A 43681-nucleotide genomic window follows, 5' to 3' on the forward strand; every position below is an offset into this window, starting at 1 on the left:
GTCCCCGCCCCCAGCGCATCCGCCGGCTCCCCCGCCGCGGGCTCCGCCCCCGCGACCCCCACGGACCCGGCCTCGATCGCCGCCTCCCGCGTGCGCGAGGCACGCGAGTCGGCCTCCGCCGAGGGCACGCCCCGCGCCCAGCCGCGCCAGGCCCTGGAGACGCTCGGCCCCGGCATCCGGGACGGCGCCGCCACCACCGCCTGGGAGAACACCGCCGCAGTGCGCAACGACACGGTCTCCGTGATGGACTGCACCCGCGACGTCCTGGACCAGCGCACCCTGGACGCCGTGGCCACCCACATCCCGGACGCCTCCACCTTGGAGATCGTGCAGCTCTTCGCCTCCCAGGACGAGACGCACGAGTTCCTCACCTGCGTGTACAACGGCTACTTCGAGTACAGCCCCGGCATGCCGCTGGCCCAGGTGCACTACCAGCACAACCTCGACAGCACCCGCCTGGACTGGTGCGAGGACGAGCCGGCCACCGTGGCGGACGAGTACACCTTCGACCCGGAGACCGGGAAGGGCCTGCTCGCCCTCCTGCGCCCCGGCATGATCGGCGGCCAGGACGGCGCCCCCCTCATGCCGCAGCGCACCGCCTGGGCCTGCAGCGAGGACGGCACCGAGCTGGTCTCCGTGACCATGGGCTCCATGGAGGGCTACGGCGACGCCAACGGCGGCCTCACCCAGGTGGAGAACTCGCCCGTGGCGGGGAGCACCACGCTCGTCACCCAGGCGCGCGACCACCTCGCGGACACCGTGCTCAAGGACGCCTCCCGCTTCCACGAGGTCATCGAGCTCAGCTCCCCGTTCTTCCTGGACGCCTCGATGGACGAGGAGTCCCTCGCCAAGGCCCGCGAGATCCCCACGGGCCGCGTGCCGGACGAGCTGCTGAACAACCAGTCCACGATCGACCGCCCCGAGGGCGCCCCCGGCCCCGTGGCCCCGGGCCAGCCCCCGCGCCCCTTCCAGGGCGCCGCCCGCGAGGCCGCCGAGTCCCAGCGCGCCGCCGAGGCCTCGGCCTCCGCCGCGGAGGCCTCCGCCTCCCGCGCCGCCTCCGGCTCGGGCACGCCGTCGCCGAGCTCCACGCCGGCCTCGCGCACCCCCTCGCCCTCGGGCACCGGCGGCTGACGGACACGGCCCCGGACACGACGACGCCCGGTCACCTCGCGGAGGTGACCGGGCGTCGTCGTCGGGACCGGGCCGTCGTCGTGCGGCCTCAGGCGCGCTCGGCCGAGAAGTGCCGGCGGTAGGCCCCGAGCGTGAGGAACGCGGGGTACTCCGGCGGCAGCGCGGACTCGCAGAACACGCGGCGCGCGTCCTCGAACCGGTGGCCCTCCGGCAGCGGGCCGGCGAGGATGCGGGCGTGCTCCTCGCGGACGAGCTGCTCCATCCACTCGCGCGAGGCGGTGCGGGTGCCGCCGTCCTCCAGGGCGACCGCGGTGCGGTTGTGCGCCCACTGCCAGATCTGCGAGCGGGAGATCTCGGCCGTGGCGGCGTCCTCCATGAGCCCGTGGATGGCCGCGGCCCCCTGGCCACGCAGCCAGGACTCGACGTACCGCATGGCCACCTCGATGTTGCGGCGCACCCCGGCCTCGGTGACCGAGCCCGTGGTGGCGGCGACGTCGAGCAGGCCCGCCTCGTCCGGCTCCACGTCCTCGCGGCGGCGCGTGCGGATCTGGTTCGGGGCCTCGCCGAGGACCTCGTCGAACACCTCACGGGCCACGGGCACGAGGTCCGGGTGGGCCACCCAGGAGCCGTCGAAGCCGTCGCGGGCCTCGCGGGCCTTGTCCTCGCGGACCTTCGCGAACGCGACCTCATTGGCCGCCTGGTCCCGGCGGTCCGGGATCACGGCGGACATCCCGCCGATCGCGGAGGCGCCGCGGCGGTGGCAGGCCCGCACGAGCTGCTCGGTGTAGGAGCGCATCATCGGCTGGGTCATGGTGACCTCCGCGCGGTCCGGCAGCACGTAGGCCGGGCCGCGGTCCCGGTAGTTCTTGATGAGGGAGAAGATGTAGTCCCACCGCCCCGCGTTGAGCCCGGCGGCGTGGTTGCGCAGCTGGTAGAGGATCTCCTCCATCTGGAACGCGGCCGTGATGGTCTCGATCAGCACCGTGGCGCGGATCGTGCCCTGGGGGATGCCGAGGGCGTCCTGGGCCGCCACGAACACGCAGTTCCACAGGCGGGCCTCGAGGTGGGACTCGAGCTTGGGCAGGTAGAAGTACGGGCCGTGGCCGCGGCGGACCAGCTCCGCGGCGTTGTGGAAGAAGTACAGGCCGAAGTCCACGAGGCCGCCGGCCATGGGCTCGCCGTCCACGCGGAGGTGGTCGTCGGTGAGGTGCCAGCCGCGGGGCCGGACGATGATCGTCGGCCGGTCCGTGAGCTCGGCCCCGCGCAGCCGGTACTCCTTGCCCTCCGGGCTCGTGAAGTCGATCCGGCCGCGGATCGCGTCGTACAGGTTCACCTGCCCGTCCAGCATCCTCTCCCACGAGGGCGTGGAGGAGTCCTCGAAGTCCGCGAGCCAGCCGGTGGCGCCCGAGTTCAGGGCGTTGACGGTCATCTTGCGGTCCACGGGGCCGGTGATCTCCACGCGGCGGTCCTTCAGGCCCGGGGCGAGCGGGGCCACGCGCCACGAGTCGTCCTCGCGGACCCGCTTCGTGGCCCGCAGGAAGTGCGGATCCCAGCCCTCGGTGATGCGCTGCCGGGTGAACTCGCGCTCCTCCAGCAGCCGCCGGCGGCGGTCCTCCGCCACCCGGTGCAGGCGACCGAGGAAGGCGAGCGCGTCCTCGGTGAGGATCTCCGCCTGGCGGTCGGTCACGGGGCCGTGGACGGTGACCACGGGGGCGGCGCCGGCGGGGGCAACGACGGGCAGCGCCTGGGTGCTGACGTCGTGCGGCAGCGGCGTGTGGGCGGCGGTGTCGACGGGCTCGTCGGTGTGGTGCAGGGCGGGGGCGGCGTGGTGCCGCCCGGAGGTGACTGTCGTGGTGGTCATGGGACTGCCTCCTGGGCGTGGGGAGCGGGCGGGTCGGCCGACGGCGGGCCGGGCTCAGTGGAACTGGCCGGACTCCGTGGAGCCCGCCAGGGCCACCGTGGAGCTGTCCGGGTTGATGGCGGTGGACACGGCGTCGAAGTAGCCGGTGCCGACCTCGCGCTGGTGCTTGGTCGCGGTGTAGCCGCGGGCCTCGTCGGCGAACTCGCGCTCCTGCAGCTCCACGTAGGCGGACATCTGGCGCTCGTGGTAGCCCTTGGCCAGGTCGAACATGGAGTGGTTCAGGGCGTGGAAGCCGGCCAGCGTGATGAACTGGAAGGTGTAGCCCATGGCACCCAGCTCGCGCTGGAACTTGGCGATGGTGTCGTCGTCGAGGTTCTTCTTCCAGTTGAAGGACGGCGAGCAGTTGTAGGCCAGCATCTGGTCCGGGAACTCGGCCTTGACAGCCTCGGCGAACTTCCGGGCCAGCTCGAGGTCCGGGGTGCCGGTCTCCATCCAGATCAGGTCCGCGTGCGGGGCGTAGGCCTTGGCGCGGGCGATGCAGGGCTCGACGCCGTTGCGGACCTTGTAGAAGCCCTCCGCGGTGCGCTCACCGGTGATGAACTCGGCGTCGCGCTCGTCCACGTCCGAGGTGATCAGCGTGGCCGCCTCGGCGTCGGTGCGGGCGATGATCACGCTGGGCACGTCGGCGACGTCGGCGGCCAGGCGGGCGGCGTTGAGCGTGCGGATGTGCTGGCCGGTGGGGATGAGCACCTTGCCGCCGAGGTGGCCGCACTTCTTCTCCGAGGCCAGCTGGTCCTCCCAGTGCACGCCGGAGGCGCCGGCGGTGATCATCGACTTCATGAGCTCGTAGGCGTTGAGCGGGCCGCCGAAGCCGGCCTCGGCATCGGCCACGATCGGCACGAGCCAGTCCTCGACGCTGCTGACGCCCTCGGCGTGCTCGATCTGGTCCGCGCGCAGCAGGGCGTTGTTGATGCGGCGCACCACCTGCGGCACGGAGTTGGCCGGGTACAGGGACTGGTCCGGGTACGTGTGGCCGGAGAGGTTGGCGTCCGCGGCCACCTGCCAGCCGGAGAGGTAGATGGCGCGCAGCCCGGCCTTGACCTGCTGGACCGCCTGGTTGCCGGTGAGGGCGCCGAGGGCGTTGGTGAAATCACCGCGGGCGTTCTCGTCCTTCAGCTGGGTCCACAGCTTCTCGGCGCCGCGGCGGGCCAGCGTGTGCTCCTCCTGGATCCGGCCGCGGAGACGGACGACGTCGTCCGGGGAGTAGGTGCGCTCGATGCCGGCCCAGCGGGGGTTGTGGTCCCAGTCATGCTGGAGCTGCTCGGCGGAGGCGGGAGTGGAGTGGTGGGGCTGGGTGGTCATGACGTCCTCCTGAGGATCGGTCCGGTTCGGTGAGGGGTTCGGTGCGACGTGTCCGTCGCTGCCGTTGACATCCACCTTGGCCCCGGGCAAGGCCCTCGGGAGCACAAAATCGGTGGAAACTCCGGTCGTTCCTGCCACTGGGTCAGAACGTGACGGCCCTTGCGCCCCGGTATGGCCTGGATCACACCAGCGGCCCCCCGCCTGTCAAGAATGTGACTTTCTTTCTGTCACACGTGATCTCCTCCCCGGTTCCGCCTACAGTTCCGCGCATGATGACCCGCCCGCTTCCCGAGGACAGCGCGACCGTGGACGCCGTCGCACTGGGCCGCCGCGTCCGGCACCTGCGCAAGCAGGCCGGACTCACCCTGGACCAGCTCGCGGACCGCACGGGCGTGAGCGGCTCGCACCTGTCCCTCGTGGAGAACGCCCGCCGCGAGCCGCGGCTCTCGCTGGTCCAGCGGATCGCGGAGGTCCTGGGCGTGCCGGTCGAGGACCTGCTCACCGGCCGGGCCCCCACCCGTCGGGCCGAACTGGAGATCGAGGTCGAACGGTTCGCGCGCTCGGAGCACTACGCCTCCCTCGGCCTGCCCCCGCTGCGCATCGGGCCCCGCACCCCCACCGAGGTCCTCGAGGTGATCGCGGGGCTGGAGGCCGAGCTGCGCCGTCGCCTGGAGGAGCAGGCCGCCACCCCCGAGGAGGCGCGCCGCGCCAACGCCCAGCTGCGCGCCCGGATGCGCGCGGTGGACAACCACTACCCCGACCTCGAGGCCGAGGCGCAGCGGCTGCTCGACGCGATCGGCCACACGGGCGGGCCGCTGGGCCTGCACGCCGTGTCCAGTCTCGCCGAGCACCTGGGCTTCACCCTGAGCTTCGTGGCCAACCTGCCGCACTCCACGCGCTCGGTCACGGACCTGAAGCACGGCCGCATCCACGTCAGCGGGGGCCGCGCCAGCGACCACGACCGGCGCACCGTGGTGCTGCAGGCACTCGCGGCCGCCGTCCTGGGCCACGGCGAGCCGCGGGACTACGAGGACTTCCTCTCCCAGCGGGTGGCCGTGAACTACCTCGCCGGCGCCCTGCTGATGCCGCAGCGGCCCGCGAGCGCCCTGCTGCGCGCCGCCCAGAAGCGCCGGGACCTGTCCGTGGACGACCTGAAGGACGCGTTCGGCGTCTCCTACGAGGCGGCCGCCCACCGCTTCACCAACCTGGCCACCGTGGACCTGGGCATCCGCTGCCACTTCCAGAAGGTCCACGAGACGGGGGTGATCCACAAGGCCTACGAGAACGACGGGCTCGTGTTCCCGGCGGACCACACGGGCGCCATCGAGGGCCAGGCCGCCTGCCGGCGATGGGGGGCCCGGCAGGCGTTCGGGCGCAGCGACCGGTTCCGCGCGCACACCCAGTACACGGACGCCCCGAACGGCACCTACTGGTGCACCTCGATGGTGGAGCACGGCCCGGACGGGCTGTTCGCCCTCTCCGTGGGCACGGCGTTCGAGCACGCTCGGCACTTCCGCGGAGCCGACACGCGGCACCGGATCACCTCCACGTGCCCGGACCCGCGCTGCTGCCGCCTGCCGGACCCGGCCCTGGAGGCGGAGTGGGGCGGGCACGTGTGGCCGGCGGCCCGCATGCACGCCCACCTGCTGGCGGCCATGCCCACCCAGGCGTTCCCCGGGGTGGACGAGGTGGAGGTCTTCGAGTTCCTCGAGTCCCAGCGGGACCGCACCCCGGGCGCGCCCGGGGCCGACGCGCCCGACGGCGCCGGGGGCGTCACGCCGTGACGCCGACGGCCCCGCACCTGCCGTGGCGCAGGTGCGGGGCCGTCGTCGTGCGGACAGGGCGCGCCCTGCCCGGCGCGGGCGGGTCAGCCGAGCTCGCCGGCCCGGCGGTCCCAGTCGTCGTGCTCGCGGTCGCGCGCCTCGCGGCGGTCCGCGCGGGCCTCGAGGCGCTCGATGCGACGCTCGAGGTCGGAGCCCTCGGCGTCGGCCCGGGCAGGGAGCTCACCGGCCGGGCGGCGCCCCTCGATCGCGTCGAGGCGCGTGCGCAGCTCCTCGACCTCCTTCTTCATCTCCTCGCCGGGCAGGGCGCGGCCGGTGACGAGCTGGACCACCTGCAGGGTGCCCCACACCAGGATGGCGACGATGGCGATCCAAGCGAACCAGGGGAGTCCTCCCAACATGACGGCTCCCGTCAGCCGATGCTGGTGCCGGCCGAGTTGAGCTCCTGGCACGCCTGCACGACGCGGGCGGCCATGGCCTCCTCGGCCTTGGCGCCCCACACACGGGGGTCGTACATCTTCTTGTTGCCGACCTCGCCGTCCACCTTCAGCACGCCGGCGTAGTTCTCGAACATGTGGCCGGCCACGGGGCGGGAGAACGCGTACTGGGTGTCCGTGTCCACGTTCATCTTGACGACGCCGTAGCTCACCGAGTCCGCGATCTCCTGGGCGGCGGAGCCGGAGCCGCCGTGGAACACGAGGTCGAACGGGCGCTCCTTGCCGAACTTCTCGCCCACGGCCTTCTGGATGTCCTCGAGGATCTGCGGGCGCAGCTTCACGTTGCCCGGCTTGTAGACGCCGTGCACGTTGCCGAAGGTCAGGGCAGTCATGTAGCGGCCCTGCTCGCCGAGGCCGAGGGCCTCGATGGTGGCGATGCCGTCCTCCACGGTGGTGTAGAGCTTGTCGTTGATCTCGTGGGCGACGCCGTCCTCCTCGCCGCCGACGACGCCGATCTCCACCTCGAGGATCTGCTTGTTGGCGTGGGTGCGGGCCAGCAGCTCCTTGCCGATGCGCAGGTTCTCCTCGAGGGTCTCGGCGGAGCCGTCCCACATGTGGGAGTTGAAGATCGGGTCGCGCCCGGCCTTCACCTCAGCCTCGGAGGCGTCCAGCAGGGGCATGACGAACTCGTCGAGCTTGTCCTTGGGGCAGTGGTCCGTGTGCAGGGCGATGTTCACGGAGTAGTTCTTGGCGACCTCGCGGGCGAAGGCGGCCATGGCCAGGGAGCCGGTGACCATGTCCTTCACGGAGGAGCCGGAGAAGTAGGCGGCGCCGCCGGTGGAGACCTGGATGATGCCGTCCGAGCCGGCCTCGGCGAAGCCGCGGATGGCGGCGTTCAGGGTCTGGGAGCTGGTGACGTTGATCGCCGGGTAGGCGAAGGCGCCGTTCTTGGCGGCGTCGATCATCTCGGCGTACTTGTCCGGGGATGCGATGGGCATGTTGCAGCTCCTAGGCGTCGTCGACTCAGGCGGGCTCGGGGCGCGCGACGGCGCGGCACCCTCGTCATCATTCTATCCGCGCGGGGCCGCGGCCCCCAGGGCCCGGGGACGCACGACGGCGGCGCGGCAGGCGACGACGACGCCCCCCGTCGGCGCCCGGCCGACCGGTGACGGGGACGCCGCGGGAGCCTAGAGTGGCGCGCGTCACATTCCTCGCCCACGGGAGGCCCCATGTCACGCCGTCGCCGCGTCCGCCCGCTCTCCACCGCCGCCGCCATCGCCGTCGCCGCCGGCCTCTGCGCCCCCAGTGCCCTCGCCCAGGACCCGGCCCCCGCCCCGGACGCACCCGAGGTGCGCTCCGCCGTCGAGGACCTGTCCCGGCCCGCGAGCCCCGCCGAGGAGCGCAGCTGGGACGCGGCCCGCGCCGAGCTCGCCGAGGACACCGCCGGCGACGCCTTCTACCGGCCGCCCGCCACGATCCCCGCACGGCCGGGCACGCTGATCCGCAGCGAGCCCAGCGCGTTCTACCTGGACCCGGTGAAGCTGATCCGGGTGCCGGCCCGGGCCACGCGCATCCTCTACTCCTCCGTGGACGCGCAGGGCCGCCCCATGGCGGTCTCCGGCACGGTCCTGACCCCCACGGCCCCGTGGACGGGCGCCGGCGAGCGTCCGGTGATCGGCTACGCCGTGGGCACGCAGGGCGCCTCCGACCGCTGCGCCCCCTCGCGCACACTCTCCACCGGCGAGCAGTACGAGGGCGTGGGCATCACGTCCCTGCTGGACCGCGGCCACACCGTGGTGGTCACCGACTACGAGGGCCTCGGCACCCCCGGGGCGCACACCTACATGGTCCGCGAGTCCCAGGCGCACGCCGTGCTGGACTCCGTGCGCGCGGCCGCCCAGGTGGACGGCGCGGAGGTCACCGCGAACTCCCCCGTGGCGCTGGCCGGCTACTCGCAGGGCGGCGGGGCCTCCGCCGCCGCGGCCGAGCTGGCCCCCGCCTACGCCCCCGAGCTGGACCTCAAAGGCGCCTACGCGGGCGCCCCGCCCGCCGACCTCGTGCAGGTCACGGACCGGATCGACGGCGGCTCGTACTCCGCCTTCCTGCTGTACGCGATGAGCGGGCAGCTGGCGGCCTACGACGTCGACCCGGCGGTCCACCTGAACGAGCACGGCAGGCAGGTGCTCACCGACGCCGTGGAGACCTGCGTGACGGACAGCGGGGAGCACGGCTCCCTGGACTCCTCCGCCCTGACGCACACCGGGCAGTCCTTCCCGCAGCTGGTGCGCACCGACCCGCAGCTGGCCGGGATCCTCGCCGAGCAGAAGCTCGGGGCGGAGGGGCGCCGCCCGGAGGTGCCCGTGATGATCGCCCACTCCCTCACGGACGACGTCATCCCGTACCGCACCGGCCGGGAGCTGGGGCTGCGCTGGTGCGCCGAGGGCGCCCGCGTCCGCTTCGACCCGGTCCTCACCCCCACCCACATGGGCGGCTACGTGGCCGCGCTGCCGCGCATGCACTCGTTCCTCGACGCGGCGCTGGCCGACCGGTGGACCCCGAACTCCTGCGGCTGGTTCTGAGCGTTCGGTAGCGTGCGGGGCGGGTGCGGCGGACGCCGGGCCCGCCCCGCCGTCGTCGAACCCGAGCACAGGAGCACCGCATGCGCGCCGAGCAGGTCACCGATCCCATCGCCTATCACGGCGAGGGCCCCGTCTGGGCCGAGCACTGGGGCACCGCCGCGTCCGGCCTGGCCGCCGGCGGGGGCCTGCGCTGGGTGGACATGCTCGCCGGGGACGTGCTGTCCCTGCGCGCGGACGGTGCCGTGGAACGCACCCACGTGGGCGACGTGGCCGCCGTCGTGCGTCCCCGCGCCGGCGGCGGCGCCGTGCTCGCGGTGGAGCGCGGCTTCGCGCTGATGAGCCCCGAGGGCGAGCTCACCACGCTGCCCGAGCTGTGGGGCCCCGAGGCCGGGCTGCGCATGAACGAGGGCGGCTGCGACCCGGACGGCCGCTTCCACGCCGGCTCCATGGCGTACGCGAAGACGCCGGGCGCGGCGAGCCTGCACCGCCTCTCCCCCGGGCCGGACGGTGGCGCCGGCGAGGTGGACGTGGTGCTCACCGGCGCGACGACGTCCAACGGCCTGGAGTGGTCCCCGGACGGGTCGCTGGCGTACTACAACGACACCCCGACGCGGCAGGTCGCGGTGTTCGACTACTCCCGCGAGGAGGGGCTGACCAACCGGCGCGTGCTGGTGGACGTGCTGGACGGCGAGGGCAAGCCCGACGGGCTGACCGTGGACGCCGAGGGCGGCATCTGGGTGGCCGTGATCAGCCACGGGCAGATCCACCGCTACACGCCCGAGGGGACGCTGGACGAAGTGGTGGAGGTGCCCGTGCAGAAGACCACCGCGTGCACCTTCGGCGGCGAGGACCTGGGCACCCTCTACATCACGACGTCCTGGGAGAACATGGAGCGCGGCGAGGACCCGCTGGCCGGCGCGCTCTTCGCGGTGCGCCCGGGCGTGACGGGCCTGCCCGCCCGCCCCTTCGCCGGCTGAGCCTTCCCCGCCGCCCCCGCTTTCGTGCGGGAAACGGGAACCTTCCGGGCGTTTTCGTGTGGGAAACGGGAGCCTCCCCGGTACTTTCGTGCGGGAAACGGGAGTCTTCCGGGCGTTCTCGTGTGGGAAACGAGAAGCATCCCCGTCGCACCCAGGCGGCCCGCGCCGTCGTCGTTCCTCAAGACGACGACGTCGGCGCGCCCCCGTGCTGCCGCACCCAGGCGTGCATCGCGATCCCGGCGGCCACCCCGGCGTTGATCGAGCGCGTGGACCCGTACTGCGCGATCGACAGCACCGCCGCGCTCGCCGCCCGCACCTCCTCGGACAGCCCCGGCCCCTCCTGGCCGAACACCAGCACGCACTCCCGCGGGAGCTCGAACGACTCGAGCGGCACGGACTCGGGGAACAGGTCCACGCCGAGCACGGGCAGCCCCTCGGCCGCGGCCCAGGCCGTGAACTCCTCCACCGTGGCGTGGTGCCGCACGTGCAGGTACCGGTCCGTGACCATGGCGCCGCGGCGGTTCCAGCGCCGCCGCCCGATCACGTGCACGCCCGCCGCATTGAAGGCGTTGGCGGTGCGCACCACGGTGCCGATGTTCAGGTCGTGCTGCCAGTTCTCGATGGCCACGTGGAAGGGGTGCCGCCGCGCGTCGAGGTCCGCGACGATCGCCTCGAGCGTCCAGTACCGGTACGCGTCGACGACGTTGCGCCGGTCGCCGTCGCGCAGCAACTCTGGGTCGTAGCGCGGGTCCTCGGGCCAGGGCCCCTCCCACGGGCGGACGCCGACCTCCCGCTCCTCCCGGCCCTCCCGCTCCTCCCGCTTTTCCCGCGTTTCGGGTGAGTTCTCGGAGGTCCCGGGCCCCACGACCCCCGACAAGTCGCCCGAATCTCCAGGGAGGGGCGGGGTGGGCTGGGGCGTGCTCAGCGTGCGCCCTCGCGGTCGACGGCGGCCCACGCGGCCCCGGCGGACACCGCGGCCACGGACAGCACGGCCGGCCACGCGCCGATCTTCTTGGCGAGCGGGTGGGAGGCCCCGAAGCCGCCCAGGTACAGCGCCGTGAGGCCTCCGGCGACGGCGGGGCCGCGCTTGGCCAGCCACGTGCGGCCGGCGTAGGCGCCGGCGGCCGCCAGCACCACGCCGCCGAGCGGCCGGATGCCGGTCTCGCGGGCGGTGAGGTAGCCGCCGATCAGGCCGAACGCGGCGATCGGGGCGGTGGTCACGGCGTGGGCGGGGAGCAAGGTCCTGCCGTCGCGGACGACGGGGGCGGCGTGGCGCGGAGAGTTCATGCCGCCACGGTAGCGCGGCGCCCCGGGCCCCGTCCGTGACCCGACGACGGCACGCGAACCGGGGTGCCGCCGTCGGTGAGAATGGGCGGGTGACGATGATCGACAACGCCGTGTACGTGGACGGCCGCCGGGTCCACGCCCCCTCCACCCTGGAGGACACGTGGGAGGCCGCGGAGGCGTCGGGCGGCATGGCCTGGCTGGGGCTGTACCGGCCGGACGCCGGCGAGCTGCGCGCCGTCGCCGACGAGCTGCACCTGCACCCGCTGGCCGTGGAGGACGCCCTCGAGGGCGGCGAGCGGGCCAAGCTGGACCGGTACGGCGAGGACTGGTTCATGGTGCTGCACCCGGCGCGCTACGTGGACAGCACGGAGACCGTGGAGTTCGGGGAGATCGGCATCTTCACGGGCGATCGCTACGTGGTGACGGTGCGCCACGCCGAGGAGCCGGACCTCGCCGCCGTCCGGCGCGTGCTGGAGACGGAGGGCCGCGAGCGCCTCGCCCTCGGACCGTGGCAGGTGACGTTCGAGATCCTGGACAAGGTGGTGGACGACTACGTGCCCGTGGCCGACGGGCTGGAGCAGGACATCGAGGAGATCGAGGACCAGATCTTCTCCGGGGCCGGCCACGTCTCCCGCCGGATCTACGAGCTCTCCCGCGAGGTGCTGCACTTCCAGCACGCCATCCGCGCCCTGCCGGTGATCGTGGAGCAGCTGCAGGAGGGCGCCCGCGCACGCCTGCGCGAGGAGGAGCACCGCCGGGAGGTCGGCGCCCCGCGGACCGGGGACGTGCACGAGTGGGACCAGGACGAGCTCAGCGAGGAGGGCGTGTTCGAGGTCGAGAACCTGCGCCGGCTGCGCGACGTCCACGACCACGCCGTGCAGATCAACGAGCGCGTGACGGCCATGCGGCAGATGCTCGCGAACGCCCTGGAGCTGGACTCCACGCTCGCGTCCAAGCGGCTGGCGGAGCAGTCGATCGAGCAGAACGAGCAGGTCAAGCAGATCTCGTCCTGGGCGGCGATCATCTTCGCGCCGCAGCTGGTGGGCTCGATCTACGGCATGAACTTCGACGGCATGCCCGAGCTGCACTGGGCGTTCGGCTATCCGTTCGCCCTGGGACTCATGCTGGCGGTGGCCCTCACGCTGTTCGTGCTGTTCAAGCGCGCGGACTGGCTCTAGGCGGGCGGGCAGTCCGAGGCTCAGTCGAGGCCGAGCTCGTCCTTGCCGAACGCGTACAGGTACGGCACGTCCGCCTCCTCGGCCACGCGCTCGGCGGCGCCGGTCGCACGGTCCACGATCACGGCCACGGCCTGGACGTCGCCGCCCGCGTTGCGCACGCCCTCGACGGCGGTCAGCGCGGAGCCGCCCGTCGTCGAGGTGTCCTCCAGCACGACGACGCGGCGACCGTCCACGCCCGGGCCCTCCACCTGCCGGCCCATGCCGTACGACTTCTGCGCCTTGCGCACCACGAACGCGTCGAGCGCGCGGCCCTGCGCGCCGGCCTGATGCATCATCGCGGTGGCCACGGGGTCGGCGCCCATGGTCAGACCGCCCACCGCCTCGAACTCGATCCCGTTCTCCTCGAGCAGGCGCAGCATCACGCGGCCGATCAGCGGGGCGGCCTCATGGTGCAGGGTCACGCGGCGCAGGTCCACGTAGTAGTCCGCCTCCTTGCCGGAGGACAGGGTCACCCGGCCGTGCACCACGGCCAGCTCCTGGATGAGCTCCTTGAGCCGCTCGCGGTCCTGCTCGGGCGTGGGGACGGTGGGGGTCTGCGCGTCGGTCATGCCGCCCATGCTAGTGCGGGCCCGACCGCCCCTGCCGCTTCCGTCCCGGCCTGGCTAGGCTCGGGCCATGAGCGAGATCCCGCATGACGATGCCGCCGTCCAGCACCCCTCCGGCCTGCCCCTGGCACACTGGCTCACCCTCACCGAGGGACTGATCGCGACGCGCGTGGCCGAGAGCCTCGAGGAGCACGGCCTCACCCGCGCCCAGTGGCAGCTGCTGAACACCCTCACGGTGGCCCCGCAGTCCCGTGCCGAGCTCGAGGCCGGCTTCGAGGAGGAGCACCGCGGGGCGGTGTCCGGTCAGATCGAGGAGCTGGTCGAGTCGCGCTGGGTGACGGTGGAGGGCGACCTCTACACCCTCACCGCCACGGGTCGCACCGCGGGCGCCCGCGTGGGCGAGGCGGTCGAGGCCCTGCGTGCCGAAGCGACGGCGGACGTCCCGCGGGACCAGATCGACGACGCCGTGCGCGTCCTGCGCCGCATCGCCCGCAACCTGGGGCACCCCGACGCCTGAGCCGGCGTCGCCGGCCGCCCCTGTCCCGGTGCCCGGGGCGCGCCCTACGCTGACCGGCATGCGTGAACTCCAGCAGCAGATCATCGCCGAGCAGGGCGTCCGGCCCCAGATCGACCCCGCCCAGGAGATCGAGCGGCGGGTCGAGTTCCTCGTGGACTACCTCGAGGCCACCGGGGCGGCCGGGTTCGTCCTGGGCATCTCCGGCGGCGTGGACTCCACGGTGGGCGGCCGGCTGGCCCAGCTCGCCGTCGAGCGCCGCCGCGCCCGCCTCGGGGCACCCGACGCCGTCGCGCTCGGCGGTCCGGAGGCCCCCCGCGGCGCCCCCGCCACGGACGAGGCCCCGTCCCCGCAGCGCCCGCAGTTCACGGCCGTGCGCCTGCCGTACCGGCAGCAGAAGGACGAGGCCGACGCGCGGGCGGCCATGGACTTCGTGGACGCGGACCGGGAGATCACCCTGGACATCGCCGCGGGCGTGGAGGGCATCGCGAGCGCGTTCGTTGAGGCGACCGGCGACGAGATCGCGGACTTCGACAAGGGCAATGTCAAGGCGCGCATGCGCATGGTGGCGCAGTACGCGCTGGCCGGGGCGCACCGCCAGCTGGTGATCGGCACGGACCACGCGGCCGAGGCGGTCACGGGCTTCTACACGAAGTTCGGCGACGGCGGCGCGGACGTCCTGCCGCTGTCCGGGCTGAACAAGCGCCAGGTGCGGGCGCTGGGCCGCGAGCTCGGCGCCCCCGGGCACCTGTGGAACAAGGTGTCCACCGCGGACCTGCTGGACGGGAACCCCGGCCGCACGGACGAGGACGAGCTCGGCATGACCTACGAGCACATCGACGACTACCTCGAGGGCGGGGACATCCCCGAGGAGGCCGCGGAGAAGCTCGAGGGCATCTGGCTGCGCAGCCGGCACAAGCGGACCATGCCGGTGACGGTCCACGACGACTGGTGGCGCTGAGCCGGGCCTGGCTCGTCCGCCCCCTCCACTAGCCTGGACGGGTGAAGATCGCCACCTGGAACGTCAACTCCCTCCGTGCCCGCGCCGACCGCGTCGAGGCCTTCCTCGAGCGCCATGACATCGACGTCCTGGCCATCCAGGAGACCAAGTGCCGGGACGAGAACTTCCCGTGGGAGCTCTTCGAGCGCGCCGGCTACGAGGTGGCCCACCACGGCATCTCGCAGTGGAACGGCGTGGCCATCGCCTCCCGCGTGGGCCTCACGGACGTGCAGCGCGGCTTCCCCGGCCAGCCGCACTTCGGCAAGGGCGGCGTCGACCCGCAGGAGGAGTCCCGCGCGCTCGGCGCCACGGTGGGCACCGAGGCGGGCGACGGCGTCGCCCCGGTCCGCCTGTGGAGCCTGTACGTGCCCAACGGGCGCGGCCTGGAGGACGAGCACATGGGCTACAAGCTCGAGTGGCTGCGCGTGCTCCAGGAGCACGCGGCCGCTCGCCTCGCCGAGGACCCGGACACCCGGCTCGCCCTGACCGGCGACTGGAACATCGCTCCGCAGGACGAGGACGTGTGGGACATCGAGCTGTTCCAGCGCGAGGGCTACACGCACGTCTCCCCGCCCGAGCGCGCGGCGTTCCACGCGTTCGAGGACGCCGGGCTGGTGGACGTGGTGCGCCCGCGCCACCCCGGCCCCGGCGTGTACACGTACTGGGACTACACGGGCCTGGCCTTCCCCAAGAAGAAGGGCATGCGCATCGACTTCCAGCTGTGCTCCCCCGCCCTCGCACGGACGGTCACGGACGCCTGGATCGACCGCGAGGAGCGCAAGGGCAAGGGCGCCTCGGACCACGCGCCCGTGGTCGTCGAGCTGGGCTGAGCCACGGACGAGCCCGCGATGACCCACGACGACGACGGCCCGCCCCCGGGTGTCGCGCGCGGCACCGCGCACCTGCGCGTCTTCCAGCCGCTGGCCGCGTTCCCGGACGCAGTCCAGGCGCGACTGATCGCCGGCGGCCACCGCACCCGTGCCGAGGTCGAGGCCGAGGCGGCCGAACGGGCCCGGCGTCGCCTGGCCCGGCCCGTGGCCGACCCGTTCCCGGAGCCCGGCGAGGACGACCTGGTGCGGGTCCTGCAGGACGAGCACCGTTCCGCGTTCTACTGCCCGGACGAGCGGGGCCTGCGGGCCGAGATGGCCGCGGCCATGCTCGAGGAGACCATGCTGCCGCGGCTGCACGAGGCCGCCATCCCGCCGGCGGCACGCGCCATGAACCGCGGCCGCGCGCTCGTGGCGCTCGAGGAGGAATGGGGCCTCTCCCCCGACCCGGACGCGGCGGGCGAGGACCCGCAGGACGAGGACGGCGCGTCGGAGCACCACCGCGTGCAGACGCGCACGGCCACGTGGGGTGTGCCGCACGGCTGGCTCACGGTGTTCGACCCCGAGGAGCCCGTGCAGCGCCTCGTGGACGGCGAGCGCACGGCGTACCGGCGCGCCCCGATCGTGGCCGCCCGGGAGCGGGCCGGGCACGCGGCGGCGGTGCTCGCGCGGCACGCCCCGGACGCGGAGCTGATCGGCGAGCTCACGGTGATGGTGGAGTGGCTCGGCGCGTTCCACCCCGACTCGTGGGTCGAGCTGGACTACGGCGGCCTCACGCGGCATGTGTGGCCGGACGACTCCGTCTTCGACCTGTGGACGCTCATCGACGCCCTCGAGGAGGGCGACGAGGCGACCGCCGGCGTCGCGCAGGAACGGCTGAACCGCCGCTGGGCCGCCGTCGGGATGCTGGCCCGCGCGAACTGAGCCGGCCGCTCAGCCCTGCGGCATGCGGCCCAGGAACGGGGCCGGGTCCAGGGCGGGTTTCTTCGAGGCCTCGAGACGGGCCCGGAAGGCCGGGTCCACGTCCCCCACGTAGAGCCAGCCCAGCAGCCGCTCGTGGTCGCCGAGCCCGTGGGCCGCGCGCACGGCGGGGGCGTCCGTGTACAGGCCGGAGCGCCACATCACGCCCCAGCCGGCCTGCCACAGCGCGAGTTCGAGCAGGTGCGCGGCGCCCGCGGCGGTGGCGTCCTGTTCCCAGCCCGGCACGCCGGGGTGGGGCCGGTGCGAGGCGACGACGGCGATCAGCAGCTCCGCCCGGTACGGCTTGGGGTTGACCTCGCCCCGCTCCCGCTCGGTGCCGGCGGCCGCGTCGAGGGCCTCGCCGAGGCGACGGCGGTCCTCACCGCGCAGCAGGATGAGCCGCCAGGGGCGCAGCGCCTTGTGGTCGGCCACGGGGGTGACGGCCGCGAGCAGACCCGCGAGCTCCTCGTCCGTGGGGGTGGACGGGCCCACCTGGGACACGGAGCGGCGCGAGGCCATGGCCTGCAGGACGGGATCCTCGAAGTGCCTCATCCGGCCATTGTGGCCGACCGCGCCGGACGCCCGAGATGCACACCACGCCGCCGGCGCCGCCCACGCGGGGCGCGCGCTCCGGCGTCGGGCCTAGGGTGGATCCCATGACCACGCACCGCCTGAGCACCCCGCCCTCGGAAGCCCGGAACCGGCCCGTCACACCTTGGTGGGTGGACGCCGTGATCTACCAGGTGTACCCACGCTCCTTCGCGGACGCGGACGGGGACGGCATGGGCGACCTGCGCGGCGTGACCTCGCGCCTCGACTACCTGGCCCAGCTCGGCGTGGACGCGATCTGGCTCTCGCCCTTCTACCTCTCCCCGCAGCACGACGCCGGCTACGACGTCGCGGACTACCGCGCCGTGGACCCGCGGTTCGGCACGCTCGCGGACGCGGACGAGATGATCGCCGCCGCGCACGAGGCCGGCATCCGCGTGGTCGTGGACCTCGTGCCGAACCACACCTCGTCCGAGCACGCGTGGTTCCAGGCCGCCCTGGCCGCCGGCCCCGGTTCCCCCGAGCGCGCCCGCTACCACTTCGCCGAGGGCCGCGGCGAGCACGGCGAGCTGCCCCCCAACAACTGGGAGTCCACGTTCGGCGGCGGGGCCTGGACCCGTGTGACCGAGGCGGACGGCACCCCGGGCCAGTGGTACCTGCACCTGTTCGACACCACGCAGCCGGACCTGAACTGGGAGAACGAGGAGGTGCGCGAGGAGTTCCGCTCCATCCTGCGGTTCTGGCTGGACCGCGGCGTGGACGGCTTCCGGGTGGACGTGGCCCACGGGCTCATCAAGCAGCCCGGCTACCCGGACACCGAGCACTCCCGCATGGGCATGGTCACGGACGCGGGCGAGGACGCCGACCCCACGTTCGACCCGGACACCTTCGAGCCGCTCACCCCGTTCATGGACCAGGACCGCGTCCACGAGGTCTACCGGGACTGGCGGCGGGTCCTGGACTCCTACGGCCACGAGCCGATGATGGTGGCCGAGGCGTGGGTGGCCCCGCTCTCGCGCATGTTCCGGTACGTCCGCCCCGGCGAGATGCACCAGACCTTCAACTTCACCTACCTCATGGCGGGCTGGGACGCCGTGTCGCTGACCCACGCGATCGACCGGTCCTTCGAACAGGCCGATCGGGTCGGCGCCCCGAACACCTGGGTGCTCTCGAACCACGACACGGTGCGCCACGCCTCCCGCTACGGCCTCGCGGACCCGAGCTCCTACCCCGCCGGCATCACGGCCGAGGACGAGCAGCCGGACGAGGCGGTCGGTCGCCGTCGGGCCCGCGCCGCCGCGATGGTGGAGCTGGGCCTGCCCGGCTCCGCGTACATCTACCAGGGCGACGAGCTGGGACTCCCCGAGCACACCACCCTGGCCGCCGAGCACCGCCAGGACCCGTACTTCTTCCGCACGGACGGCAAGGAGCCCGGCCGCGACGGCTGCCGCATCCCTCTGCCGTGGGCCGCGGACGAGCCGTCCTACGGCTTCTCGACCCCCGCGGACGACGACGGCCCCGCGTCCGCCGCCGAGGGCGTCGCCGCACCGTGGCTGCCCCAGCCCGCGTCCTTCCGGGCGCTGGCGGCGGACCGGCAGGTCGGCGTCGAGGGCTCCGTGTTCGAGCTGTACCGGCGTCTGCTGCAGATCCGCGGCGAGCTCGACCTGGGCACGGGCACGTTCGCCTGGTCCGAGCACCACGACCCCGCACGCGGCGTGCTGGCGTTCACGGTCACCTCGGGCGGCGGCCGGCACCTGGGCTCGGGCAAGCCGATCCCGGCGCGCACCGTGCTCGTGATGGCGAACCTGTCGACCGATCCCGTCGATCTGCCCACGGGCCATTCCCGGGCCCTGTTCTCCCTCGAGGAGGCGGAGGCCGTCCAGGACGGGCGGCTCGCGCACGACGCCGCCGCGTGGCTGCTCATGGACTGAGCCGGAGGCGCTCCGGGACCCGCCGGGGCGCCACAGACCTTCCGCGAGGAATCGGCGGTGGCTGAAGTCACATCATCCGGCCCGGCCGGACGAACGCGTCGTAACGTCCACGATGACTTGCATCACACCGAACAAAGTGGCATGAACCCTGTGTCTCGAGTCACCATGGCGTGTCCTGATCCACCCCCTTCGAGCGGAGACTTCACGTGAGCACCTCCCCCTCCGGCTCCCGCGTCGCCGAGCCCGGCGCGGCCACCGTGGACCGCGGGCAGCTGCACCGCGGCCTGAGCCAGCGGCACATCATGTTCATCGCCCTGGGCACGGCGGTGGGCACCGGCCTCTTCTACGGCTCGGCCGGCGGCATCCAGGCCGCCGGGCCGGGCGTGATCCTGTCCTTCCTCATCGCCGGCGCCGCCGTGTTCCTCGTGATGCGCGCCCTCGGCGAGATGACGCTCCGTGAGCCCGTCTCCGGCTCCTTCGCCGCCTACGCCTCCCGCTACCTCGGCCCCTTCGCCGGCTATGTGACCGGCTGGACCTTCGTCTTCGAGCTGGCCGTGGTGATCGTCGCGGACACCGCCGCCATCACCAAGTACATGGCGTTCTGGTTCCCGGGGGTCCCGGCCTGGGCCTGGGTCGCGGCGACGATCCTCGTGGTCGGCCTGATCAACTTCACGCACGTCGGCAACTTCGGTGAGGCCGAGTTCTGGCTGACGCTCGTGAAGGTCGGGGCCATCATGGCGATGATCTTCGGCGGCGTGATCCTGCTCTTCACCGGCGCCTCCACCGCGGACGGCACCCAGGCCAGCCTGGCGAACCTCGTGGACCACGGCGGATTCCTGCCGCACGGCATCCTGGGCGTGCTGACCGCGCTCACCATCGTGACCTTCTCCTTCGGCGGCATCGAGACCCTCGGTGTGGCCGCGGGCGAGGCCAAGAACCCGGAGAAGGTGCTGCCCAAGGCCATCAACACGGTGCCGATCCGCATCCTGTTGTTCTACGTGCTGACGATGGCGGTCATCATGGCCCTCATCCCCTGGAACCAGGTGGACGGCAAGGCCAGCCCGTTCGTGCAGATCTTCGAGGGCCTCGGCGTCCCCTTCGCCCCGCACCTGCTGAACTTCGTGGTGCTCACGGCCGCCGTCTCCGCGATCAACGCCTGCATCTACGCGTCCGGTCGTCTGCTCTACTCGATGGCCCACGACGGCCAGGCACCCCGAGCCTTCACCCACACCAACCGCGGCGGCGTGCCGTGGCTGTCCGTGGCCGTGATGCTGGGCGTGATGGTGCTCGGCGCGGTGCTGATCACCGTGGACCCGAACGCCTTCAGCCTGGTGGCCGGCGTCGCCTCGTTCGCCGTGGTGCTGACCTGGGCCATGATCTTCCTGTCCCACCGCGCCATGCGCAGGCGCGTCGCGGAGCAGGGCGCGGAGCCGTCCCCCTTCCCCATGCCGCTGGGTGACGTCGGCACCTACCTGGGCCTGGCGTTCGTGGCCACCGTGGTGATCACCATGGCCACCATCCCGGATTCGCGCCAGGCGCTCATCATCGGTCTCGTGTGGGTCGCCGTCCTGACCCTCGCCTGGTTCGTCACGGGCACCCGCGCGTCGGCCGCGGCCCACAACCGCACCGGCACCCTGCCGGTGGTCCGCACCCGCCAGTCCCACGAGGACTGACCCCCCGGACGAGAACGGCCCCTGTCCCGCGCGGGACAGGGGCCGTTCTCGTCCGGGCCGGGAGTGCACCCAGGGGGCCGGACGTCAGTGCTCGTAGCGGCGCAGCCGGGTGCGGCGCGGCCCGTCCGAGGCCGGGACGCCGGCGGCCGCATCGGCGATCCGCTGCTGGTGGTCCCGGCTGAGCGAGGCCCACCACTGCGAGGCCGCCACGGGGCCGGCGTCGACCACCTCGTCGTCGTCGGACTCGAGGCCCAGGCGGTCCTTGATGGAGGCCAGCATGGCCTGGCGGCGCACCGCCTCCACCCGCGCCACGGAGTAGCCGAGCGAGCGGAACGTGGCCAGGCAGATCAGCAGCATCAGCACGGAGAACGGCAGGCCGATCGTGATGGCCAGGACCTGGATCGCGGACAGGCCGCCGGCGGCCAGCAGGGCCGCGGCCATGAGGGAGGTGGCGATGGCGAAGAAGATCTTCACCGCGGCCTTCGGGTTCACGTCGCCGCCGGTGGCGAGCATGCCCATCACGAGCGAGCCCGAGTCGGCGGAGGTGATGAAGAAGATGCCCGAGAGGATGATGGCGCCGACCACGAGGAACACCCCCGCGGGCAGCTGCTCGAGCACCTGGAACAGTGCGGTGTTCGAGTCGATGGCGCCGTCCGCGCCCACCACGGAGGTGTACCCGGCCGGGCGGGTGGTCTCGAGGAAGATCGCGGTGCCGCCCAGGATGCCGAACCAGACCACGCCCACCATGGTGGGCACCAGCAGCACGCCGGCGAGGAACTCGCGCACGGTGCGACCGCGGGAGATGCGGGCGATGAAGATGCCGACGAACGGCGTCCAGGACATCCACCAGCCCCAGTAGTACGCGCTCCAGCCGGCCTGCCATGCGTCGCCGTCGGCATCGTAGAACGCGGAGACGTTGAGCGAGTTCGCGAAGAAGTACTGCATGTAGGAGCCGAGGGACTGCACCATCTCCTTGAACAGGAACGCGGTGGGTCCCACGATCGCGATGAACAGCAGCAGGCCGGCGGCCAGGATCAGGTTGGTGTTGGACAGCCACTTCATGCCGCGCTCGACGCCGGAGACCACGGTGTAGAGCACCACGCAGGTGACCGCGCCGATCATGGCGTACTCGAGCCAGGGGCTGTCCTCGGGCACGATGCCCAGCGCGCGCAGGCCCGCGGACATCTGGGTGACGCCGAGGCCCAGCGAGGTGGCCACGCCGAAGACGGTGCCGATGAGGGCGATGTTGTCGATCAGGTGGCCCCAGCCGCCGCGCACGCGGCGCTCGCCGATCAGCGGCTCGAAGGCCCAGCGCAGCGCGAGGGGACGGCCACGCCGGTGGATGGCCAGCGCGACCGCCACGCCCACCACCGCGTAGATCGCCCAGGGCTGCAGGCCCCAGTGCAGGAACGTGGTGGCCAGCGCCGACTGGGCGGCCTCCGCCTGGGTGGGGTTGGCGGCCGCCACGTCGGGCCGCGGCGAGGTGAAGTGCATGAGCGGCTCGGTCATGCCGAAGAACACGAGGCCGATGCCCATGCCCGCCGCGAAGAGCAGGGAGAACCAGGACAGCGTGGAGAACTCGGGCTTCTCATCGGGCTTGCCGAGCGTGATCTGCCCCTTCCGGGAGAACGCGAGGTAGCCGCAGAACAGCACGAAGAACAGGGCGACGAGGGCGTACCACCACGAGAAGTTCGTGATGATGGCCTGCTGGACCAGGCCGATGCCCACGGTCATCTGCTCGGGGGCGAGCAGCGTGGCCACCACGAAGGAGAGCACGATGACCGCGGAGGGCCAGAACACCCACGGCAGCAGGACGCGGGCGCGGGTCGCGGCGTCCGAGGAGGCCGGGGCGACGGCGCCGCTCGCCTCACGGGCGTCGGCGGCGCCCGCGGCGGGGGCGGCGGGATGCGCGCCGGCGGGGCCGGGCGGGGCGGACGGATGGGAGGGCGGGATCGACTCGCTCATTCTCAACACACTACGGGGCGTGTCTGATAGAGGGGGCCCGGGGCCCCGGCAGGCATGGAGGGACTCACCCCGTCCCGTGAGGGGCCTCACCCTGTCCGGCCCGCATTCCTGGCCGCGGCCGGGGGCGCGTCACTACCGTGGGGGCACCCCGCTCCCCCGCACACGCGAGGGGGCGCCCGCCCCGCCCGGGGCGGAGAAGACCACGAAGGGACGCCACCATGACCAGCACCCCGTACGAGGACGGCATCGACCAGCGCGAGCTGCAGGAGGACCTGCTGGCGGAGCCGGACTCCGCCACGGATCCGGGGCCCCAGGACGGCCGAGACGGCCAGCCGGTGCGCGGCAGCTCCGACGACCCGCAGCACTGGGCGGGCGACGGCCGCGCCGAGGACTCCCTGCGCAACGCGGAGTCGGCGGCCATGCACATCGAGCAGGACGCCGAGGACCGCACGCGCGCGGACGAGGGCGACGTCGAGATCCTCTGACGCCTGAGATGCCCTGACGGCCAGGATCCTCTGACGGCCGGCCGGCCGGCCGGGCGCGGTCTCGCCCGTGCCCGGCGCACCGCGCGCTCGCCCCTCAGCCCTGGTCCGGCATGCGGCCCGTGCGCAGCAGGGCGAGCGCGTCCTCCCGCCCCAGGAGCGGCTGGCGCATCTCGTCGCGCAGGAACTCGAGCATCGCGGCCGAGAGCCGCGGGTCCTCCGAGGCGATCGCGTCCACCGCCGTGGCAGCGTGGAAGTCGCGGGCGAAGGCGTCCGTGGCGGTCTGGAACACGCAGCTGTGGGTGGAGACGCCGCAGAGCAGCAGCCGGCCCACGCCGCACCGCCGCAGCTGCGCGTCCAGGTCGGTGCGGTGGAACGCCGAGTCGCGGGTCTTCACCACCTCCACGGCGCCGCGGGCCGCGCGCGCCACCTCGTCCAGCACGGCCGCCTGGCGCGTGCCGGGGAACGCGAAGCCCTCACCGTCCTCGAACATGTTCAGGGTCCACGTGGAGCGGTCCCGCTCGTGCTCCGTGCGCACCAGCACCACGGGCCGGCCCGCCTCCACGGCGGTCCGCACCAGCTCGACGACGGCCTCCGTGAGCTCCGCCTGACGGGCGGCCAGGTCGGGATGCTCGAAGTAGGAGTACTGCATGTCGACCACCACGAGGGCGGTCTCGCCGACGGAAGGGCGCTCTTCGGCTATCGGCTCGGGGGCGGGTGCGGAGTCGGGCATTGTCCCAGTCTGGGCGCCGCCTCGCGCCCTGTCAGCCGTGCATCGCCCGGAGCCGCGTCAACCGTGCATCGCCCGGAGCCGAGCAGGCCCCCGGCACGACCGAGCCACCCCGGGCACGACGAAGGCCCCCCGCGTCTGCGGGGGGCCTTCTCGAAGTGGTGGCTCCGACCGGCGTCGATCCGGTGACCTTACGATTTTCAGTCGTACGCTCTACCAACTGAGCTACAGAGCCCGGCGACCTTCGTCACCAGGATCATGCATCACCGGACTCCGTTTCCGAATGCCGGTGATCGGATGATCCGAGCGACCCTGACGGGACTTGAACCCGCGACCTCCGCCGTGACAGGGCGGCGCGCTAACCAACTGCGCTACAGGGCCTTGTTCTGTTGTTCTCGCTGCTTTCGCAACGAGTGGAGACTCTACCAGAGCTTCCGCGCCTCGTGCAAACCGGCTTCGCCGCTCTGCACTCCGGCCGCCGAGGGCGGCCGTTCTGCGTACCCCCAACGGGATTCGAACCCGTGTCGCCGCCGTGAAAGGGCGGTGTCCTAGGCCTCTAGACGATAGGGGCAGGTCCGGTTCGAGATTCCCGAGGTGGACCCTGGGAGTCTATGGTGGCCGCACGCCCACGGGCAAGTTCCTCCCCGGGGCCGCCCGCCGTCGTCGTGCCCCGCCGTCAGGAGCCCCCGTGAGCCACCCGCCCTCCCCCGGGACCCCCGCCTCCGCCTGGATGAGCGAGCAGGAGTTCGACGACGCCGTCTCCGCCGCCCTCACCCGCATCCCGGACGAGCTGGCGCGCCTGCTGACGAACGTCGTCGTGGTGGTGGAGGACGAGTACGAGCCCCAGCGCTGGGAGAACCCGGACACCGAGCTGTTCGGCCTCTACGAGGGCGTCCCGCTGACCGAGCGCGCCGAGATGCCGTGGCAGATGCCGGACCGGATCGTGGTGTTCCGCGGCCCGCTCACCCGCCACTGCACCTCCCGCGCCGAGCTGGAGCACGAGATCACCGTGACCGTGATGCACGAGGTGGGGCACTTCTTCGGGATCGACGAGGAGCGCCTGCACGAGCTCGGCTGGGGCTGAGCGGCGCCCGCGCCTGACCGCGGGCACGACGACGGCGGACGGCCTCGCGTGCCGCCCGCCGTCGTCGTCGGGTGAGGTCAGTCCTGGTCGGCGACCGGACCGAACTTCGTCCGGGTGTCCAGGCGGGCGTCCTTGCGGAAGGGCACGACCATCACGGGGCCCTTCGCGTGGTCCGTGACGCCGCGGCTGGTGGAGCCCACGAGCGCGCCCGTGAACCCGCCCAGGCCGCGCGTGCCCACCACGGTGAGGCGCGCCGTCGCGGTCTGCTCGCGCATGACGTCCACGGGGGTGCCGTCCACGAGCTCCGTGACGACCTCCAGGCCGGGGAACTCGGAGGCGATCCACGCGGCGCCGGCGTCCAGGCGCTCGCGCAGCTCCTGCTCGCGGGCGGCTTCGTCCAGGGTCACGCCCAGCCATGCGGCGTTGGCGCCCACCGGGGGCAGCGCGCACACCAGCTTCAGCGGGGCCTGGCGGATGCGGGCCTCCTCCGCGGCCACGAGGGCGGCGGCGCGGCCCTGCTCGGAGCCGTCCACGCCCGCGACCACGGCGGCGCCGTCGGCGGCACGGCTGGCCTCGACGCCGGCGGGGATGATGGCCACCGGGCAATGCGCGTGACCGGGCAGGGCGGAGGCCACGGAACCGAGCAGCCGGCCGATGAACCCGCCGCGGCCGCGGCCGCCGGAGACCAGCAGCGAGGCGGCCTTCGAGAGGTCCACGAGCACGCCGGCCGCGTCGCCGACCTCCACGCGCAGCTCCGGCCGCACGCCCTCGGCGTCGAGCTTGGCGGCCACCTCGTCCAGGAGGACCTGCACGCCCTCGCGCAGGCGGGAATCGTCCAGCACGGTGCCGCCGGCGTCCGCGCCGTAGCCCCAGTAGGCGGGGATCGAGTAGGCGGTGACGAGGGTCAGCGGCTCGCCGCGCAGGCCGGCCTCGCGCTGGGCCCAGCGGGCGGCGGAGACGGACTGCTCGGAGCCGTCCACGCCCACCAGGACGCCGAGCGGCGCGTCCTCACGGGGGGCGGCGGGCTGAGTCTGGGCGGACATGGCGGACCTCCTCGAGTCGGTCTCGACGCGGCCCCGGGCGGGCCGGGTCGATGCCGCCAGTCTACTGCGCGGGGCCCTGGGAGGCCTGGTTCGAGGCGCCCTCGGAGGTGCCGTCGGAGGCCTGCACGAGGGGCGTGGGGTCCGGGGCGAGGCCGCCGGCGAAGCGGGCGACGTCGTCGACCAGCTGGGCCGGCAGCGCGTCCGAGCGCAGGGCGCGGGCGAGGGCGGCGCGGCCGCCGAGCTCCTCCGCCGCCAGCGGGGCCGAGGAGGCCGCGGCGATCACGTTGCCGCGGCGGCGGCCCTTGAGCATGGCCGGGTCTGCCATGACCTCCACGTGGGCGAAGGCGGTGCGCAGGGCGGCGACCTCGCGGCGCACCGAGGCCAGGTCCGGGCCGCCGCCGATGTTCAGCACGTACACGCCGCCGGGCACGAGGACGTGGGCGGCGTGGGCGGCGGCGTCGGCGCCCGTGAGGTGCGCGGGGGTGACGTGCGGGGAGTCCGGGGCGAGGGAGAGCGGGTCCGCGGGGGCGAACACGTCCCGGAACACGACCTCGCGGGTGGCCTCGCGCAGGCCGGCCAGGACCTGCCCGGCCTCGCCCACGCGGATCTTCAGCTGCGGGGCGCGGGGCAGGTCGAAGTGCGTGCGGGCGAGCTCGGCGAGGCCGGCGTCGAGCTCGACGGCGAGCTGGTGCGCCTGCGGCCACGTGTGCGTGACCCAGCGGGCGAACGTGCAGCCGGCGCCGCCGAGGTGCAGCACGCGCAGGCGCTCGGCGTCCGGGGCGAAGCGGTGCGCGAGGACCGCCGCGGCCCAGCGCATGTACTCGAAGCCGAGGGTCTCGGCGCGGTCCGGGTTGAGCTGGGAGGACTCCACGCCGTTGACCTTGAGCAGGTAGACGCCGTCCGTCCAGGGGTCGGGCAGGATCTCGGCGGTGCCGGAGCTGATGGCGAAGACGCCGGGGGTGATCACGGCCTGATTCTCCCCCAGCGCCCTTCCGTGCGGGAAACGGGAGCCTTCCCGGATGCTTTCGTGCGGGAGACGGGAGCCTCAGCCCCGGCGCACCATCCGCTGCGCATGGAGCCCCGCCCACGCGCCGTCCATGGGTGCGGGCGCACCGTGGTCCTCGAAGCCGTGCTTGGCGTAGAAGGCCCGCGCCCGCGGATTCTCCGCGAGCACGTCCAGCATCGCGGGCCCGTCCCCGACGACGGCGTCCAGCAGTCGCGCTCCCACGCCCGTGCCGTAGGCCTCGGCCAGGACGTACAGGACCATCAGCTCCCGCGGGGGAAGGCCCTCGTCCTCGATGCGCGACGGCCCGGCGAGGGCGACGCCGACGAGCCGGCCGCCGTCGTCGTCCTCGGCGACCCACAGGTCCCGGTCCGAGCCGACCAGCGCGGCCCACGCGGGCGCGTCCTGGGGCACGCGGGCGTCCGCCCGGTCGAAGACCTCGGCCGGCAGGTGCGCGCCGTAGGCCTCGCGCCAGGACTGCGCCTTCACGCGCAGCAGGGCCTCGGCGTCCTCACGACGCGCGGGGCGGACCACGACGGCCACGGCGGGGTCAGGAGACGTCGTCGGAGGCGAGGGCCGCCTCGAGCCGGGCGAGCTTGCCGACCAGCTCGCCGGTGTGGCCCGGGCGGATGTCCGCCTTGAGCACGAGCGAGACGCGGGAGCCGTACGGGGCCACGGCGTCCACCGCACCCCGCACCACGTCCATCACCTCGTCCCAGTCCCCCTCGATCTCGGTGAACATCGAGGACGTGCGGTGGGGCAGGCCGGACTCCCGGACCACGGCGACGGCGGCCGCCACCGCCCGGTGGACGGAGGCGGAGTCCTCGTCCCCGGGCTGGTGGGCGGCGTCGGCGGGCGTGCCGGACGGGGCGACGGAGAAGGCGACGATCATGCGCACCAGTGTGCCGCGCCGTCGTCGTCCGGGACACCCGCGCCGCGCCCCGTCCCCGGCGTCAGCCGCCCAGCACCGGCTGCAGCGCCTTGATGAGCTCGTTCACGCCGATCGCCACGAACACGGCGGCGGTCAGGCCGAGCAGGATGTTGCGGATCCAGCCGTTGCGGTGCTGGACCGGCACGTCCTTGCGGTTGTTCAGGAACAGCAGCGTCACGGCCAGGAACGGCATGAACAGGGCGCCGAGCGTGCCGTAGAGCAGGATCAGGAAGATCGGGCGGTCCAGGAACAGCAGGGACATCGGCAGGATGGTCAGCCACAGCAGGTAGAAGCGCGCCGGCTTGGAGGCGAGCGAGGGGGCATCGTCCTGGTCCAGCTCGTCGGCCGGGCGGCGGAAGTTCGTCCAGAAGTCGGCGAACATCAGGGACACGCCGTGCCACACGCCCAGCAGCGAGGAGAAGGACGCGGCGAAGAAGCCGATCAGGAAGACGTAGGACCACACCTGGCCGTAGCGCTCGGCGAGGACGTTGCCGACGTCGAGCAGGCCCTTGTCGCCCGAGGAGATGGCCAGGCCGGCCGAGTGCAGCAGCTCGACGCCCATGATCATGGTGGCGATCACGAAGATGCCGGTGAGGACATACGACGTCGCGTTGTCGAACTTCATCACCTTCATGTACTTCGGGGCGTTCCAGCCCTTCTCACGCAGCCAGTAGGCGTACGCGCCGAGGGTGATGGTGCCGCCCACGCCGCCGGCGAGGCCGAGCACGTAGAACATGACCTGCGGGTCGCCCGAGGGGATGCGCGGGACCAGGCCGGAGAGGATCTCGCCCACGTTCGGGGCGGTCAGCGCCGCGGAGATCAGCACGGTGACGAACATGACGCCGATCAGCGCCGTCATCAGCTTCTCGATCAGGCCGTACTTGTTCAGCCACACCAAGGCCAGGCCGATCAGGCCGGCCGCGATCGCGAACACCTTGGCGTCCACGGCCGGGAAGAGCGCCGCGAGCGGGATGGCGGTAGAGCTCATCGCCGTCGCGCCGTACACGAAGCCCCAGATCAGGATGTAGGGGCCGAAGTACCAGCTGGTCCAGGAGCCGAGCTGGCGCCAGCCCTGGAAGATCGTCTTGCCGGTGGACAGGTACCAGCGGCCCACGCCCTCCACGAGAACGATCTTGAAGATCACGCCGAGGACCACGGCCCACAGCAGCATGTAGCCGTAGCGGGAGCCGGCGGTGAGGGTGGCCACCAGGTCGGCGGCGCCCACGCCGGTGGCGGCGGCGACGATGCCGGGGCCGAGGGAGTTCCAGCGGGGCTTGATCGGGGTCTCGTTCAGCTCGGCCTCCGTGAACCCGACGATGTCCGGGTTGTGCACGGGGTGACCGCGGTCTGCTGTGTGGGCCATGGGGGTTCCTCATCGGTCGGGCGCCCGGTGGCCACGGAGGACGACGACGGCGCGCGGCCGGCGGCGTGCACCGCGTCCGGGGATGCCGGGGCGGGGGTGCGAGTGATGTCACTCCTATCACGTGGGAGCGAGACACGCGTCACCCATGACGGTGCGGGGGCTCCCGTTTCCCACACGAAAGCACCGATCGTTTTCGTGCGGGAAACGGGAACGAGGGTGCGAAAGCACCCCCGCGAAGGCTCCCGTTTCCCGCACGAAAGCGGCGTGGGAGGCTCCCGTTCCCCGCACGAAAAGGGCTGGTGAGGGGAGACGGCGGGGGCGGGCCGTCGTCGGGAGGCCATGGGTACTGTGAGGAGCGTCCGTGCCCCCGCGCACCCGCCTCCGCCCACTCGTCTCCCCCGCCCCCGCTCCCCCGCCTTCGGAAGGTCCGCGATGCCCCAGGGAATCTTCGTCTCCACCACCTCGACCGGCGCCGGCAAGTCCCTCGTCAGCCTCGGGCTGGCGGACTCCCTCTACCGGCGCTCCGGCACGGTGGGCTACTTCCGCCCCGTGGTCCCCGGGGAGGACGTGGAGGCCGACCCCATGGTCCTGCTCATGCGCGAGCAGTTCGGCCTCACCGCCGAGCAGGCCCGCGGCGGGCTCACCGCCGCCGAGGCCCGCACCCTCATGGCCGAGGGCCGCGGCGACGAGGTCCAGCAGCGCTGCGTGGAGCAGTACGACGCGATGCGGGCCGCGTGCGGCGTCGTCGTGGTGGAGGGCACCGACCTGATCAGCCCGGACCCGGCCGCCGACCTCGACCTCAACGCCCAGCTGGCCCGCAACCTCGGCACCCCGGTGGTCGCCGTGGTCTCCGGCGCCGAGATGACGCCGGAGCAGGCCGCCGACGTCGTGGACCTGGCCCGCCGCACCCTCGACGACGCCGGCGTGGAGCTGCTGGCCGTCATGGTCAACCGCGCGGACCCGCGGCAGCTGGACGCCGTGGGCGCCGCCGTGCGCCCCGGCCGGCACGCCTGGCCCGTCTACGTCCTCCCCGAGCTGCCCGAGCTCGCCCACCCGTCGGTGGCCGAGGTGGCCGCCGCCCTGCGCCTGGAGCAGGTGGCGGGCCAGGAGACGCTGGACCGCGACGTCACCGAGGTCAAGGCCGTCTCCATGGAGGGCGGCAACTTCCTCGAGGTGCTGCGGGACGGCGCGCTCGTGATCGTCTCCGGGGACCGCTCGGACGCGATCCTGGCCACCGTCGCCTCCTCGCTGACCCCGGACTTCCCCACGCCCTCCGGCATGATCCTCACCAACGGGATCCTCCCCAACCGCCAGCTGCAGCGGCTCTACCTGGACGCCGCCTTCCCCGTGTTCGCCACGCACGACGACACGTTCACCACCGCCGCCAAGGTCTCCCGCGTGCGCTCCGAGCTCTCCAGCGCGCAGCCGCGCAAGACCGCCGCCGCGCTCGGCGCCTGGCACCAGCGCGTGGACGGGGACGAGCTGCTGGGCCGCTTCGACCTGCCGCGCTCCGACGTCGTCACCCCGCTGCGCTTCCTGCACGAGCTGATCACCCGCGCCCGCGCGGACCGCCGCCAGATCGTGCTGCCCGAGGGCGAGGACGCCCGCGTGCTGCGCGCCGCCGAGATCCTGCAGCGCCGGGACGTGTGCGACCTCGTGGTGCTCGGGCCCGAGTCCGCCGTGAAGGAGCTGGCCTCCCGCGAGGGCGTGGACCTGGCCGGGATCGACCTCGTGGACCCGGCCGACTCCCCGGACCTGGAGCGCTACGCGCAGGAGTACGCCCGCCTGCGCGCGCACAGGGGCGTGGACCTCGAGCGCGCCCGCGAGGTCATGCAGGAGGGCGCCTACTTCGGCACGATGATGGTCCACCTCGGCGACGCGGACGGCATGGTCTCCGGCGCCGCGCACACCACCGCCAACACCATCCGCCCGGCCCTGGAGTTCGTGAAGACCCGGCCCGGGGCGTCCATCGTGTCCTCGGTGTTCTTCATGCTCCTGCCGGACCGGGCCCTCGTCTACGGCGACTGCGCCGTGAACCCGGACCCGGACGCGGAGCAGCTCGCGGACATCGCCGTGGCCTCCGCCGCCACCGCCGCGCAGTTCGGCGTGGACCCGCGCGTCGCCATGCTCTCCTACTCCACGGGCGCCTCGGGCTCCGGCGAGGCCGTGGACAAGGTCCGCGCCGCCACCGAGCTGGTCCGCGAGCGCGCCCCGGAGCTGAAGGTGGAGGGCCCGCTGCAGTACGACGCCGCGGTGAACGCCTCCGTGGCCGCCTCCAAGATGCCGGACTCCGAGGTCGCGGGGCAGGCCACCGTGTTCGTGTTCCCGGACCTGAACACCGGCAACAACACGTACAAGGCGGTGCAGCAGTCCTCGGGCGCCGTCGCCGTCGGGCCGGTCCTGCAGGGGTTGAACAAGCCCGTGAACGACCTCTCCCGCGGCACCACCGTGGAGGACATCGTCAACACCGTGGCCATCACCGCCATCCAGGCCCAGGACCAGGGCTGACGCCCGGGAAGGACTCCGCCGTGCTCGTCCTCGTCATCAACTCCGGCTCCTCGTCCCTGAAGTACCAGCTCCGCGAGCTGGCCGACGACGGCGCGGACGGCCCCCGGCCCGTCCTCGCCAAGGGCCTGGTGGAGCGCATCGGCGTGCCCGGCTCGGACGTGCCGGACCACGCCACGGCCCTGGAGCGGGTGGAGGCGGAGGTGTTCCGGGTGATCGGGGACCGCCCGATCGACGCCGCCGGCCATCGCGTGGTGCACGGCGGCGAGCGGTTCACCGCGCCGGCGCTCGTGACCAACGAGGTGATCCGGGCGATCGAGCGGCTCGCACCCCTGGCCCCCCTGCACAACCCGGCCGCCGCGCAGGGCCTGCGCGCCATGACCGAGCGCTACCCGGACATGCCGCAGGTGGTCGTGTTCGACACCTCGTTCCACCAGACCATGCCGCGCGAGGCCTGGCAGTACGCCCTGCCGGAGAGCGTCTACCGCGAGCACGGCATCCGCCGGTACGGCTTCCACGGCACGAGCCACGACCTCGTGGCGGGCCTGGCCGCGCGGCACCTCGGCGTGGCCCGGGAGGAGTTCTCCGGGATCGTGCTGCACCTGGGCAATGGGGCCTCCGCGACCGCGATCCGCGACGGCGCGTCCGTGGACACCTCGATGGGCTTCACCCCGCTGGCCGGCCTCGTGATGGGCACGCGCACGGGCGACCTGGACCCCTCCGTGGTGACCCACCTGATGCGCACGCAGGGGCGCTCCGCGGAGGAGATGGACAGCCTGATGAACAAGGAGTCCGGCCTGCTGGGCCTGGCCGGGCACGCGGACATGCGCCAGGTGGTCGAGGCCGCGGACGCCGGGGACCGCCGCGCCCGCACCGCCCTGGACGTGGCGAGCTACCGGCTGGCCAAGTACGTGGGCGGGTACCACGTGGCCGTGGGCGGGGCCCAGGCGATCGTGTTCACCGCGGGCATCGGCGAGAACTCGGCGCCGTTCCGGGCCCGCGTGGTGCAGCGCCTGGGCGCCCTCGGGGTGGAGCTGGACGCGGCGGCGAACGAGGCCGGGCTGTCCGGGGCAGGGGACGACGGCGTCGCCGTGATCTCCGCCCCGGGCTCGGCGATCCCCGTGCTCGTGATCCCCACGGACGAGGAGCAGGCGATCGCCCGGCTCACGTGGGAGCTGACCCGGGGCTGAGCGCCTAGCTCCCCCCGCCTGCGCCCCGGTCCCCTCGCCCCTTCCCCCGAACGACCGACGCCCAGCGACATCGCCGCCGGGCAGAACGGCGGTGATGTCGCTGGGCGTCGGTCGGGGCGCGCGCCGGCTCAGACGTGCTCGCCGTCGGCCTCCACGGCGATCCCGAGCTCGTTGCCCGGGATCGAGGCGAGCAGCCGCCGCGTGTACGGGTGCCGCGGGTTGGTGAAGACCTCCTCGGAGGACGCCGCCTCCACGACCTCGCCGTCCTTCATCACGCACACGTAGTCCGAGATGAGCCGCACCACCGCGAGGTCGTGCGAGATGAACAGGTAGCTCAGCCCCAGCTCGTCCTGCAGGCGGCGCAGCAGGGTGAGGATCTGGTCCTGCACCAGCACGTCGAGCGCGGAGACGGGCTCGTCGCACACGATCAGCTCCGGGTTCAGCGCGAGCGCACGGGCGATCGCCACGCGCTGGCGCTGGCCGCCGGAGAGCTCGGCCGGATACCGGCGGTGGAAGTGCGAGGGCAGGGCCACCTGCTCCATGAGCTCGAGCACGCGGGCCCGCCGCTCCCTCGCGTTGCCGCGCTTGTACGTCTGCAGCGGCTCCTCGATGATCCGCCCCACGGTGAACGAGGGGTTCAGCGAGGAGAACGGGTCCTGGAACACGGCCTGCACGCGCTGGCGGAAGTCCTTGAGGTCCTCCCCCCTCATCCCGAGCACGTCCTTGCCCTCGAACGTGATCTCGCCCGACGTCGGCTCGATCAGCTTCAGGAGCATGCGCGCCGTCGTCGTCTTGCCGGAACCGGACTCGCCCACGATCGAGACGGTCTTGCCCCGCGGGATCTTCAGGGACACGTCCTTGGCGGCGGTGAAGTCGTCGTGCCCACGCACCGGGTAGACCTTCGTCAGGTCACGGATCTCCACGAGCGGCGTGAGGTCCTTCTTGGCCAGGGCCACGGTGGACAGCGCCGCGGTGTCGTCCTCCTTCAGCGCGCTCGGCGCCGGGTCGAACGCCTCCGGCAGCAGGCGGGCGGCCGCCACGGACGGCGCCGCCGCCACGAGGGAGCGGGTGTAGGCGTGCTGCGGGTCCTCGAGGATGGCCCGCGCGTCGCCGGACTCCACCACGTGGCCGCGGTGCATCACCACGAGCTGCTGGGCGCGGTCGGCCGCGAGGCCGAGGTCGTGCGTGATCAGCAGCACCGAGCTGCCGAGCTCGCGGGTCATCTCGTCGATCTGGTCGAGGATCACCTGCTGCACGGTCACGTCCAGCGCCGAGGTGGGCTCGTCCGCGATCAGCAGCTGCGGACGGCACGCCAGGCCGATCGCGATCAGCACGCGCTGGCGCAGGCCACCGGAGAGCTCGTGCGGGTACTGCTTGGCCCGGCGCGCCGGCTCGGGGATGCCCGCGCGCTCCATGACCTCCACGACCTTGGCGCCCACGTCCTTCTTCGTGGCCAGCCCGTGGGTCAGCAGGGTCTCGCCGATCTGCTGGCCCACACGGGTCACGGGGTTCAGGTTGGACATGGGGTCCTGGGGCACCAGGCCGATGCGCCGGCCGCGGATGCGCCGCATCTTCGCGTCGGACAGGCCCACGAGCTCCTCGCCCGCGAACTTCACGGAGCCGCCCGTCACCCGGCCGTTGCCGGGCAGCAGGCCGATCGCGGCCATCGCGGTGGTGGACTTGCCCGAGCCGGACTCGCCCACGATCGCCAGCGTGCCGCCGGCCGGCAGCGTCAGGGACGCCCCCTCGACGGCCTTCACGGTGCCCTGCTGGGTGCGGAACTCCACGTCCAGGTCGCGGATCTCCAGCAGCGGCGCGCCGGGGGCGGGCATCTCCGCGCTCCCGACGCCGGCCGGGTCGGTCCCGGCGGTGGGCGCGGCCCCGAAGGCCGCGGCGTGCGAGCCGGCGCCGAGGGCGCCGTCGTCGTGCTTCGGGTCCATGGTCAGCGCCTCCGGGAGGTGGGGTCGAGGGCCTCGCGCAGGGACTCGCCCAGCAGGGTGAAGCCCAGCGCGGTGATGGCGATGCACAGGCCCGGCAGGAACGCGAGCCACGGGTTGATGCCCAGCTCGGCCTGCGCGTAGGTGAGCATGCGGCCCCACTCGGCGGTCTCCGGGCGGCCGCCGCCCAGGCCCAGGAAGGACAGGGCCGCGGCGTCGATCACGGCGGTGGCCAGGGTCAGGGTGGCCTGCACGATCACGGGGCCCAGCGAGTTGGGCAGCACGTGGGACATGGTGATCCGCCCGCGGGACAGGCCGAGCGTCTGCGCCGCCAACACGTAGTCCGAGCCCTTCTGGGTGAGCATCGAGGAGCGCAGCAGGCGCGCGAAGATCGGCACCTGCGCCACGCCGATCGCGATCATCACCGCGAACGGGGTCTGGCCGAGGATCGCGGCGATCGAGACCGCCAGCAGCAGGTTCGGCACGGAGAGCAGGATGTCAACGGTGCGCATGACCACGGAGTCCACCCAGCCGCCGAACGTGCCGGCCAGCAGGCCCAGCAGCATGCCGCCGACCAGGCCGAACGCCGTCGAGACGACGCCGATGATCAGCGAGGCCTGCGCGCCCCAGATCAGCTTGGAGAGCACGTCGCCGCCGAAGCGGTCCAGGCCCAGCGGGTAGCCGTCCACCTCGCCCGGCCCGGGCACGTGGGTGGGTCGGATCTCGCGCATGCCGGGGGTGTCCGTGCCGGCGTACGGCGCCAGCACGGGGGCCAGCACCGCCACGAGGACGAACAGCGCGACGATGACGGCGCCGGCGATGGCCGCCGGGTTGCGGCGCAGCCGCTGGAACGCGGCGCCCCACACGGAGGTGCCGCGCGCGTCGGCGGCCGCCTCGGTGGTCTCCTGGGTGGCGGCGGCCTCGACGGGCGCCAGCGCGTGGTCGACGGCGCCCTCGGTGGGCCCGCCGCCCGGGCTCGGTGGCAGGTTCACGCTCATGAGACACGCACCCTCGGGTCGATGAGGCCGTAGGAGACGTCCACGACCAGGTTGATCAGCGAGTAGATCAGGGCGATGAAGATGATGAAGCCCTGCAGCACCGGGAAGTCCAGCTGGAAGATCGCCTGTGCCAGGAATCTGCCGATCCCGTTGAAGGCGAACACCGTCTCGGTGAGCACCGCCCCCGAGATCAGCAGGCCCAGCTGCAGGCCCAGCGTGGTGCTCACCGGCAGCAGCGCGTTGCGCATGATGAACCGGTCGCGGATCAGGCGCGGGGCCAGGCCCTTGGCGCGGGCCGTGCGCACGAAGTCCGCGTTCTGCACGTCCAGCACGGAGGCGCGCGTGATGCGGGCGATGATCGCCAGCGGGATGGTGCCCAGCGCGATGCCGGGCAGCACCAGGTGGGTCAGCGCGTTCAGGGCCGCGTCCCACTCTCCGGTGCTGATGCCGTCCCACACGTAGAAGTTCGTGTAGTGCGTGGCGTCCAGGCGTGGGTCCTGCCGGCCGTCCGTGGGGAGCCAGCCGAGCTTCACGGCGAACACCCACTTCAGGATGAAGGCCAGGAAGAACACGGGCACCACGACGCCGATGAGGGACAGGACGACGGCGATGTTGTCCTGCCACCGGCCCACGTGGCGGGCGGCCCAGTAGCCGAGCGGGATGCCGATGGCCACCGCGAACACGATCGCGAACAGCGAGAGCTCGAGGGTGGCCGGGAACCGGTCCGCGAACTCCTCGAGCACCGGCCGGTTGGTCGTGGTGGAGGTGCCGAAGTCGCCCCGCAGCAGCCGTCCCATGTAGGTCGTGTACTGCTCCAGCAGGGGCTTGTCGAAGCCGTAGGCCGCGTTCACGCGGGCCACGGCCTCCGGGGTGGCGCGGTCGCCGAGCAGGGCGGTGGCGGGGCCGCCGGGCAGGCTGCGGACCCACAGGAACAGCAGGACGGAGAGTCCGAAGAGGGTGGGGATCAGCAGCAGCAGGCGCTTGCCGATGAATCTGAGCACGAGTGCCTCCATGCCGGCGCCGGGCCGGGCCGGTCGGTGCGAGGGACGGGCGGTGGGGGTCCGGGCGGCGACGACGGAGCCCGGGGGTCCGGCTCCGTCGTCGCCATCGGGGCGGTCAGCCCCGGTGAGTCCGGATCACTCGGTCAGGTCGATCTCGGTGAAGACCTCGTCGTTGACCGGGCTGGCCGGGTAGGAGGCCACGCGCTTGTCGAACGCCAGCGAGGGCGCCGGGTGCGCGAGCGGGATCGCCGGGACGAAGTCGGAGATCTGCTTGTTGATCTCCTCGTACATCGGGGTCTGCTCCTCGAGGGTCGGCACGCCGCGGGCCTCCTCCAGGGCGGAGAAGAGCTCCGGGTTGTCGAAGCCGAACTCCGGCTTCTCCTGGCCGAAGAACACGCCCACGAAGTTGTCCGTGTCGTTGTAGTCGCCGGTCCAGCCCAGCAGGTGCAGGCCGTGGTCGGCGGTGCCCTGGACCTGGTTCAGGTAGTCCGGGCTCCACTTGGCCGGCTTGGCCTCGACCTGGATGCCCACCTGGGAGAGCTGGTTGGAGAGGTTCGAGAACACCTGCTCCGGGGTCGGCATGTATGGACGCGAGACGCCCGTGGGGTAGTTGAAGTCGATCGTGAAGCCGTCGGCGTAGCCGGCCTCGGCCAGCAGCTGCTTGGCCTTCTCCGGGTCGTACTCGTACTTCGTCACGTCCTCGGAGAAGCCGTTCACGGACTTCGGGATGAACTGGGTGGCCGGCTCGGTGCCCTCGGGGAGGGTCTGGCTGATCAGGGCCTCCTTGTCGATCGCGTGGGCGATCGCCTGGCGCACCTTCACGTCCTTCAGCTCCTCCTGCTGCTGGTTCAGGCCCAGGTAGAGGATGGTGAAGGGATCGCGGGCCACCACGTTGAAGCCGGCGTCGGACAGGGCCTGGGTGTCGGCGGGGGCCACGAGGTCATAGCCGTCGATGTCGCCGGCCTCGAGGGCCTGGCGGCGGGCCACCGGGTCGTCGATCACGCGGAAGGTGATGTCCGTGACGTCGCCGCCCTCGCCCCAGTAGTCCTCGTAGGCGGAGAGCTTGATGTCCTCGCCTACGCTCCAGGAGTCGAACTTGTACGGGCCGGTGCCGGTCGGATGCGCGCGGGCGTACTCGGACATCTGCGGCGACTCGGCGGAGCCGCCGATCTCGTCGGCCTTGTACTCCTCGAGCGCCTTCGGGGACTGCATGGCGAACGCCGGCAGGGACAGGGAGGCGATGAAGCCGGCGAACGGCTGGGCCAGGGTGACCGTGGCCTCGGCGTCCCCGTTGGCCTCGCAGCTCTCGTAGACCGCGTTCTCCGGGGCGTCCGCGAAGCCGCGGAACAGCTTGCCGTAGTAGTAGGAGACGGTCTCGGCCTGCTGGATGCCGGTGAAGTTGTACCAGCGGTCGAAGTTGGCGCACACGGCCTCGCCGTTGAAGGGCTCGCCGTCGTGGAACGTCACGCCCTCCTTGAGCTTGAAGGTGTGGGTGAGGCCGTCCTCGGAGGACTCCCAGGACTCGGCGAGCAGCGGCGCGGGGTCCGCTGTGCCCGGCTCGGTGCCCACGAGGCCCTCGAAGATCTGGCGGGAGACGCGGAAGGACTCGCCGTCGGAGGCGAAGGCGGGGTCCAGCGTCTTGGGGTCGGAGGAGGCGGCGAAGATGAACGAGCCGTCCACCTGGGCGGCGTCGCCGTTGGAGCCGCTGCCGCCGGCGGAGCCGCCGGAGTCGCGCTGGCTCTCGGCGCAGCCGGTGATGAGCAGGGCGCCGGCCGCGGTGAGGGCGGCGGCGGACAGGAGTCGTTGACGCAGACGGGTGGCCATGGGGGGCTCCTCCGGGGATGAGGTCTCATCCGAGACGCGGGTGCGAGGCGACCACGCCTGGGCGCTGTGACCCGGGACACGGCCGTGGTGTGACTATAGCCACTCGAACACCCCCCGGTACAACGCAGGGGTGCCCGGGTCAGCCACGCGCGGGGCCGCGGGAGGCTCCCGTTTCCCGCACGGAAGCAGGGGCCCGACTCAGGCGCGCGCGGGCGCCGGTTCCCGGCGCGCGGCGGCGTGCTCCCGGACCCAGTCCAGCACCTCGGCGGGGCGGTTCGTGGTGATCTCCTGCACCCCGTGGGCCAGCAGGAAGTCCACGTCTTCGCGGGCGTCCGCGGTCCACACGCGCAGCCGCCGACCCGCCGCGAGCCAGGCCTTCACGTCCGCCAGGTGCTCCCGCACGTACGCCACGGACGGCCCGGCCATCCCGGCGCGGCCGCCCCAGACCATGGCCTCGGACCCGGCGAGCGAGCCCCGCACCGCCGAGCGGACCGCCGCCCGGCCCAGCGGCCCCCGCGCCAGCCGGCTGGGCACGTCCCGGGGCACGAGGTCCAGCAGCGGGCAGAGGGGGTCGGTGCCGGCCAGCGGCGCCACGTGCCGCAGCGCGTCCGGATGGAAGCTCATGAGCGAGACCCGCACCTGGCCGACCCGGCCCGTCTCCGGGTCCCACCCGGCCCGCAGCAGCTCCCGCAGCACCCGCTCCTCGAGCTCGTGCCCGAACGGCGAGGGGTGCTTGAGCTCCACGGCCAGGCGCACCGGCCGGCCGGCCGCCGTCGCGATCCCGAGCAGCTCCGCCAGGGTGAGCACCTGCTCCCCCGCGCCGCCGTACGCGGCGGGGAGCGCCGTCGTCGTGCGTTCCGTGGAACCGGTGCCGCGCGCGGGCGCCGCGAGGACGTCCAGGGCGCGCAGCCGGGCGAGGGTGTGGTCGGCGACGGCGCCGCGCCCGTCCGAGGTGCGCTCCACCGTGGGGTCGTGCCAGCAGACGACCTCGCGGTCGCGGGTGAGCTGCACGTCGCACTCGAGGCCGTCGGCGCCCGCCTCGAGGGCGTGCAGCATGGCGGCGCGGGTGTGCTCGGGGAAGGCGGCGGAGGCGCCGCGATGGGCGATCACGAGGGCGGGCACGCCGCCAGGCTAGGGACGGCGGGTGCCGGGGGCGTCACCGCCCGGTGCCCGGCTGGTTAACTGGTGGGGACCATTCGGTGCGCGCGATCAGGAGCCTCCCGTGTCCCTCTCCCCGGACCCCGCCCGGCAGCTGCTCAGCGCCGGCACGCTCGAGCGCGAGCGGGGCCTTCGCCGCATGAAGGCCGTGGCCCTCGGGCTGCTCGTGGCGCTGGCCGTGGTGTTCGCCGTCGCGTTCCCCCTGCAGGACGTGCACCCCGTGTGGGGCTACGTGCGCGCCGCCGCGGAGGGCGGCATGGTGGGCGCACTCGCCGACTGGTTCGCCGTGACGGCCCTGTTCCGCCACCCCATGGGGATCCCCGTGCCGCACACCGCGCTCATCCCCCGCAAGAAGGACCAGCTCGGCGCCGCGCTCACCGAGTTCGTGCAGGAGAACTTCCTGGACTCGGACGTGGCCCGGGAGAAGGTCGAGGGCCTCGAGGTGGCCGCGGCCGCCGGCGGTTGGCTGCGCCGCCCGGAGAACGCGGAGCGGGCCGCGCGCGAGGTGGCGACGGCGGCCCGGGGCGCCATGGCGGCCGCCGACGACGACGCCGTCCAGAAGCTGCTGCGCCAGCTCATGCAGCGGCACATGGTGGAGCCCGAGTGGTCGCCCACGCTCGCAGGCGTGCTCCAGGACGTGGTGACCGGCCGGCACCACGAGCGGGTGGTGGACCTCGTGGTGAAGCACACCGGGGACTGGGTGGCCGCCCACCCCGAGATGTTCGTGGAGACCGTGCGCCGCCGCTCCCCCGAGTGGAGCCCCGACCTCGTGGACCGACTGCTCGCCGAGCGCCTGCACGCCGAGGCCCTCAAGTACCTCGCCGGGATCCGCGACGACCGCGACCACGAGGCCCGCCGCGCCGTCGACGACTGGCTCACCCGCCTGTCCGCCGAGATGCGCGACGACCCGCACACCCGGGCCTCCGTGGAGCGGTTCAAGCACAGCCTGTTCGCGGACGAGCGGCTGCGCGCGTGGGCCGGCCGGGCGTGGACGTCCCTGCGGGACTCGCTGCTGGACGCCCTCGAGGACCCGGCCTCGGACCTGCACCGCGCCCTCGTGGCCGCGCTGCGCGACCTCGGCGCCCGTCTGCAGGAGGACCCCGTGCTCCGCGACCGGGTGGACGGGCACGCCCGCGCCGCCGCCGCGTACGCGCTGAGCACCTACGGCCCGGCGGTGACCGGGGTGATCGAGGAGACCGTGGCCCGCTGGGACGGGGACCAGACCGCGCGCACCCTCGAGCTGTTCGTGGGCAAGGACCTGCAGTACATCCGCATCAACGGCTCGATCGTCGGCGCCCTCGCGGGCCTGACGATCCACGCCGTCGCGACGCTGTTCCTCTGAGCCGGGCCGCGGGGTAACCCCCGCATGCAGATTCGGGCGAGTTGTCGGGGGTGGAAGGGCTCCACACCTCCGACAACCCACCCGAATCTCCTGAAGGTGGTCAGGCTGCGGCCGGGTCAGACCGGGGGACCGGTCAGGCCTTGGCCGCGTCCTTCTTGTCGTCCCCGCCGGGCAGGGCACGGCGGATCGCGGTGAACACGCCGCCCTCACCGTCGTCCTCCTGGGCCTGCCGCGCGGCGCCCTCGCGGATCTCGCCCGGGATCACGGTGGGCAGGGGGCCGAAGAGCTCCTGCGCGTTCTCCATCACGGCCTTGCCCATGGCCCGGTTGCCGACGCCGCCGATCACCGCGCCGACGCCGAACGGCACTGCGCGGCCCAGGAAGCCGGCGCCCTGGCGCATGAGCATCTTCTTCATGAAGGTCCGCTTGAGGCGGTCCATCACGAACGCGCTGATGCCGGCGCCGCCGCCGGTGCCCGCGGCCGAGCCCGCGAGCGCGTTGAGGCTCGCGTTGGGGTCGAAGGGCCGGCCGGCCTTGGCGGCGGCCTCGCGGAGGAGCTCCTTGGCGTCGTCGCCGAGCATGAGGGCCATCACCAGGGCCTCGGCGCGCTGGGGATCCTCCATGGTGATGCCGTGCAGCTCGGCGAGGGACTGGGCGTAGAGGGCGGTGGCCTCCATGAAGCCCACCGTGGCCGCCGCAGACAGGCCCAGGGCCGCCACGGTGCCGATGCCGGGGACGATCGCCGTGCCGCCCACGGCCGCGCCGGCGCCCGTCACGGCGTTGAGGTACTGCTGCCCCAGCCGCTCCGCGATCTGCGCGGCAGTGAGCTCCGGATTCTTCGCGGCCACGTTCTGGATGTGCTTCAGGACCAGCGGGCGCTGGATGTCCAGCACCTTGGACACGACCTTCTCGAAGCCCTCCGTGGGCTCCCCGTTCTCATCGAGTGCCGACTTCAGAGCGAAGTCCTTCACCTTCCCGGACGTGTACCGACCGATCATCGAGTTCTTTGCCATGCCGGTCAGGGTATCGGCAGGCCCGCGCCGTGGTCAGGAGTCGGGCGTCGCCGCGCGGAGCGAATGGTCCAGGAAGATCCGGACGTCCCGGACCGCCTCCGGGCCGATGCCGTGCAGCACGCCGGGGTAGGTGCGCACGGTCAGGAGGGTGTGCTCCTCGGCCCACGCGCGGGTGTGGGCGACGGCGTCCGGATGGATCACGGGGTCCTGGACGTCCCGGCCCCAGAAGAAGGGCCGGGGGCCGGGCCCCTCGGGCGGGGAGTCGAGGACGGCGAGCAGCTCGTTGTCGACGGCGAAGCCGCTCAACCCCACGCCGCACGTGAAGGCCTCGGGGCGCAGGCGGATGAGCGTGGTGGCCATGGCCATGCCCTGGGAGAAGCCGAGCACGGACACGGTGCGGAAGCGCGCCTGCGCCACCTCCTCGGAGGCCAGCACGTCGAACACCCGGTGGGCGGCGGCCACCACCTGGGCGAAGTCGGACTGGAGCATCAGGTCGAGCAGGAACCAGCCGTGGGCGCCGGGGTCGCCGGGGCCCTCCGTGGCGGCGGCGTCGATCTCGAAGCCCCCGCGCACGGCCAGGCCGGTGCAGCGTTCGGGGAGCATGGGGAAGAACCGGTTCGCGGCCCTGACCTCGTTGGACCCGTAGCCGTGGAGCACCAGGACGAGGTCCGTGCCCGGGCGCTCCGCCGCGGGCCGGGACCACACCACCGGATGACCGGAACGGAGCGTCTCGATGGATGTCGTGGGCGGGGTCGGCATGGTTCCATCCTAGGTATGCCCCGCCCCGCCCGCCCCGTGGCGCCGCCCTACGAGCGGTACGCGGACGCGCTCGCCGCGCTGCCCGCCGCGGACCGCTCCCGCTCGCTCGGCGTGCTGGACCTGGACGCGTTCCGGGCGAACGCCGCCGCCATGGCCGCCCGGGCGGCGGGCGTGCCGGTGCGCGTGGCCTCCAAGTCCCTGCGGATCCGCCGCGCCGTCGTCGAGGCCCTGGAGCAGCCCGGCTTCCGCGGGGTGATGGCGTACGCGCTGGCCGAGGCGCTGTGGTGGGCCGAGTCCGGGCAGCCGGACGTGCTCGTGGCCTACCCCACCGCGGACGAGGCCGCCCTGGACGCGCTGCTGCGCTCGCCGCGGGCCCGCGCGGCGGTGGTGGTCACGGTGGACTCGGCGGAGCACCTGCGCTGGATCGAGGACCGCGTCCGCGCCGCGGGCGTGCACCCCGGCCAGGGGGCCGCGGACCTGCCGCCGCTGCGGCTGTGCCTGGACGTGGACACGGCGTGGCGCCCGCTCGCCCGGCTGCGCGTGGGCGCCCTGCGCTCCCCCGTGCGCACCCCGGACCAGGCCCGGGAGCTCGCGGACCGGATCCTGCGGACGCCCGGGGTCCGGCTGAGCGGCGTGCTGGCCTACGAGGCCCAGGTGGCCGGGCTCCCCGACGCCTCCGGTCCGCGCGCCGCGGCCGTGCGC

At 73.3% G+C, this 43681-nt stretch carries 39 protein-coding genes and 3 tRNA genes; 17 read left to right on the top strand and 25 right to left on the bottom strand.

Annotated features, from left to right (window positions below; all coding sequences use genetic code 11):
- Positions 1-1131 (top strand): hypothetical protein (locus tag NWP10_RS01010; protein WP_258299569.1); only part of this gene is annotated, 1131 nt, incomplete at its 5' end.
- Between the two features lie 88 nt (positions 1132-1219).
- On the opposite strand, the gene aceB is transcribed toward NWP10_RS01010, so the two are convergent.
- Together aceB and aceA are read right to left on the bottom strand one after the other, a co-directional pair.
- Positions 1220-2992 (bottom strand): malate synthase A, encoded by a 1773-nt coding sequence (gene aceB / locus NWP10_RS01015; RefSeq protein WP_258299571.1) that lies wholly within the window; start codon positions 2990-2992, stop codon positions 1220-1222.
- A 54-nt stretch (positions 2993-3046) separates the two neighbouring features.
- Positions 3047-4354 carry an isocitrate lyase gene (aceA, locus tag NWP10_RS01020; RefSeq protein WP_017489055.1) on the bottom strand — a complete coding sequence of 436 codons (1308 nt, stop codon included), beginning with the start codon at positions 4352-4354 and terminating at the stop codon, positions 3047-3049.
- Positions 4355-4623: 269 nt separating this feature from the next.
- Between aceA and NWP10_RS01025 the strand changes: the two genes are divergently transcribed.
- A complete protein-coding gene (locus NWP10_RS01025) occupies positions 4624-6138 on the top strand; it encodes a helix-turn-helix domain-containing protein (RefSeq protein WP_158493618.1) in 1515 nt (504 codons plus the stop codon).
- Between the two features lie 83 nt (positions 6139-6221).
- Here NWP10_RS01025 and NWP10_RS01030 read toward each other — a convergent pair whose 3' ends face one another.
- Together NWP10_RS01030 and fbaA are read right to left on the bottom strand one after the other, a co-directional pair.
- Positions 6222-6536 (bottom strand): hypothetical protein, encoded by a 315-nt coding sequence (locus tag NWP10_RS01030; RefSeq protein ID WP_020480210.1) that lies wholly within the window; start codon positions 6534-6536, stop codon positions 6222-6224.
- Between the two features lie 11 nt (positions 6537-6547).
- Positions 6548-7570 carry a class II fructose-bisphosphate aldolase gene (gene fbaA / locus NWP10_RS01035; RefSeq protein WP_258299573.1) on the bottom strand — a complete coding sequence of 341 codons (1023 nt, stop codon included), beginning with the start codon at positions 7568-7570 and terminating at the stop codon, positions 6548-6550.
- 231 nt (positions 7571-7801) lie between these two features.
- Here fbaA and NWP10_RS01040 point away from each other — a divergent pair, with 231 nt between their 5' ends.
- On the top strand, positions 7802-9151 hold the full coding sequence (locus NWP10_RS01040; protein ID WP_258299574.1) for a lipase family protein: 1350 nt from the start codon (positions 7802-7804) through the stop codon (positions 9149-9151).
- 80 nt (positions 9152-9231) lie between these two features.
- Positions 9232-10128, top strand: coding sequence for an SMP-30/gluconolactonase/LRE family protein (locus tag NWP10_RS01045; RefSeq protein WP_248194082.1), 897 nt, complete (start codon positions 9232-9234; stop codon positions 10126-10128).
- A gap of 178 nt (positions 10129-10306) precedes the next feature.
- Here the strand turns inward: NWP10_RS01045 and NWP10_RS01050 are convergent, their stop codons facing one another.
- Together NWP10_RS01050 and NWP10_RS01055 are read right to left on the bottom strand one after the other, a co-directional pair.
- The gene (locus tag NWP10_RS01050) at positions 10307-10993 is read right to left on the bottom strand and encodes a TrmH family RNA methyltransferase (RefSeq protein WP_375162457.1); all 687 of its coding nucleotides are present in this window, start codon (positions 10991-10993) and stop codon (positions 10307-10309) included.
- Positions 10994-11049: 56 nt separating this feature from the next.
- On the bottom strand, positions 11050-11415 hold the full coding sequence (locus NWP10_RS01055; protein ID WP_017489595.1) for a hypothetical protein: 366 nt from the start codon (positions 11413-11415) through the stop codon (positions 11050-11052).
- Positions 11416-11504: 89 nt separating this feature from the next.
- Here NWP10_RS01055 and NWP10_RS01060 point away from each other — a divergent pair, with 89 nt between their 5' ends.
- The gene (locus tag NWP10_RS01060) at positions 11505-12593 is read left to right on the top strand and encodes a magnesium and cobalt transport protein CorA (protein WP_258299575.1); all 1089 of its coding nucleotides are present in this window, start codon (positions 11505-11507) and stop codon (positions 12591-12593) included.
- A 20-nt stretch (positions 12594-12613) separates the two neighbouring features.
- Here NWP10_RS01060 and pyrE read toward each other — a convergent pair whose 3' ends face one another.
- The gene (pyrE, locus tag NWP10_RS01065) at positions 12614-13210 is read right to left on the bottom strand and encodes an orotate phosphoribosyltransferase (RefSeq protein ID WP_020480212.1); all 597 of its coding nucleotides are present in this window, start codon (positions 13208-13210) and stop codon (positions 12614-12616) included.
- Between the two features lie 58 nt (positions 13211-13268).
- Here pyrE and NWP10_RS01070 point away from each other — a divergent pair, with 58 nt between their 5' ends.
- The 4 genes from NWP10_RS01070 to NWP10_RS01085 are packed head-to-tail and all read left to right on the top strand — an operon-like array spanning position 13269 to position 16463.
- A complete protein-coding gene (locus NWP10_RS01070) occupies positions 13269-13715 on the top strand; it encodes a MarR family winged helix-turn-helix transcriptional regulator (RefSeq protein WP_017489592.1) in 447 nt (148 codons plus the stop codon).
- A 58-nt stretch (positions 13716-13773) separates the two neighbouring features.
- Positions 13774-14673, top strand: a complete 900-nt coding sequence (nadE, locus tag NWP10_RS01075; RefSeq protein ID WP_258299576.1) for an ammonia-dependent NAD(+) synthetase — start codon at positions 13774-13776, stop codon at positions 14671-14673.
- A 41-nt stretch (positions 14674-14714) separates the two neighbouring features.
- A complete protein-coding gene (locus tag NWP10_RS01080) occupies positions 14715-15542 on the top strand; it encodes an exodeoxyribonuclease III (RefSeq protein ID WP_017488998.1) in 828 nt (275 codons plus the stop codon).
- Between the two features lie 18 nt (positions 15543-15560).
- Positions 15561-16463 carry a hypothetical protein gene (locus NWP10_RS01085; protein WP_258299577.1) on the top strand — a complete coding sequence of 301 codons (903 nt, stop codon included), beginning with the start codon at positions 15561-15563 and terminating at the stop codon, positions 16461-16463.
- Positions 16464-16472: 9 nt separating this feature from the next.
- Here the strand turns inward: NWP10_RS01085 and NWP10_RS01090 are convergent, their stop codons facing one another.
- Positions 16473-17051 carry a nitroreductase family protein gene (locus NWP10_RS01090; protein WP_258299578.1) on the bottom strand — a complete coding sequence of 193 codons (579 nt, stop codon included), beginning with the start codon at positions 17049-17051 and terminating at the stop codon, positions 16473-16475.
- A 104-nt stretch (positions 17052-17155) separates the two neighbouring features.
- On the opposite strand from NWP10_RS01090, the gene NWP10_RS01095 reads away from it, so the two are divergent.
- Together NWP10_RS01095 and NWP10_RS01100 are read left to right on the top strand one after the other, a co-directional pair.
- A complete protein-coding gene (locus NWP10_RS01095; protein WP_258299579.1) occupies positions 17156-18979 on the top strand; it encodes a glycoside hydrolase family 13 protein in 1824 nt (607 codons plus the stop codon).
- A gap of 206 nt (positions 18980-19185) precedes the next feature.
- Positions 19186-20652 carry an amino acid permease gene (locus NWP10_RS01100; RefSeq protein WP_258299580.1) on the top strand — a complete coding sequence of 489 codons (1467 nt, stop codon included), beginning with the start codon at positions 19186-19188 and terminating at the stop codon, positions 20650-20652.
- Between the two features lie 84 nt (positions 20653-20736).
- On the opposite strand, the gene NWP10_RS01105 is transcribed toward NWP10_RS01100, so the two are convergent.
- Positions 20737-22617 (bottom strand): BCCT family transporter, encoded by a 1881-nt coding sequence (locus NWP10_RS01105; RefSeq protein WP_258299581.1) that lies wholly within the window; start codon positions 22615-22617, stop codon positions 20737-20739.
- Between the two features lie 218 nt (positions 22618-22835).
- On the opposite strand from NWP10_RS01105, the gene NWP10_RS01110 reads away from it, so the two are divergent.
- A complete protein-coding gene (locus tag NWP10_RS01110) occupies positions 22836-23102 on the top strand; it encodes a hypothetical protein (RefSeq protein WP_258299582.1) in 267 nt (88 codons plus the stop codon).
- Between the two features lie 94 nt (positions 23103-23196).
- On the opposite strand, the gene NWP10_RS01115 is transcribed toward NWP10_RS01110, so the two are convergent.
- The 4 genes from NWP10_RS01115 to NWP10_RS01130 form a co-directional block, all read right to left on the bottom strand.
- Complete coding sequence (locus tag NWP10_RS01115; protein WP_258299583.1) at positions 23197-23832, bottom strand: cysteine hydrolase family protein; 636 nt, start codon at positions 23830-23832, stop codon at positions 23197-23199.
- A gap of 156 nt (positions 23833-23988) precedes the next feature.
- Positions 23989-24064, bottom strand: a tRNA-Phe gene (locus NWP10_RS01120).
- A gap of 72 nt (positions 24065-24136) precedes the next feature.
- Positions 24137-24210 (bottom strand) — tRNA-Asp (locus NWP10_RS01125).
- 117 nt (positions 24211-24327) lie between these two features.
- Positions 24328-24400 (bottom strand) — tRNA-Glu (locus NWP10_RS01130).
- Between the two features lie 117 nt (positions 24401-24517).
- Between NWP10_RS01130 and NWP10_RS01135 the strand changes: the two genes are divergently transcribed.
- The gene (locus tag NWP10_RS01135) at positions 24518-24913 is read left to right on the top strand and encodes a metallopeptidase family protein (RefSeq protein WP_258299584.1); all 396 of its coding nucleotides are present in this window, start codon (positions 24518-24520) and stop codon (positions 24911-24913) included.
- Between the two features lie 77 nt (positions 24914-24990).
- Here the strand turns inward: NWP10_RS01135 and NWP10_RS01140 are convergent, their stop codons facing one another.
- From NWP10_RS01140 to NWP10_RS01160, 5 genes are all read right to left on the bottom strand, one after another.
- Complete coding sequence (locus NWP10_RS01140; protein ID WP_026106840.1) at positions 24991-25956, bottom strand: universal stress protein; 966 nt, start codon at positions 25954-25956, stop codon at positions 24991-24993.
- A gap of 61 nt (positions 25957-26017) precedes the next feature.
- A complete protein-coding gene (locus NWP10_RS01145; RefSeq protein WP_258299585.1) occupies positions 26018-26923 on the bottom strand; it encodes a spermidine synthase in 906 nt (301 codons plus the stop codon).
- 78 nt (positions 26924-27001) lie between these two features.
- A complete protein-coding gene (locus NWP10_RS01150; RefSeq protein WP_258299586.1) occupies positions 27002-27502 on the bottom strand; it encodes a GNAT family N-acetyltransferase in 501 nt (166 codons plus the stop codon).
- Positions 27503-27509: 7 nt separating this feature from the next.
- Positions 27510-27851, bottom strand: coding sequence for a thiamine-binding protein (locus tag NWP10_RS01155; protein ID WP_248194039.1), 342 nt, complete (start codon positions 27849-27851; stop codon positions 27510-27512).
- Positions 27852-27912: 61 nt separating this feature from the next.
- The gene (locus NWP10_RS01160) at positions 27913-29253 is read right to left on the bottom strand and encodes an Nramp family divalent metal transporter (protein WP_258299587.1); all 1341 of its coding nucleotides are present in this window, start codon (positions 29251-29253) and stop codon (positions 27913-27915) included.
- A 432-nt stretch (positions 29254-29685) separates the two neighbouring features.
- On the opposite strand from NWP10_RS01160, the gene pta reads away from it, so the two are divergent.
- Positions 29686-31761: a phosphate acetyltransferase gene (gene pta / locus NWP10_RS01165; RefSeq protein ID WP_010079621.1), complete on the top strand. Its 2076-nt coding sequence runs from the start codon at positions 29686-29688 to the stop codon at positions 31759-31761.
- A gap of 20 nt (positions 31762-31781) precedes the next feature.
- The gene (locus tag NWP10_RS01170; RefSeq protein ID WP_258299588.1) at positions 31782-32948 is read left to right on the top strand and encodes an acetate/propionate family kinase; all 1167 of its coding nucleotides are present in this window, start codon (positions 31782-31784) and stop codon (positions 32946-32948) included.
- Between the two features lie 128 nt (positions 32949-33076).
- Here NWP10_RS01170 and NWP10_RS01175 read toward each other — a convergent pair whose 3' ends face one another.
- The 5 genes from NWP10_RS01175 to NWP10_RS01195 all read right to left on the bottom strand — a co-directional run bounded on the left by NWP10_RS01175 (position 33077) and on the right by NWP10_RS01195 (position 39830).
- The gene (locus NWP10_RS01175) at positions 33077-34888 is read right to left on the bottom strand and encodes a dipeptide ABC transporter ATP-binding protein (RefSeq protein ID WP_375162458.1); all 1812 of its coding nucleotides are present in this window, start codon (positions 34886-34888) and stop codon (positions 33077-33079) included.
- A 2-nt stretch (positions 34889-34890) separates the two neighbouring features.
- The gene (locus NWP10_RS01180; protein ID WP_258299589.1) at positions 34891-35883 is read right to left on the bottom strand and encodes an ABC transporter permease; all 993 of its coding nucleotides are present in this window, start codon (positions 35881-35883) and stop codon (positions 34891-34893) included.
- Positions 35880-36884, bottom strand: a complete 1005-nt coding sequence (locus NWP10_RS01185) for an ABC transporter permease (protein ID WP_258299590.1) — start codon at positions 36882-36884, stop codon at positions 35880-35882. The genes NWP10_RS01180 and NWP10_RS01185 overlap by 4 nt, the downstream gene beginning before the upstream one ends.
- A 135-nt stretch (positions 36885-37019) precedes the next feature.
- Positions 37020-38708 (bottom strand): ABC transporter substrate-binding protein, encoded by a 1689-nt coding sequence (locus tag NWP10_RS01190; RefSeq protein WP_258299591.1) that lies wholly within the window; start codon positions 38706-38708, stop codon positions 37020-37022.
- 198 nt (positions 38709-38906) lie between these two features.
- On the bottom strand, positions 38907-39830 hold the full coding sequence (locus NWP10_RS01195) for a glycerophosphodiester phosphodiesterase family protein (protein WP_017488373.1): 924 nt from the start codon (positions 39828-39830) through the stop codon (positions 38907-38909).
- A 100-nt stretch (positions 39831-39930) separates the two neighbouring features.
- Between NWP10_RS01195 and NWP10_RS01200 the strand changes: the two genes are divergently transcribed.
- Positions 39931-41208 carry a DUF445 domain-containing protein gene (locus tag NWP10_RS01200; RefSeq protein ID WP_258299592.1) on the top strand — a complete coding sequence of 426 codons (1278 nt, stop codon included), beginning with the start codon at positions 39931-39933 and terminating at the stop codon, positions 41206-41208.
- Between the two features lie 133 nt (positions 41209-41341).
- On the opposite strand, the gene NWP10_RS01205 is transcribed toward NWP10_RS01200, so the two are convergent.
- Positions 41342-42220, bottom strand: coding sequence for a hypothetical protein (locus tag NWP10_RS01205; RefSeq protein WP_258299593.1), 879 nt, complete (start codon positions 42218-42220; stop codon positions 41342-41344).
- A 33-nt stretch (positions 42221-42253) separates the two neighbouring features.
- A complete protein-coding gene (locus tag NWP10_RS01210) occupies positions 42254-42979 on the bottom strand; it encodes an alpha/beta hydrolase (protein ID WP_258299594.1) in 726 nt (241 codons plus the stop codon).
- A gap of 15 nt (positions 42980-42994) precedes the next feature.
- On the opposite strand from NWP10_RS01210, the gene NWP10_RS01215 reads away from it, so the two are divergent.
- The coding region (locus NWP10_RS01215) for an alanine racemase (protein ID WP_258299595.1) at positions 42995-43681 on the top strand (687 nt) is incomplete at its 3' end.

The sequence above is a fragment of the Micrococcus sp. HG099 genome (assembly GCF_024723355.1).
Taxonomy (GTDB): domain Bacteria; phylum Actinomycetota; class Actinomycetes; order Actinomycetales; family Micrococcaceae; genus Micrococcus; species Micrococcus endophyticus.

Excerpts from the sequence above, each read along its gene's own strand:
- aceB (WP_258299571.1), bottom strand. The coding sequence starts at position 2,992 with ATGACCACCACGACAGTCACCTCCGGGCGGCACCACGCCGCCCCCGCC.
- aceA (WP_017489055.1), bottom strand. The coding sequence starts at position 4,354 with ATGACCACCCAGCCCCACCACTCCACTCCCGCCTCCGCCGAGCAGCTC.
- NWP10_RS01025 (WP_158493618.1), top strand. The coding sequence starts at position 4,624 with ATGATGACCCGCCCGCTTCCCGAGGACAGCGCGACCGTGGACGCCGTC.
- NWP10_RS01030 (WP_020480210.1), bottom strand. The coding sequence starts at position 6,536 with ATGTTGGGAGGACTCCCCTGGTTCGCTTGGATCGCCATCGTCGCCATC.
- fbaA (WP_258299573.1), bottom strand. The coding sequence starts at position 7,570 with ATGCCCATCGCATCCCCGGACAAGTACGCCGAGATGATCGACGCCGCC.
- NWP10_RS01040 (WP_258299574.1), top strand. The coding sequence starts at position 7,802 with ATGTCACGCCGTCGCCGCGTCCGCCCGCTCTCCACCGCCGCCGCCATC.
- NWP10_RS01045 (WP_248194082.1), top strand. The coding sequence starts at position 9,232 with ATGCGCGCCGAGCAGGTCACCGATCCCATCGCCTATCACGGCGAGGGC.
- NWP10_RS01055 (WP_017489595.1), bottom strand. The coding sequence starts at position 11,415 with ATGAACTCTCCGCGCCACGCCGCCCCCGTCGTCCGCGACGGCAGGACC.
- pyrE (WP_020480212.1), bottom strand. The coding sequence starts at position 13,210 with ATGGGCGGCATGACCGACGCGCAGACCCCCACCGTCCCCACGCCCGAG.
- NWP10_RS01070 (WP_017489592.1), top strand. The coding sequence starts at position 13,269 with ATGAGCGAGATCCCGCATGACGATGCCGCCGTCCAGCACCCCTCCGGC.
- nadE (WP_258299576.1), top strand. The coding sequence starts at position 13,774 with ATGCGTGAACTCCAGCAGCAGATCATCGCCGAGCAGGGCGTCCGGCCC.
- NWP10_RS01085 (WP_258299577.1), top strand. The coding sequence starts at position 15,561 with ATGACCCACGACGACGACGGCCCGCCCCCGGGTGTCGCGCGCGGCACC.
- NWP10_RS01090 (WP_258299578.1), bottom strand. The coding sequence starts at position 17,051 with ATGAGGCACTTCGAGGATCCCGTCCTGCAGGCCATGGCCTCGCGCCGC.
- NWP10_RS01095 (WP_258299579.1), top strand. The coding sequence starts at position 17,156 with ATGACCACGCACCGCCTGAGCACCCCGCCCTCGGAAGCCCGGAACCGG.
- NWP10_RS01105 (WP_258299581.1), bottom strand. The coding sequence starts at position 22,617 with ATGAGCGAGTCGATCCCGCCCTCCCATCCGTCCGCCCCGCCCGGCCCC.
- NWP10_RS01110 (WP_258299582.1), top strand. The coding sequence starts at position 22,836 with ATGACCAGCACCCCGTACGAGGACGGCATCGACCAGCGCGAGCTGCAG.
- NWP10_RS01115 (WP_258299583.1), bottom strand. The coding sequence starts at position 23,832 with ATGCCCGACTCCGCACCCGCCCCCGAGCCGATAGCCGAAGAGCGCCCT.
- NWP10_RS01140 (WP_026106840.1), bottom strand. The coding sequence starts at position 25,956 with ATGTCCGCCCAGACTCAGCCCGCCGCCCCCCGTGAGGACGCGCCGCTC.
- NWP10_RS01155 (WP_248194039.1), bottom strand. The coding sequence starts at position 27,851 with ATGATCGTCGCCTTCTCCGTCGCCCCGTCCGGCACGCCCGCCGACGCC.
- NWP10_RS01160 (WP_258299587.1), bottom strand. The coding sequence starts at position 29,253 with ATGGCCCACACAGCAGACCGCGGTCACCCCGTGCACAACCCGGACATC.
- pta (WP_010079621.1), top strand. The coding sequence starts at position 29,686 with ATGCCCCAGGGAATCTTCGTCTCCACCACCTCGACCGGCGCCGGCAAG.
- NWP10_RS01175 (WP_375162458.1), bottom strand. The coding sequence starts at position 34,888 with ATGGACCCGAAGCACGACGACGGCGCCCTCGGCGCCGGCTCGCACGCC.
- NWP10_RS01180 (WP_258299589.1), bottom strand. The coding sequence starts at position 35,883 with ATGAGCGTGAACCTGCCACCGAGCCCGGGCGGCGGGCCCACCGAGGGC.
- NWP10_RS01190 (WP_258299591.1), bottom strand. The coding sequence starts at position 38,708 with ATGGCCACCCGTCTGCGTCAACGACTCCTGTCCGCCGCCGCCCTCACC.
- NWP10_RS01205 (WP_258299593.1), bottom strand. The coding sequence starts at position 42,220 with ATGGCAAAGAACTCGATGATCGGTCGGTACACGTCCGGGAAGGTGAAG.
- NWP10_RS01210 (WP_258299594.1), bottom strand. The coding sequence starts at position 42,979 with ATGCCGACCCCGCCCACGACATCCATCGAGACGCTCCGTTCCGGTCAT.